Source organism: Sphaerotilus sp., from assembly GCF_031429695.1.
Lineage (GTDB): Bacteria > Pseudomonadota > Gammaproteobacteria > Burkholderiales > Burkholderiaceae_C > Sphaerotilus.
Genome location: NZ_JANPAB010000080.1, coordinates 1 through 55,954 on the forward strand (window position 1 = coordinate 1; position 55,954 = coordinate 55,954).

54 protein-coding genes and 1 tRNA gene (1 of these 55 cut by a window edge) are annotated in these 55,954 nt (G+C 67.9%); 29 read left to right on the top strand and 26 right to left on the bottom strand.

From position 1 onward, the window contains the following. Positions 1–149: 149 nt before the first annotated feature. From RMP06_RS15445 to groES, 3 genes are all read right to left on the bottom strand, one after another. The gene (locus RMP06_RS15445; RefSeq protein WP_310462681.1) at positions 150–626 is read right to left on the bottom strand and encodes a pilin; all 477 of its coding nucleotides are present in this window, start codon (positions 624–626) and stop codon (positions 150–152) included. A gap of 257 nt (positions 627–883) precedes the next feature. Next, positions 884–2,530: a chaperonin GroEL gene (groL, locus tag RMP06_RS15450; protein WP_310462682.1), complete on the bottom strand. Its 1,647-nt coding sequence runs from the start codon at positions 2,528–2,530 to the stop codon at positions 884–886. A 60-nt stretch (positions 2,531–2,590) separates the two neighbouring features. Continuing rightward, positions 2,591–2,881 carry a co-chaperone GroES gene (gene groES / locus RMP06_RS15455; RefSeq protein ID WP_179634064.1) on the bottom strand — a complete coding sequence of 97 codons (291 nt, stop codon included), beginning with the start codon at positions 2,879–2,881 and terminating at the stop codon, positions 2,591–2,593. Positions 2,882–3,018: 137 nt separating this feature from the next. On the opposite strand from groES, the gene RMP06_RS15460 reads away from it, so the two are divergent. Together RMP06_RS15460 and RMP06_RS15465 are read left to right on the top strand one after the other, a co-directional pair. Beyond that, positions 3,019–4,353: a DUF3422 family protein gene (locus RMP06_RS15460; RefSeq protein WP_310462683.1), complete on the top strand. Its 1,335-nt coding sequence runs from the start codon at positions 3,019–3,021 to the stop codon at positions 4,351–4,353. A 33-nt stretch (positions 4,354–4,386) separates the two neighbouring features. Further along, a complete protein-coding gene (locus RMP06_RS15465) occupies positions 4,387–5,661 on the top strand; it encodes an O-acetylhomoserine aminocarboxypropyltransferase/cysteine synthase family protein (RefSeq protein ID WP_310462684.1) in 1,275 nt (424 codons plus the stop codon). A 4-nt stretch (positions 5,662–5,665) separates the two neighbouring features. Here RMP06_RS15465 and RMP06_RS15470 read toward each other — a convergent pair whose 3' ends face one another. Next, positions 5,666–6,136, bottom strand: coding sequence for an outer membrane lipoprotein (locus tag RMP06_RS15470; protein WP_310462685.1), 471 nt, complete (start codon positions 6,134–6,136; stop codon positions 5,666–5,668). 40 nt (positions 6,137–6,176) lie between these two features. Beyond that, positions 6,177–6,734, bottom strand: a complete 558-nt coding sequence (locus RMP06_RS15475; protein WP_310462686.1) for an HNH endonuclease — start codon at positions 6,732–6,734, stop codon at positions 6,177–6,179. A 153-nt stretch (positions 6,735–6,887) separates the two neighbouring features. On the opposite strand from RMP06_RS15475, the gene RMP06_RS15480 reads away from it, so the two are divergent. The 7 genes from RMP06_RS15480 to RMP06_RS15510 all read left to right on the top strand — a co-directional run bounded on the left by RMP06_RS15480 (position 6,888) and on the right by RMP06_RS15510 (position 15,223). Then, positions 6,888–7,538, top strand: coding sequence for a TetR/AcrR family transcriptional regulator (locus RMP06_RS15480; RefSeq protein ID WP_310462687.1), 651 nt, complete (start codon positions 6,888–6,890; stop codon positions 7,536–7,538). A 48-nt stretch (positions 7,539–7,586) separates the two neighbouring features. Next, positions 7,587–9,389, top strand: a complete 1,803-nt coding sequence (locus tag RMP06_RS15485) for an acyl-CoA dehydrogenase C-terminal domain-containing protein (protein ID WP_310462688.1) — start codon at positions 7,587–7,589, stop codon at positions 9,387–9,389. A gap of 22 nt (positions 9,390–9,411) precedes the next feature. Continuing rightward, a complete protein-coding gene (locus tag RMP06_RS15490; RefSeq protein WP_310462689.1) occupies positions 9,412–9,852 on the top strand; it encodes a DUF2147 domain-containing protein in 441 nt (146 codons plus the stop codon). 18 nt (positions 9,853–9,870) lie between these two features. Continuing rightward, on the top strand, positions 9,871–12,264 hold the full coding sequence (locus RMP06_RS15495) for a 3-hydroxyacyl-CoA dehydrogenase/enoyl-CoA hydratase family protein (RefSeq protein ID WP_310462690.1): 2,394 nt from the start codon (positions 9,871–9,873) through the stop codon (positions 12,262–12,264). Positions 12,265–12,296: 32 nt separating this feature from the next. Further along, a complete protein-coding gene (locus RMP06_RS15500) occupies positions 12,297–13,496 on the top strand; it encodes an acetyl-CoA C-acyltransferase (protein WP_310462691.1) in 1,200 nt (399 codons plus the stop codon). A 146-nt stretch (positions 13,497–13,642) separates the two neighbouring features. Further along, positions 13,643–14,413: an enoyl-CoA hydratase gene (locus tag RMP06_RS15505; RefSeq protein WP_310462692.1), complete on the top strand. Its 771-nt coding sequence runs from the start codon at positions 13,643–13,645 to the stop codon at positions 14,411–14,413. Positions 14,414–14,446: 33 nt separating this feature from the next. After that, the gene (locus RMP06_RS15510) at positions 14,447–15,223 is read left to right on the top strand and encodes an SGNH/GDSL hydrolase family protein (protein ID WP_310462693.1); all 777 of its coding nucleotides are present in this window, start codon (positions 14,447–14,449) and stop codon (positions 15,221–15,223) included. Positions 15,224–15,233: 10 nt separating this feature from the next. Here the strand turns inward: RMP06_RS15510 and RMP06_RS15515 are convergent, their stop codons facing one another. From RMP06_RS15515 to RMP06_RS15525, 3 genes are all read right to left on the bottom strand, one after another. Continuing rightward, positions 15,234–15,518 carry a type II toxin-antitoxin system YafQ family toxin gene (locus RMP06_RS15515; protein ID WP_310462694.1) on the bottom strand — a complete coding sequence of 95 codons (285 nt, stop codon included), beginning with the start codon at positions 15,516–15,518 and terminating at the stop codon, positions 15,234–15,236. Beyond that, positions 15,505–15,780 carry a type II toxin-antitoxin system RelB/DinJ family antitoxin gene (locus RMP06_RS15520; RefSeq protein ID WP_310462695.1) on the bottom strand — a complete coding sequence of 92 codons (276 nt, stop codon included), beginning with the start codon at positions 15,778–15,780 and terminating at the stop codon, positions 15,505–15,507. Before RMP06_RS15520 ends, RMP06_RS15515 begins: the two co-directional genes overlap by 14 nt. A 68-nt stretch (positions 15,781–15,848) precedes the next feature. Then, complete coding sequence (locus RMP06_RS15525) at positions 15,849–16,199, bottom strand: acyl-CoA thioesterase (protein WP_310462806.1); 351 nt, start codon at positions 16,197–16,199, stop codon at positions 15,849–15,851. A 158-nt stretch (positions 16,200–16,357) separates the two neighbouring features. Here RMP06_RS15525 and RMP06_RS15530 point away from each other — a divergent pair, with 158 nt between their 5' ends. Continuing rightward, entirely contained in the window at positions 16,358–18,238 is a 1,881-nt protein-coding gene (locus RMP06_RS15530; protein WP_310462696.1) for an ABCB family ABC transporter ATP-binding protein/permease, read from the top strand. Here the strand turns inward: RMP06_RS15530 and RMP06_RS15535 are convergent. Next, on the bottom strand, positions 18,196–18,534 hold the full coding sequence (locus RMP06_RS15535; protein ID WP_310462697.1) for a hypothetical protein: 339 nt from the start codon (positions 18,532–18,534) through the stop codon (positions 18,196–18,198). The two genes, RMP06_RS15530 and RMP06_RS15535, sit on opposite strands and share 43 nt — an antisense overlap. A 182-nt stretch (positions 18,535–18,716) precedes the next feature. Between RMP06_RS15535 and RMP06_RS15540 the strand changes: the two genes are divergently transcribed. Beyond that, complete coding sequence (locus RMP06_RS15540) at positions 18,717–19,664, top strand: LysR substrate-binding domain-containing protein (RefSeq protein ID WP_310462698.1); 948 nt, start codon at positions 18,717–18,719, stop codon at positions 19,662–19,664. Continuing rightward, a complete protein-coding gene (pyrC, locus tag RMP06_RS15545; RefSeq protein ID WP_310462699.1) occupies positions 19,661–20,707 on the top strand; it encodes a dihydroorotase in 1,047 nt (348 codons plus the stop codon). The genes RMP06_RS15540 and pyrC overlap by 4 nt, the downstream gene beginning before the upstream one ends. Here pyrC and RMP06_RS15550 read toward each other — a convergent pair. Beyond that, positions 20,675–21,901, bottom strand: coding sequence for an MFS transporter (locus RMP06_RS15550; protein ID WP_310462700.1), 1,227 nt, complete (start codon positions 21,899–21,901; stop codon positions 20,675–20,677). The two genes, pyrC and RMP06_RS15550, sit on opposite strands and share 33 nt — an antisense overlap. Before the next feature lie 135 nt (positions 21,902–22,036). On the opposite strand from RMP06_RS15550, the gene htpX reads away from it, so the two are divergent. Further along, positions 22,037–22,912, top strand: a complete 876-nt coding sequence (gene htpX / locus RMP06_RS15555) for a protease HtpX (RefSeq protein WP_310462701.1) — start codon at positions 22,037–22,039, stop codon at positions 22,910–22,912. Between the two features lie 97 nt (positions 22,913–23,009). Then, positions 23,010–24,269 (top strand): acyltransferase family protein, encoded by a 1,260-nt coding sequence (locus tag RMP06_RS15560; protein WP_310462702.1) that lies wholly within the window; start codon positions 23,010–23,012, stop codon positions 24,267–24,269. On the opposite strand, the gene clsB is transcribed toward RMP06_RS15560, so the two are convergent. The 8 genes from clsB to RMP06_RS15600 form a co-directional block, all read right to left on the bottom strand. Continuing rightward, a complete protein-coding gene (clsB, locus tag RMP06_RS15565) occupies positions 24,172–25,500 on the bottom strand; it encodes a cardiolipin synthase ClsB (RefSeq protein WP_310462703.1) in 1,329 nt (442 codons plus the stop codon). The genes RMP06_RS15560 and clsB overlap by 98 nt on opposite strands. Further along, a complete protein-coding gene (locus RMP06_RS15570) occupies positions 25,497–26,297 on the bottom strand; it encodes an endonuclease/exonuclease/phosphatase family protein (protein WP_310462704.1) in 801 nt (266 codons plus the stop codon). Before RMP06_RS15570 ends, clsB begins: the two co-directional genes overlap by 4 nt. Beyond that, entirely contained in the window at positions 26,297–26,794 is a 498-nt protein-coding gene (nudB, locus tag RMP06_RS15575; RefSeq protein WP_310462705.1) for a dihydroneopterin triphosphate diphosphatase, read from the bottom strand. Before nudB ends, RMP06_RS15570 begins: the two co-directional genes overlap by 1 nt. Positions 26,795–26,871: 77 nt before the next feature. Further along, complete coding sequence (gene aspS, locus RMP06_RS15580) at positions 26,872–28,668, bottom strand: aspartate--tRNA ligase (RefSeq protein WP_310462706.1); 1,797 nt, start codon at positions 28,666–28,668, stop codon at positions 26,872–26,874. Positions 28,669–28,700: 32 nt separating this feature from the next. Then, a complete protein-coding gene (locus RMP06_RS15585) occupies positions 28,701–29,366 on the bottom strand; it encodes a DUF502 domain-containing protein (RefSeq protein WP_310462707.1) in 666 nt (221 codons plus the stop codon). A 13-nt stretch (positions 29,367–29,379) separates the two neighbouring features. Beyond that, positions 29,380–29,664: an FmdB family zinc ribbon protein gene (locus RMP06_RS15590; RefSeq protein WP_310462708.1), complete on the bottom strand. Its 285-nt coding sequence runs from the start codon at positions 29,662–29,664 to the stop codon at positions 29,380–29,382. A 27-nt stretch (positions 29,665–29,691) separates the two neighbouring features. Beyond that, the gene (ubiB, locus tag RMP06_RS15595; protein ID WP_310462709.1) at positions 29,692–31,266 is read right to left on the bottom strand and encodes a ubiquinone biosynthesis regulatory protein kinase UbiB; all 1,575 of its coding nucleotides are present in this window, start codon (positions 31,264–31,266) and stop codon (positions 29,692–29,694) included. After that, a complete protein-coding gene (locus RMP06_RS15600; RefSeq protein WP_310462710.1) occupies positions 31,263–31,784 on the bottom strand; it encodes a hypothetical protein in 522 nt (173 codons plus the stop codon). Before RMP06_RS15600 ends, ubiB begins: the two co-directional genes overlap by 4 nt. Before the next feature lie 134 nt (positions 31,785–31,918). Here RMP06_RS15600 and galE point away from each other — a divergent pair, with 134 nt between their 5' ends. The 12 genes from galE to RMP06_RS15660 all read left to right on the top strand — a co-directional run bounded on the left by galE (position 31,919) and on the right by RMP06_RS15660 (position 43,568). Further along, entirely contained in the window at positions 31,919–32,935 is a 1,017-nt protein-coding gene (gene galE / locus RMP06_RS15605; protein WP_310462711.1) for a UDP-glucose 4-epimerase GalE, read from the top strand. Between the two features lie 11 nt (positions 32,936–32,946). After that, on the top strand, positions 32,947–34,128 hold the full coding sequence (locus RMP06_RS15610) for an acyltransferase family protein (protein WP_310462712.1): 1,182 nt from the start codon (positions 32,947–32,949) through the stop codon (positions 34,126–34,128). Then, positions 34,125–34,763, top strand: a complete 639-nt coding sequence (locus RMP06_RS15615) for a DsbA family oxidoreductase (RefSeq protein ID WP_310462713.1) — start codon at positions 34,125–34,127, stop codon at positions 34,761–34,763. Before RMP06_RS15610 ends, RMP06_RS15615 begins: the two co-directional genes overlap by 4 nt. 53 nt (positions 34,764–34,816) lie before the next feature. Then, on the top strand, positions 34,817–36,097 hold the full coding sequence (locus RMP06_RS15620; protein ID WP_310462714.1) for a glutamate-5-semialdehyde dehydrogenase: 1,281 nt from the start codon (positions 34,817–34,819) through the stop codon (positions 36,095–36,097). Next, positions 36,094–36,816, top strand: a complete 723-nt coding sequence (queC, locus tag RMP06_RS15625) for a 7-cyano-7-deazaguanine synthase QueC (protein ID WP_310462715.1) — start codon at positions 36,094–36,096, stop codon at positions 36,814–36,816. Before RMP06_RS15620 ends, queC begins: the two co-directional genes overlap by 4 nt. A gap of 39 nt (positions 36,817–36,855) precedes the next feature. Beyond that, on the top strand, positions 36,856–37,452 hold the full coding sequence (locus tag RMP06_RS15630; protein WP_310462716.1) for a LemA family protein: 597 nt from the start codon (positions 36,856–36,858) through the stop codon (positions 37,450–37,452). 91 nt (positions 37,453–37,543) lie between these two features. Then, positions 37,544–38,431: a hypothetical protein gene (locus RMP06_RS15635; RefSeq protein ID WP_310462717.1), complete on the top strand. Its 888-nt coding sequence runs from the start codon at positions 37,544–37,546 to the stop codon at positions 38,429–38,431. A 10-nt stretch (positions 38,432–38,441) separates the two neighbouring features. Beyond that, the gene (gene rsmB / locus RMP06_RS15640; protein ID WP_310462718.1) at positions 38,442–39,767 is read left to right on the top strand and encodes a 16S rRNA (cytosine(967)-C(5))-methyltransferase RsmB; all 1,326 of its coding nucleotides are present in this window, start codon (positions 38,442–38,444) and stop codon (positions 39,765–39,767) included. Positions 39,768–39,782: 15 nt separating this feature from the next. After that, on the top strand, positions 39,783–40,358 hold the full coding sequence (locus RMP06_RS15645) for a DUF4390 domain-containing protein (RefSeq protein ID WP_310462719.1): 576 nt from the start codon (positions 39,783–39,785) through the stop codon (positions 40,356–40,358). 10 nt (positions 40,359–40,368) lie between these two features. Further along, the gene (locus RMP06_RS15650; RefSeq protein ID WP_310462720.1) at positions 40,369–42,657 is read left to right on the top strand and encodes a sensor histidine kinase; all 2,289 of its coding nucleotides are present in this window, start codon (positions 40,369–40,371) and stop codon (positions 42,655–42,657) included. A gap of 6 nt (positions 42,658–42,663) precedes the next feature. Beyond that, on the top strand, positions 42,664–43,419 hold the full coding sequence (locus RMP06_RS15655; protein ID WP_310462721.1) for a response regulator: 756 nt from the start codon (positions 42,664–42,666) through the stop codon (positions 43,417–43,419). A gap of 73 nt (positions 43,420–43,492) precedes the next feature. Then, positions 43,493–43,568 (top strand) — tRNA-Phe (locus tag RMP06_RS15660). Positions 43,569–43,871: 303 nt separating this feature from the next. Here RMP06_RS15660 and pcl read toward each other — a convergent pair. The 3 genes from pcl to RMP06_RS15675 all read right to left on the bottom strand — a co-directional run bounded on the left by pcl (position 43,872) and on the right by RMP06_RS15675 (position 47,753). Then, a complete protein-coding gene (gene pcl, locus RMP06_RS15665) occupies positions 43,872–45,146 on the bottom strand; it encodes a 4-coumarate--CoA ligase (protein WP_310462722.1) in 1,275 nt (424 codons plus the stop codon). Between the two features lie 2 nt (positions 45,147–45,148). After that, positions 45,149–45,550, bottom strand: a complete 402-nt coding sequence (gene pyp / locus RMP06_RS15670; RefSeq protein WP_310462723.1) for a photoactive yellow protein — start codon at positions 45,548–45,550, stop codon at positions 45,149–45,151. Positions 45,551–45,626: 76 nt separating this feature from the next. Beyond that, entirely contained in the window at positions 45,627–47,753 is a 2,127-nt protein-coding gene (locus RMP06_RS15675) for a methyl-accepting chemotaxis protein (RefSeq protein WP_310462724.1), read from the bottom strand. Between the two features lie 168 nt (positions 47,754–47,921). On the opposite strand from RMP06_RS15675, the gene RMP06_RS15680 reads away from it, so the two are divergent. Both RMP06_RS15680 and RMP06_RS15685 read left to right on the top strand, forming a co-directional pair. Continuing rightward, positions 47,922–48,923, top strand: a complete 1,002-nt coding sequence (locus tag RMP06_RS15680; RefSeq protein WP_310462725.1) for an SLAC1 anion channel family protein — start codon at positions 47,922–47,924, stop codon at positions 48,921–48,923. Positions 48,924–48,946: 23 nt separating this feature from the next. Further along, a complete protein-coding gene (locus tag RMP06_RS15685; protein ID WP_310462726.1) occupies positions 48,947–49,519 on the top strand; it encodes a PaaI family thioesterase in 573 nt (190 codons plus the stop codon). A gap of 27 nt (positions 49,520–49,546) precedes the next feature. Here the strand turns inward: RMP06_RS15685 and RMP06_RS15690 are convergent, their stop codons facing one another. The 4 genes from RMP06_RS15690 to RMP06_RS15705 are packed head-to-tail and all read right to left on the bottom strand — an operon-like array spanning position 49,547 to position 54,397. Further along, positions 49,547–51,130 carry a DHA2 family efflux MFS transporter permease subunit gene (locus RMP06_RS15690; protein ID WP_310462727.1) on the bottom strand — a complete coding sequence of 528 codons (1,584 nt, stop codon included), beginning with the start codon at positions 51,128–51,130 and terminating at the stop codon, positions 49,547–49,549. Continuing rightward, positions 51,127–52,377: an HlyD family secretion protein gene (locus tag RMP06_RS15695; protein WP_310462728.1), complete on the bottom strand. Its 1,251-nt coding sequence runs from the start codon at positions 52,375–52,377 to the stop codon at positions 51,127–51,129. Before RMP06_RS15695 ends, RMP06_RS15690 begins: the two co-directional genes overlap by 4 nt. Before the next feature lie 14 nt (positions 52,378–52,391). Then, positions 52,392–53,876: an efflux transporter outer membrane subunit gene (locus RMP06_RS15700; protein WP_310462729.1), complete on the bottom strand. Its 1,485-nt coding sequence runs from the start codon at positions 53,874–53,876 to the stop codon at positions 52,392–52,394. After that, the gene (locus RMP06_RS15705; RefSeq protein WP_310462730.1) at positions 53,873–54,397 is read right to left on the bottom strand and encodes a MarR family winged helix-turn-helix transcriptional regulator; all 525 of its coding nucleotides are present in this window, start codon (positions 54,395–54,397) and stop codon (positions 53,873–53,875) included. Before RMP06_RS15705 ends, RMP06_RS15700 begins: the two co-directional genes overlap by 4 nt. A 232-nt stretch (positions 54,398–54,629) precedes the next feature. Here RMP06_RS15705 and RMP06_RS15710 point away from each other — a divergent pair, with 232 nt between their 5' ends. Next, the gene (locus tag RMP06_RS15710) at positions 54,630–55,895 is read left to right on the top strand and encodes a nitronate monooxygenase (RefSeq protein ID WP_310462731.1); all 1,266 of its coding nucleotides are present in this window, start codon (positions 54,630–54,632) and stop codon (positions 55,893–55,895) included. A 12-nt stretch (positions 55,896–55,907) separates the two neighbouring features. On the opposite strand, the gene RMP06_RS15715 is transcribed toward RMP06_RS15710, so the two are convergent. Then, positions 55,908–55,954: the end of an L-serine ammonia-lyase gene (locus RMP06_RS15715; RefSeq protein WP_310462732.1), read on the bottom strand. 1,351 nt of this gene lie beyond the right edge of the window; the window shows 47 of its 1,398 coding nt (coding positions 1,352–1,398); its start codon lies beyond the right edge, outside the window; the stop codon is at positions 55,908–55,910.

Below are 55,954 nucleotides of genomic sequence, written 5' to 3' on the forward strand. Positions count from 1 at the left end.
CCACCGCGTGCTTGGCTGCGCAGACGCTGACGAGTGTGGGCCCGGCGGCACTATTTCGGCAAATGCCAAAGTCCACCTCAGCCAGCAAAGTGAACAACGCATGTGAAAGGGCGGCCCCGCGGCCGCCCTCTTGACTTCCTAAACAGCGGCTACTTGCAGGAACCTGGCAGGAATTTCTTGTCGACGGAGGTGGTGCTTTGGCCACATTGCCAAGCCCAGATCGCCTTGCCGCCGTCGTTGACTGTCGCTAGCACGCCCGCCGAAATCTCGGGTTGCAACGTCAAAGTCTTGGTGTCGATTGTGGCATCACCGAAGCCCTGCATCGTGACCGTGATAAAGCCGGTATTGGCAGTCGTTTCGATCTTGCTGACGTACTTGGAGGCCGAACCTGCGGTGGCTTCGCATCCCCATGCGTTCGCGGCGACGCTCATGACCGTGCTGGGGGCCGTTTGATAGGCCTCGGTCACCGTGGTTCGGCATGCCGATGCCGCCAGGATCGCCTCGGACATTCGGGCTTTCTTCGTATACGTCTGATACGCCGGCAGCGCCACGGCGGCCAGGATGCCGATGATCGCGACAACGATCATCAGTTCGATCAGCGTGAAACCTTGTTGAACTCGCTTCATGGTGCTTCCTGCAATGGGTGGGTGAAGATGCTTCTACTGTGCAGGGGCCGTGCCAGCCCCGAATCGACCAGAAATCACCCGATTCACCCCCAATTGCAGGGTTGATGCGACCAGAAACGGTGCTTGGCCGGCTCGGTGCTGCCAAAAAATGTCACATTCCTCGCGCCACGGACAGGATGCGTCACCCCACAAAAAAAGGGCCGCATCGCTGCGGCCCTTTCTGCTTGGCACTGAGCGCAAGGCTCAGGCAGCGGACATTACATGCCCATGCCGCCCATGTCGCCCATGCCACCCATGCCGCCGCCGCCCATCGAAGGCGAATCGTCCTTCGGTGCTTCAGCGATCATGCACTCGGTGGTCAGCATCAGCGACGCGACCGACGCGGCGTTCTGCAGCGCGGTGCGGGTCACCTTCGTCGGGTCCAGGATGCCCATGTCGATCATGTCGCCATAGGTGTCGTTGGCGGCGTTGAAGCCGTAGTTGCCCGAACCGGCCAGGATGGCGTTCACGACCACGCTCGGCTCGCCACCGGCGTTGGCCACGATTTCGCGCAGCGGGGCTTCGATGGCCTTCAGGACCAGCTTGATGCCGGCGTCCTGGTCCGCGTTGTCACCGGCGATGACGCCAGCAGCCTGACGCGCACGCAGCAGGGCCACGCCGCCACCAGCCACGATGCCTTCTTCGACGGCGGCACGGGTGGCGTGCAGCGCGTCTTCGACACGGGCCTTCTTTTCCTTCATCTCGACTTCGGTGGCAGCACCGACCTTGATGACGGCAACACCACCGGCCAGCTTGGCCACGCGCTCTTGCAGCTTCTCGCGGTCGTAGTCGCTCGACGCTTCTTCGATCTGGATGCGGATCTGCTTGACACGCGCTTCGATGATGTCGGCGGTACCGGCGCCATCGATGAGGATGGTGTTTTCCTTGCCCACTTCGACGCGCTTGGCCTGGCCCAGATCAGCCAGCGTGACCTTGTCCAGCGACATGCCGACTTCTTCGGCGATGACCTTGCCGCCCGTCAGGATGGCGATGTCTTCCAGCATGGCCTTGCGGCGGTCGCCGAAGCCCGGCGCCTTGACGGCCACGACCTTCAGGATGCCGCGGATGGTGTTCACCACCAGCGTGGCCAGTGCTTCACCGTCCACGTCTTCCGCGACGATCAGCAGCGGGCGGCCAGCCTTGGCGACTTGCTCCAGCGTCGGCAGCAGGTCACGGATGTTGGACACCTTCTTGTCGTACAGCAGCACGAAGGGGTTGTCCAGGATCGCCGACTGCTTTTCCGGGTTGTTGATGAAGTACGGCGACAGGTAGCCGCGGTCGAACTGCATGCCCTCGACGATGTCGAGTTCGTTGTCCAGCGACTTGCCGTCTTCGACGGTGATGACGCCTTCCTTGCCGACCTTGTCCATCGCCTTGGCGATGATCTCGCCGATCGACGTGTCGCTGTTGGCGGAGATCGAGCCGACCTGGCTGATTTCCTTGGTGGTCGTCGTGGCCTTCGAAGCGGCCTTCAGCTGGATCACCAGGGCGGTGACCGCCTTGTCGATGCCGCGCTTCAGGTCCATCGGGTTCATGCCGGCGGCCACGTACTTCATGCCTTCGCGCACGATGGCTTGCGCCAGCACGGTGGCGGTGGTGGTGCCGTCACCGGCGTTGTCAGAGGTCTTGGAAGCGACTTCCTTGACCATCTGCGCGCCCATGTTCTGCAGCTTGTCCTTGAGTTCGATTTCCTTGGCCACGGACACACCGTCCTTGGTCACGGTCGGGGCGCCGAACGAGCGCTCCAGCACGACGTTGCGGCCCTTGGGACCGAGCGTGACCTTGACCGCGTTGGCCAGGATGTTCACGCCTTCAACCATGCGGTGACGGGCGTCTGCACCAAAAATAACGTCTTTAGCTGCCATGTTCTGACTCCGGAATTTTCAAAAAATCTGGGTGGGATGGACGGACGAAGCCTGCGCGGCTTACTTGCCGACGACGGCGAAGAGGTCTTCTTCGCGCATCACGAGCAGTTCGTCGCCATCAACCTTGACCGACTGGCCGCTGTACTTGCCGAACAGGACGCGATCGCCCACGGCGACGTTCAGGGCGATGAAGTCACCCTTGTCGTTGCGCTTGCCCGGGCCGACGGCCAGCACTTCACCCTGGTCGGGCTTCTCTGCGGCGTTGTCGGGGATCACGATGCCCGAGGCGGTCTTGGTTTCTTGCTCAAGACGCTTGACGATGACGCGGTCATGCAGAGGACGAAGTTTCATTGCATCTCCTAGATACGGAATACGGGACCAAAAACGAACTAGCACTCACCCCTGGCGAGTGCTAACAGAACTGATTATAGGAACGGTCCGCCCGCTTTCAAGAGGGCAGGTGCAGAGAAACCGCTAATCTTCTGCCCATGAACGCCCTGCCCGACGCCCGCACCGCCCTGCCCCCAGACGACGTGCTGCGCGCCACGCTGCACGACGAGGTCCACGCCCGGCCAACCGCCCGCATCCGGCTGCCCGCGCTGGTGGTCTATGTCGCGGTGCTCAACGACGGGGTGAGCCGCGAGGACGAGTGGGAGCATCTGAAGCGTCTGCCGGGGCAGGAGGGGCTGCGGCTGGCCGAGCTGAGCACCAGCTTCCTGCGCATCCGGCTCGCCAACTGCACCCTCAAGTGGGAGCGCCACAGCGAGTTCACCCGCTACTCGATCGTGCAGGCGCTACCCGAAGGCGCCGGTCTGGACGCACCCACCCCGCCCGCCCTCGACATGCTGGCGGTGGACACCGACTGGCTGCGCACCCTCCCCGGCCGCACGATCGCCGCCATCAAGCTCGCGCTGCTGATCGGCGACATCTCGAACGCACCGGCCGCCGCACGCCTGGGCCAGCAGTGGCTCGGCGGGCGCGGCGTGGTGGCCTCGATCATGGGCACCTTCGGCCACTCGATCGCGGTGACCACCTTCCGGCTGCGCGACAGCGGCTTCGAGCACATGCTCGTGATCGCCCCGCCCAGCACCACCGAAACGCGCGCCGGCCGCATCTCGCAGCGCCTGCTGGAGCTGGAAACCTACCGCCTGATGGCGCTGCGCGGCCTGCCGGCGGCCAAGTCGCTGGCGCCGATGCTGAGCGAGGCCGAGGCCGCGCTGGCCGACATCACTGCACGCCTGGAAAACAAGCAGGCCAGCGACCAGGAACTGCTCGACACGCTGGTCGCGCTGGCGGCCAAGGTCGAACGCGCCACCGCGCTGCACCAGTACCGTTTCTCCGCCACACAGGCCTACCACGCCATCGTCGGCCAGCGCATCGCCGAGCTGCGCGAAAAGCCCATCTCCGGCACGCAGGGCATCGGCGAGTTCATGCAGCGCCGCCTCACGCCCGCCATCGCGACGGTCGGTGCCACGGCGCAGCGGCTGGCGGCGTTGTCGCAGCGCGTCGAACGCGCCAGCGGCCTGCTGCGTACACGGGTGGACATCGCCGCCGAGGCGCAGAACCAGCAGCTCCTGGCCCAGCTCACGCGCGGGCAGGAGCTGCAGCTCAAGCTGCAATCGACGGTGGAAGGGCTGTCGATCGCGGCGATTTCCTATTACGTGATGAGCTTGCTGTACTACGGGGCCAAGGCGGCGAAGGTCGCGGGTTTGCCGGTGAACCCGGACCTGCTCGCCGGTGCCATGATCCCGCTGGTGCTGTGGGCGGTCTGGACCACCACCCGGCGCATCCACAAGCGCCTGCACGCCGATCAGGCCCACTGAAGAGCACTGCCCCACCCGACAGGAGAGACCCCGATGAAGCTCGAAACCCTCGCCGTCCACGCCGGCTACAGCCCTGACCCGACCACCAAGGCCGCGGCTGTGCCGATCTACCAGACGGTGGCCTACGCCTTCGACAACGCGCAGCACGGCGCGGATCTGTTCGATCTGAAGGTAGCCGGGAACATCTACACCCGGATCATGAATCCAACACAAAACGTGCTGGAACAGCGTGTCGCCGCCCTCGAAGGTGGCCTCGCTGCGCTGGCCGTCGCCTCGGGCATGGCGGCGATCACCTACGCCATCCAGACCATCGCCGAAGCCGGCGACAACATCGTCTCGGCCAGCCAGCTCTACGGCGGCACCTACAACCTCTTCGCGCACACGCTGCCGCAGATGGGCATCACCACCCGCTTCGCCGACGCGACGAAGCCGGAAACCTTCGCCGCGCTGATCGACGAACGCACCAAGGCGGTCTTCTGCGAATCGGTCGGCAACCCGCTCGGTAACGTCACCGACATCGCCGCGCTGGCCGCCGTCGCGCACGCGGCGGGCGTGCCGCTGATCGTGGACAACACGGTGCCATCGCCCGCCCTGTGCCGCCCGATCGAACACGGCGCGGACATCGTGGTGCATTCGCTGACGAAGTACATGGGCGGCCACGGCAACAGCGTCGCAGGCGCCATCGTCGATTCCGGCACCTTCCCGTGGGCGCAGCACAAGGAACGCTTCAAGCGCCTGAACGAGCCGGACGTGAGCTACCACGGCGTGGTCTACACCGAAGCCCTTGGCCCGGCGGCGTACATCGGCCGCGCCCGCGTCGTGCCACTGCGCAACATGGGCGCGGCGATCGCGCCGATGAACGCCTTCCTGATCCTGCAGGGCATCGAGACCCTGGCGCTGCGCATGGACCGCATCTGCGACAACACGCTGGCGCTGGCCACGTTCCTGAAGCACCACCCGAAGGTGGCGTGGGTGAACTACGCGGGCCTGGCCGACCACCCGGACCATGCGCTGGTGCAGCGGCAGATGGGTGGCCGCGCCTCGGGCATCCTGAGCTTCGGCTTGAAGGAAGGTGGGCGCGAGGCAGGGGCGCGGGTACTGGACGCGTTCAAGCTGTTCACGCGGCTGGTCAACATCGGCGATGCGAAGTCATTGGCCACGCACCCGGCCTCGACCACGCACCGCCAGCTCAACCCCGACGAACTCGCCAAGGCGGGCGTGAGCGAGGACATGCTGCGGCTGTCGGTCGGCATCGAGCACATCGACGACCTGATGGCCGACCTCGACCAAGCGCTCGCGGCGGTCTGACCCCTCAGCGCGCCACGGCCACCGCCTTCATCACCCGCGTCTTGCCCCCGGTCGAGACGAGGATCACCGCCTCGCCGGGCGCAAAGTTCTCGTTGCCCTTGGCCTGCACCAGCGCCCGGCGCTCGCCGCTGGGCAACTGCAGCAGGATCTCGACCGACTCTTCCCGTGTGCCGAAGCGCTCGATCGAATTGCCGATGACCGCGCCGGCCACGGCGCCGAGCACCCCGATCACCATGCCCTCGCGCCGACCGCCGACCGAGCTGCCGGCGATGCCGCCGACCACGGCACCCGAGGTGCCGCCGATGCCTTGCTGCTGGCCCTCGACCACCACGGGCCGCACGTTGAGCACGACCGCGTCCTGCACAGTGGACAGGCGCTGCGCGTCGCCGGGGCGGATCACGTCCGGGCTGGTGGTGGAGCAGGCGCCGAGCAGGAGCGCGGCGGCAGTCACGGTGGTGACGAAGAGTGCTTTCATGGGGAAACCTGTGAATGTTCTGAACTTCGGAGTCGCTGGATCAGCCGTACAGGCGGCTGTGCCGGGGCACGCTGGCCAGCAGGAACTCCATCTGGTCCGCCACGATACGCCGACCCTTGAGGATCATGTCCTCGTGCAGACTGGGGATGTACGGAAGGTAAAGCAATTCCATGCGGCATTCCTGAACCAGCCGATTGCCCTTGCGGCCGTTGCAACCGCGGCAGGCGGTGATGCAGTTCATCCACGTGTCCTCGCCGCCGCGTGAGGTCGGCACGATGTGCTCGCGGGTCAGGTGGTCGTCGTGGGTGTGCTGACCGCAGTAGGCGCAGACGCGGCGATCGCGGGCGAACAGCTTCGGGTTGGACAGCGCTGGCACCTGGCGCCAGGCCCGCGTCGGCACCGTGCCGCGCACGGCGATGATCGGATGCAGCTCCAGCCGCGACTGCACGCCACTGACCCGCTGGATACCGCCACGCAGCACCAGGCACGGCTCGCCCACTGTCCACGCGACCGCATCGCAGACATAGAGGTTGGCCGCCTCATGGGGTGAAATCCACGCCTGAGGGCGACCCGAGACATCGAGTTGCAGCACGTCCATGGCAAGATCCTTGCGTGAGCATAAGACAGACCGTGCGGGGATGCCCACCGCGACCAGACTAGAGTTTTGACTCTAGGTATTTGAGGGAGATCCGCAGTGGCCGCGTGGAGTTCTTCGATCAGAATAGAACGATCGTTCGTTTTATTCCACGCCGTGACCTCCACTCCACTCGAAGCCTCCCGGCCCGCCCGATCCGGCGCCCGCGCTGCCCACAAGGGCCAGCAGACACGCGCCTCGATCCTGGACGCCGCGCTGAGCCTGGCCTCGCAGAAGGGGCTGGAAGGCCTGTCCATCGGCACGCTGGCCGACATCACCGGCATGAGCAAGTCGGGTGTCTTCGCGCACTTCGGCTCCCGCGAGGAGTTGCAGATGTCGGTCGTCCGCGAGTACCACGCGCGCTTCGAGGAGGAGGTGTTCTACCCCTCGCTGCACGAGCCGCGCGGCCTGCCCCGGCTGGAGGTGATGTTCCGCCGCTGGCTGGCACGGGTCAGCGTGGAAATCGACTCGGGCTGCATCTACATCAGCGGCGCGGTCGAGTTCGACGACCGGCCCGGCCCGGTGCGCGACGCGCTGGTGGACATGGTGCGCACCTGGCACACCGGGCTGGCCCGCGCCATCACCCTGGCCCGTGAAGCCGGCCACCTGCGCGCCGACACCGATGCCTGTCAGATGCTGTTCGAGCTGCACGGCCTCGTGCTGGCGCTGCACCACGACGCGCGCTTCCTGCGCAGTCCCGGCGCCTTCGCACGCGCCGAACAAGCTTTCCTGAATGTGCTGGCCCGCTACCGAGCGGCCATCAACTGATCCGACCGATCTTCCTGACCTTTCTGACCTTTTCCCGAGGAACGTCCCATGCCCCAGTACAACCCGCCGCTGCGCGACATGCAGTTCGTCCTGCACGAACTCGTGCAAGTCACCGACACCTTCAAGACCCTGCCCGCCCACGCGGATCTGGATGTCGAGACCATCAACGCCATCCTCGAAGAAGGTGGCAAGTTCGCCTCGCAGGTGCTCTTCCCGCTCAACCGCAGCGGTGACGAAGAGGGCTGCACGCTCGACAAGGTGACCCACGAAGTGCGCACGCCCAAGGGCTACAAGGAGGCGTATGCGCAGTACGTTGCAGGCGGATGGGCGGCGCTGAGCTGCGACCCAGTGTATGGCGGCCAGGGCCTGCCGCTCGTCGTCAACCAGTGCATCTACGAGATGCTCAACAGCGCCAACCAGGCGTGGACGATGTACCCCGGCCTGTCGCACGGCGCCTATGAAAGCCTGCATGCCCACGGCACGCCCGAGCAGAAGGCCACCTACCTGCCCAAGCTGAGCAGCGGCGAGTGGACCGGCACGATGTGCCTGACCGAACCGCATTGCGGCACCGACCTCGGCCTGCTGCGCACCAAGGCCGAGCCGCTGGGCGACGGCACCTACAAGATCAACGGCGCCAAGATCTTCATCTCCGCCGGCGAGCACGACATGGTGGACAACATCATCCACCTCGTGCTGGCCCGCCTGCCGGATGCCCCGAGCGGCTCGAAAGGCATCTCGCTGTTCCTCGTGCCGAAGTTCCACGTCAACGCCGACGGCTCGCTCGGCGGGCGCAACGGCATCTTCTGCGCCGGCCTCGAACACAAGATGGGCATCACCAGCAACGCGACCGCGCAACTGGTGCTCGAAGACGCGGTGGGCACGCTGGTCGGTCAGCCAAACAAGGGCCTGGCCGCGATGTTCGTGATGATGAACGCGGCCCGCCTGGGCGTGGGGATGCAGTCGCTCGGGCTGACCGAAGTGGCGTATCAGAACGCCGTCGCGTATGCGAAGGACCGCTTGCAGATGCGTGCGCTGTCCGGCCCGAAGGCGCCGGAGAAGGCGGCCGATCCGATCATCGTGCATCCCGATGTGCGCAAGATGCTGCTGACCGCCCGAGCCTATGCGGAAGCCGGCCGGGCGCTGTGCGTGCATACCGCGCTGATGCTCGACCAGGAACTCAGCCACCCGGACGAGGACGTGCGCAAGGCGTCGGCGGATGAGGTCGCGCTGCTGACGCCGATCATCAAGGCCTTCCTGACCGACAACGGCTGGATCGCCACCTCGCACTGCATGCAGGTCTTCGGCGGCCACGGCTACATCAAGGAATGGGGCATGGAGCAGTACGTGCGCGATGCCCGCATCAACATGATCTACGAGGGCACGAACACGATCCAGTCGCTGGATCTGCTCGGCCGCAAGGTGCTCGCCGACAACGGCAAGAAGCTCAAGGCGTTCGGCCAGAAGATCGCCGAGTTCGCCGAAGACGCCGGGCTGCGCGACGACATGCAGGAGTTCATCAACCCGCTGGCCGACCTCGGCGACAAGGTGACCAAGCTGACGACCGAGCTGGGCATGAAGGCGTTCGGCAATGCGGACGAAGTGGGCGCGGCGGCGGTGGACTACCTGCGCGTGGTCGGGCACCTGGTGTTCGCCTACCTCTGGGCGCGCATGGCCATGATTGCGCTGGACCGGCTGAAGGAGCAAGGTGCCAACCCGGACCCGTTCTACGTCGCCAAGCTGCACACTGCCCGCTTCTACTTCGCCAAGCTGCTGCCCGAAACGGCGTCGCTGATCCGCACCGCCCGCGCCGGCCTCGCGCCGCTGATGGCGATGGACGAGTCGATGTTCTGACCCTGCAGGAAAGGAACCCGCCATGAAATCCACCCTGATCGCCCTCGCCCTGGCTGGCGCGTCGCTCGCCGCTGCCGCCCAGTCCACGCCCGCCGGCCTGTGGAAAACCATCGACGACGACGGCAAGACCGAGAAGTCGCTGGTGCGCATCACCGACAACGCCGGCACCTTCTCCGCCAAGGTCGAGAAGGTCTTCGATGCAGCCAAGCAGGACGCCCGCTGCGAGAAGTGCAGCGACGAGCGCAAGGACCAGCCCATTCTCGGCATGACCATCATCAAGGGCGTGCGGGCCAGCCTCGATGACAAGACGCTGTGGGACGGCGGCGAAATCCTCGACCCCAACAACGGCAAGACCTACAAGGTCCGCATGAAGCCGGTCGATGGCGGCAAGCAGATGGAGCTGCGCGGCTACATCGGCGTGCCGATGCTGGGCCGCACGCAGACGTGGATTCGCGTCGAATAACCCCCGAAGGAAGCCCTCATGAGCCGTTTCAATGTCCGCCAGGTCGCCGTGCTCGGCGCCGGCGTGATGGGCGCGCAGATCGCCGCGCATCTGGTCAACGTCAAGGTGCCGGTCATCCTGTTCGACCTGCCCGCCAAGGAAGGCCCGAAGAGCGCCATCGCGCAGAAGGCCATCGACAACCTCAAGAAGCTCAAGCCCGCGCCGCTCGGCGTGAGCGAGGACGCCGCCCGCATCCGGGCCGCGAACTACGAGGAGCACCTGGACCTACTGAAGGACTGCGACCTCGTGATCGAAGCGATCGCCGAGCGCATGGACTGGAAGCACGACCTCTACGCCAAGATCGCACCCTTCATCGCGCCGCACGCGATCCTGGCCTCGAACACCTCCGGCCTGTCGATCACGACGCTGTCGGACGGCCTGCCCGAGGCGTTGAAACCGCGTTTCTGCGGCATTCATTTCTTTAATCCACCGCGGTACATGTATCTGGTGGAGCTGATCGCCACGCCGACCACCGAGGCGCGTTACCTCGACCAGCTCGAAACCTTCGTCACCTCGACCGTCGGCAAGGGCGTCGTGCGCGCCAAGGACACGCCGAACTTCATCGCCAACCGCGTCGGCATCGCCGGCATGCTGGCGACGATGCACGAGGCGAACCAGTTCGGCCTGAGCGTCGATCTGGTCGATGACCTGACGGGCAAGAAGTTCGGCCGCGCCAGCTCCGGCACCTTCCGCACCGCGGACGTGGTCGGGCTGGACACGATGGCGCACGTCATCCGCACGCTGCAGGACAACCTCGGCCCGGACAAGGCCGACGATCCCTTCTTCCCGTCCTACGCGACGCCGCCGGTGCTGTCGGCGCTGATCGCCAAGGGCGCGCTGGGGCAGAAGGTCGGCGCTGGCTTCTACAAGAAGGTCGGCCGCGACATCCTGCGGCTGGACGCGGCCAAGGGCGAGTACGTGCCGTCGGGGGGCAAGGCCGACCCGATCATCGACCGCATCCTGAAGAAACCCGCCGCAGAGCGCCTGAAGCTGCTGCGCGAATCGAGCAACCCGCAGGCGCAGTTCCTGTGGGCGATCCTGCGCGACGGGTTCCACTACGCGGCCGTGCATCTGCAGACGATCGCCGACTCGGCGCGTGAAGTGGACTTCGCGATGCGCTGGGGCTTCGGCGCCAAGCAGGGGCCGTTCGAGCTGTGGCAGGAAGCCGGCTGGCAGCAGGTCGCCAAGTGGGTGCAGGAAGACATCGACGCCGGCAAGGCGCTGTGCAACGCGCCGCTGCCCGCCTGGGTGTTCGACGGCCGCACGGGTGTCCACACGCCGGAAGGCTCGTGGTCCGCTGCGGCCGGCGCCTACGTGCCGCGCTCGGCGCTGCCGGTCTACCAGCGCCAGCATTTCCCCGAGAGCCTCGTCGGTGGCGGCGCGGTCGATGCGCTGAAGAGCGGCACCGAGGTGTTCCGCAACGAGGAAGTGCGCGTCTGGACGCTGGACGGCGAGGTGCTGATCGCCAGCATCACCGCCAAGCTGCACCTGATCAGCCCGACCGTGACCGAGGGGCTGCTGAAGGCGGTCGAACTCGCGGAAGCGGGCTATCAGGGCCTGGTGATCTGGTCGCCGGACGACGTGTTCTCGGCGGGCGCGAACCTCGAATCGCTGATGCCGGTGTTCATGAAGCTCGGCGCCAAGGGCATCGCGCCCGAGGAAAAGAAGCTGCAGGACATGATGCTGCGCGTGCGCTACGCCAGCGTGCCGGTGATCGCTGCCGTGCGCGGGCTGGCGCTGGGCGGGGGCTGCGAGCTGGCGGTCCACTCGGCGCAGCGGGTCGCGGCGATGGAGAGCTATGTCGGGCTGGTCGAGGTCGGCGTCGGGCTGATCCCGGGCGGCGGCGGACTGGCCTACATCGCACGCCGGGCGGCTGAACGAGCGGCGAGCGTGCCGGGCAGCGACCTGCTGGCCTTCGTCAAGGACGGCTTCCAGGCGGCGGCGATGGCCACCGTCGGCACCAGCGCGATCGAGTCGCGCAAGCTCGGCTACCTGCTGGACAGCGACATCATCGTGCCGAACAAGGACGAGTTGCTGCACGTCGCGATCAGCCAGGCCAGGGCGATGGCCAACGCCGGCTACCGCGCCCCGGCCAAGGCGCTGTTCCCGGTCGCCGGCCGCAGCGCGATCGCCACGATCAAGGCGAGCCTCGTGGCGATGCGCGACGGCGGCTTCATCAGCGCCCACGATTTCCACATCGCCAGCCGGATCGCCGACGTGGTCTGCGGCGGCGAGGTGGACGCGGGCACCCTCGTCACCGAGGAATACCTGATGGCGCTGGAACGCAAGCACTTCTGCGCGCTGCTCGAACACCCCAAGTCCCAGGAACGCATCATGGGCATGCTGCAGACCGGCAAGCCGGTGCGCAACTGAACCCGGCCGACGACGCCAACGGAGCACATTCCATGAGCAAACAACTGCAAGACGCCTACATCGTCGCCGCCAGCCGCACCCCGATCGGCCGTTCGCACCGGGGTTTCTTCCGCAACACTCGGCCGGATGACCTGCTGGTCGCCGCGCTGCGGGGCGCGCTGGCCCAGGTGCCGTCGCTGGACCCCAAGGCCATCGAGGACGCCATCATCGGCTGCGCGATGCCGGAAGGCCCGCAAGGCTTGAACATGGCCCGCGTCGGTGCGCTGCTGGCGGGGCTGCCGAACTCGGTGGGCGGCATCACCGTCAACCGCTTCTGCGCCTCCGGCCTGAGCGCGATCCAGATGGCCGCCGACCGCATCCGCGTGGGCGAGGCCGACGTGATGATCGCGGGCGGCGCCGAGAGCATGAGCATGGTGCCGATGAGCGGCAACTCGCCGAGCTTCAACCCGAGCATCTTCGACAAGGACGAAAACGTCGGCATCGCCTACGGCATGGGCCTGACAGCCGAGAAGGTGGCGAACCAGTGGAAGGTCAGCCGCGAAGCACAGGACGCCTTCGCGCTCGCCTCGCACCAGAAGGCACTCGCGGCACAGGCGGCCGGCGAGTTCACCGACGAGATCACGCCGTTCGACATCACCGAACGCACGCCCGACCTCGTCACCGGCGAGATCAGCACCCGCACCCGCACCGTGCGCCTCGACGAAGGCCCGCGCGCCGACACCTCGCTCGAAGGGCTGGCCAAGCTCAAGACGGTCTTCGCCGCCAAGGGCAGTGTCACGGCGGGTAACAGCTCGCAGACCAGCGACGGCGCGGGCGCGCTGATCCTGGCGAGCGAAAAGGCGGTGCGCCAGTTCGACCTGAAGCCGCTGGCGCGCTTCGTCAGCTACGCCAGCCGGGGCGTGCCACCGGAGATCATGGGCATCGGCCCGATCGAGGCGATCCCGGCCGCGCTGCGCAACGCGGGGCTGACGCTGGACCAGATGGACTGGATCGAGCTGAACGAAGCCTTCGCCGCGCAGGCGCTGGCCGTGATCAACACCGTCGGACTCGATCCTAGCAAGGTCAACCGCATGGGCGGCGCCATCGCGCTCGGCCATCCGCTGGGCGCGACCGGTGCGATCCGGGCGGCGACCATCGTGCATGCGCTGCGGCGGCACGAGATGAAATACGGCATGCTGACGATGTGCGTCGGCACCGGACAAGGCGCGGCCGGGATCTTCGAGCGCGTCTGATCGACGCAGGCATCGACCGACCGAGTCCAGCCGCTTCACCGTCCGGTGCGGCGGCTTTTTTGTTTCACACGCAACAAGCCATCAACAAGCCGTCGTGATTGACCACGGCGGCGCATTTACCATCCCCAGTTGCCCGAGGAGACCCCATGAGCACCAGCATCAAGACCGCCACCTTCAATGGCGTGGCCACCATCGAGATCGCCCGCCCCGAGAAGAAGAACGCACTGACCATGGCCATGTACACCGCCATGGCCGACGCGCTGCGTGCCGCACAGGCGGATGGCGCGGTGCGCGCGATCCTGATCACCGGGCAGCCGGGCGTGTTCACCTCGGGCAACGACCTGGAGGACTTCATGCAGCGCCCGCCGCAGGGCATGGACTCGCCGGTCTTCCAGTTCATGGTGGCGCTGCTGGAGTGCGAGAAGCCGGTGATCGCGGCGGTCACGGGCGCGGCGATCGGCATCGGCACGACGATGCTGCTGCACTGCGATTTCGCCTACGTGAGCGACGAGGCGCGGCTGGCGATGCCATTCGTGGGCCTGGGCCTGGTGCCCGAGTACGGCTCCAGCCTGCTCGTGTCGCAGTTGATGGGCCACGCCAAGGCGGCCGAGAAGCTGCTGCTGGGCGATCCGTTCACGGGGGCCGATGCGGTCGAGTGCGGCATTGCCAACGCCGTGCTGCCGACTGGCGAGGTGGTCAACCACGCCCGCCGCGTGGCCGAGCGCTTCAACACGCTGCCACCGGGTGCCGTGCGCGACACCAAGCGGCTGATGCGGGCGCCGCAGCGCGAGCAGGTGCGCGCCGTCATCGCCAACGAAGCCGCGATCTTCTCCGAGCGCCTGCGCAGCCCTGAAGCGCAGGAAGCGTTCCAGGCGTTCTTCCAGAAACGCAAGCCCGATTTTTCGTCGTTCACCTGAACGCGCGCCCCGAGCGCGCCCGCCTGCCTGCCGATGCCCACCTTCACCGCCGCCAAAGTCGCCCTGTCTCCCCTGTTGCTCTGGCAAGGCCGACAAGTTCGCCGTGAAGCGCCGCGCCTGCCCGAAGCCAGCGGGCCGCGGCTCGGCCTGACGGGCCAAGACCCCCAAGGGGGTGCGATGCCGCGGCTGCGGCTGCTGATCGTGGGAGATTCGTCGGGCGCAGGCGTGGGCGCAGTGACACAGGACGAGGCGCTCGCTGGTCGCCTGAGCCAGGCGCTGGCGCGGCGGCTGAAGGCGCCGATCGCCTGGCAACTCGTGGCCCGCACTGGCTGGACCACCGCGGACGCCACCGCCGCGCTGCGCGAACTCTCGGCCCAGGGGCGGCTGCCGCCGGCCGACATCATGGTGATGGCGCTGGGCGTGAACGACGCGGTTCAACAGACCGGCCCGCGCCGCTGGACCGCGCAGCTTGACGCGCTGGAAGCCTGCGCGTGCGAGCTGGCCGGGGTCCACCAGACCGTGGCCACGGCGGTGCCGCCGATGCACCTGTTCCCGCTGCTGCCGCAGCCGCTGCGCTGGGTGCTGGGCCGCTCGGCGCGGGCACTGGACGCGGCACTGGTGCAGTGGACCGCCGACTCGGGCACACGCGCCTACTTCGAGATGCCCTTCGACGCCCGCAGGGACGACGTGCGCGAACTCATGGCCAGTGACGGCTTCCACCCCGGCCCCGCGCTCTACCAACGCTGGGGCGAGGCGCTGGCGCTGCAGATCGCCGCTGACTACCGGCCGCTGATGCGACCTGCGACTTGAGCACCCAGCATCAGCCAAACAGCGCGCTGTGCGACCCCAGGCGGGCAAGCCTGAGCGTGTCGATCTCTGGCTTCCGGTAGATCAGCAGCAGGTCGGGCTTGAGGTGGCACTCGCGGTAGCCCGACCAATTTCCTGTCAGGTCATGGTCGCGCTGGTGGACAGGCAGCACCTGGTCGTCCGCCAGAAGGATCAGAACAGCGGTCAGCAGCAGTTCCACGTCCTGCCGATGGCGCGGTGTAGCCTTGATCCGCTTGAAATCCTTCTTGAAGGCATTTGCGTACTCAATCGTCCGCATTCAGATCTGCCATCAGTGCTGCCACGCTGGCGGCGCGCTTGCCTTTGCCGGACTCCAGTTCTGCGATCGCCCTGCGGGTGGTGGGATTCGGTGCCTTGACCTCGAAGGGCAGTCGGCGCTCGTCGGCCACCCGCAGCATCAGCAGGCGAATCGCGTCGGAGATCGACAACCCCATGGCTTCGAGGGCTTCGGCCGCGCGTTCCTTGGTGGCGGCGTCGATCCGCGCACGAACATAGGTATCAGCAGTGGCAGTGGTGGTCATGGTGATGCCTCGGTGATGAATATCACCACTGTAGTCCTCTTGTGACTACAAGGCGAGCCTTCATCCCTTCAAGCAGGCTTCGGAATCGACCGTGGCCGCCCCTCCCGGTCAATCGCCACATACGTCAGATTCGCCTCCGTCACCTTGACCGTCTTCGGATCCGCCGGATTGCGCTCCGCGTAGACCTCGACATGCACCGTCACCGACGTGTTGCCGATGCGCTCCACCGTGGCATAGAAGCTCAGCAGGTCGCTCACCGACACCGCCTGCTTGAAAATGAACTGGTTCACCGCCACCGTGGCGATGCGGCCCTTGGCGATGCGCGCCGGCAGCACGGCGCCGGCGATGTCCACCTGCGCCATGATCCAGCCGCCGAAGATGTCGCCGTTGCCATTGGCGTCAGACGGCATGGGCATCATGCGCAGCACCAGTTCGCGCTGGTGCGAGCCGGGTTCACCGCCGTGGACCGGCGGCGGGCTGGAAAAACGCGGGACGTTTGCTTCGTTCACACTCATGGGTTGGCACCTCGGTTGCAGGTGCCATTCTTTCACCAAGTTCCACCCCCGACACGCCCACGATGCGCCGCCATTCCTCGATCGAACCCGCCACCGCCCACCCTGCCGGCACGCCCCGCAGTGACTGGACCACGCTGAAGCGCCTCGGCCCCTACCTGTGGGAATACCGCGTCCGCATGGTGCTGGCGCTGGTGTTCGTCGTCGCGGCCAAGGCGGCAAACGTCGGCGTGCCGCTGCTGCTGAAGGAACTGGTGGACAACCTGGCGATCCCGATCGGCGATCCGCGGGCGCTCGTCGTGGTGCCGCTCGGGCTGCTGCTGGCTTACGCCGGACTGCGGCTCTCGACGACGGTGTTCACCGAGCTGCGCGAACTCGTCTTCGCCAAGGCCACCCACGGCGCGGCGCGGCGCATCGCGCTCGAAACCTTCCGCCACCTGCACGCCTTGAGCCTGCGCTTCCACCTCGACCGCCAGACCGGCGGCCTGACCCGCGACATCGAGCGCGGCACCCGGGCGCTGCAGTCGCTGGTGAGCTACTCGCTCTACACCATCGTGCCGACCCTGGTGGAGCTGACGCTGGTGCTGACGCTGCTCGGCAGCCGCTTCGACATGGGCTTCGTGTGGATCACGCTGGCGGCGCTGGTCGCCTACGGCACGCTGACCATCAGCCTCACCGAATGGCGCACCCAGTTCCGCCGCGAGATGAACGAGCTGGACTCGAAGGCGCACAGCCGCGCCATCGACGCGCTGCTGAACTACGAGACTGTCAAATACTTCAACAACGAGGATTTCGAGTCGCGCCGCTACGACGAGGGTCTGGACGCCTTTCGGCGTGCGCAAATCAAGTCACAGAGCACGCTGTCGCTGCTCAACGCCGGGCAGCAGCTCATCATCGCGACCAGCCTCGTGGCGATGCTCTGGCGCGCCACGGCTGGCGTGGTGGACCACCGGCTGACGCTGGGCGATCTGGTGATGGTGAACGCGCTGCTGATCCAGCTCTACATCCCGCTGAATTTCCTGGGCGTGCTCTACCGCGAGATCAAGCAGAGCCTGACCGACCTGGACAAGATGTTCCGCCTGATGGAGCGCGAACGCGAGATTGCCGACCGCCCCGGCGCGCCGACACTGGCGATCGGATCGGCCACTGTGCGCTTCGAGTCGGTGAACTTCGCCTACCACGCCGATCGACCGATCCTGCACGACGTGAGCTTCGAGATTCCGGGCGGGCAGACGGTCGCGGTGGTCGGGCCGTCCGGCTCGGGCAAGAGCACGCTGGCGCGGCTGCTCTACCGCTTCTACGACGTGGACGCGACGACCCCAGGCCACGGCGGCGGACGCATCACCATCGATGGACAGGATCTGCGCGACGTGACGCAGGACAGCGTGCGCCGCGCCATCGGCATCGTGCCGCAGGACACGGTGCTGTTCAACGACACCATCGGCTACAACATCGGCTACGGCCGGCCGGGGGCGACCCAGGCGCAGATCGAGGCCGCCGCCCGCGCTGCACACATCCACGATTTCATTGCCGCGCAGCCCAAGGGCTACGACACGATGGTCGGCGAACGGGGATTGAAGCTGTCAGGCGGCGAGAAACAGCGCGTGGCGATCGCCCGCACGCTGCTGAAGAACCCGCCGATCCTGATTTTCGACGAAGCGACTTCGGCGCTGGATTCGGCCAACGAGCGGGCGATTCAAACGGAACTCGCGAACGCGGCGAAGGGCAAGACCGCGCTGGTCATCGCCCACCGGCTGAGCACGGTGGTCGATGCCTACCGCATCGTCGTGCTGCAGCACGGCCGGATCGCCGAGCAGGGCAGCCATGCCGAGCTGCTGGCCCTCGATGGGGTCTACGCCCGCATGTGGCGACTGCAGCAGAGCGGGCGTGGAGCAGCAGCCGATCAGGCGGATCCCTCCGCAGACTTGCTGCTGCGACCGGTGTAGCGCGGCAGTTGCATGCCGAGCTGCCACTCGATGCGGCTGACATGGCCAGGCTCCGTGCTGACAGCCCGGAAGCCGCGGCGCAGCAGCCGCTTCAGATAGGCCCGGTTGGCCCATGGTGCCAGCAGGATCTGCCCCAGGATCGGCAGCAAGACGCTGACGGCGGCCAGGGGCCAGTCGCGGCGCCGGACCAGCTCGATCGGCCCGAGCAGCAGCACCGACCACGCGTAGCCCATCGACACGAGCAAGTTTTCTCCCGTCACGGGATGGCGCATCTGCAAGGTGGTGTTGGGCTGCACGGCAGGAGCGTCAGAAACACGAACAGGAGCAGGCTTCATGGAATGGAGGTGGTGCGGGTCAAGCCGAAACACGCAAAGGTGGATGCTAACCATGAAATAAGGGATTACCACTAATTTCCAAATGAAAAGAACGCATGGTGTCCCTGATGTCGTGACAAGGCCGGCATCGCTACACTGACCCCGTGGAAACCAAATGGCTTGAAGACTTCGCCAGCCTGGCCGAGACGCGCAGCTTCTCGCGCTCGGCCCAGCTGCGGCATGTGACGCAGCCGGCGTTCTCGCGCCGCATCCAGGCGCTCGAAGCCTGGGCGGGGATCGACCTCGTCGACCGCTCGTCCTATCCGACGCGGCTCACCTCCGCCGGACAGACGCTGCTGCCGCAGGCGCTGGAGATCCTGGGCTGCCTGCAGGCTGCGCGCAACCTGATGCGGGGCCACCAGACGTCGAGCCAGGACATGATCGAGTTCGCCGTGCCGCACTCGCTCGCGTTCACCTTCTTCCCGCACTGGGTGATGGAGCTGCGCCAGCGCTTCGGCGCGTTCAAGAGCCGCCTCGTCGGCATGAACGTGCACGACGCGGTGATGCAGCTCACCGAAGGCTCGTGCGACCTGCTGCTGGCCTACCACCACGCCTCGCAGCCACTGCAGCTCAACCCCGAACGCTACGAGATGCTCAGCCTCGGCACCGAAACCCTGGCGCCCTATGCGCGGGCCAATGCCGACGGCGACCCGCTGTTCCGCCTGCCGGGCCGGCCGCATGACAAGGTGCCCTATCTGGGCTACGCGACCGGGGCCTACCTCGGCCGCATGGTCGACCTGCTGCTCAAGCAGTCGAGCGAGGCGATCTACCTCGACCCGATCTACGAGACCGACATGGCCGAAGGGCTCAAGGCGATGGCGCTCGAAGGCCATGGACTGGCCTTCCTGCCCGCCAGCTCGGTACGCAAGGAAGTGAGCGCGCGCCGGCTGGTACCCGCCGGTCCTCGGCAGTCGGGTTCGGCCTTCGAGGTGACGATCGAGGTGCGCCTGTACCGCGAACGGCCCGAGGTGTCTCGCCACAACAAGCCCGCGGCGCAGGCATTGTGGGAATTCCTGCGTGTCTCCAAGCTGGGCGAGAATCGCGGGCTATGACGCTCGCCACCGCCCCCACCCTCCGGATTACCCGCCCCGACGACTGGCATCTGCACGTGCGCGACGGCGCCGCGATGGCGGCGGTCGTGCCGCACACCGCGCGCCAGTTCGGCCGGGCGATCATCATGCCCAACCTGCGTCCGCCAGTGACCACAGCCGCGCAGGCGGTGGCTTACCGCGAGCGCATCCAGGCCTGCGTGCCGGCCGGCGTCGACTTCACGCCGCTGATGACGCTGTACCTCACCGACATCACCCCGCCCGACGAGATTCGCCGCGCCAAGGATGCCGGTGTGGTCGCACTCAAGCTCTACCCGGCCGGTGCCACGACCAACAGCGACGCCGGTGTCACCGACATCCGCAAGACCCACGCGACGCTGGAGATGATGCAGCGCGAAGGCCTGCTGCTGCTGGTGCACGGCGAGGTCACGGATCCGGCGGTGGACGTGTTCGACCGCGAGGCCCGCTTCATCGAGCAGGTGATGGAGCCGCTGCGCGACGCCTTCCCTGAGCTGAAGATCTGCTTCGAGCACATCACGACCCGCGATGCCGCCCAGTACGTCGCCGAAGCCGGCCCGCACACCGCCGCGACCATCACCGCGCACCACCTGCTCTACAACCGCAACGCCCTCTTCACCGGCGGGCTGCGGCCGCACTACTACTGCCTGCCCGTGCTCAAGCGCGAGGAACACCGCCGCGCGCTGGTGGCCTCGGCCACCTCGGGCAGCCCGAAGTTCTTTCTCGGCACCGACAGTGCGCCCCACGCCGCCCACCTGAAGGAGCACGCCGCCGCCTGCGCCGGCTGCTACACCGCGCTGTCGGCGATCGAGCTGTATGCCGAAGCCTTCGAGCGCGCCGGCCACCTCGACCGCCTCGAAGGCTTCGCCAGCCACCACGGCCCGGACTTCTACGGCCTGCCGCGCAACGCCGGCACCGTCACCCTGCGCCGCGCGCCGTGGACGCTGCCGGAATCGCTGCCCTATGGCGATGCGGAACTCAAGCCGCTGTGCGGCTCAGAGACGCTGAGCTGGCGCCTCGTCGACTGACACCGCGGGTGCCGCCGCGACAGCGGGCGCCAGATGCTCTGCCAGCGCGGCGATCACACCGGCCAGGAGCACCAGAACCCCCAGCGCCACCTGCAGCGAGGTCGCCTGCGCCAGCCAGCCGATCACGGGTGGGCCGATCAGGAAACCGCTGTAGCCCAGCGTCGCCATCGCGGCGATGCCCTGTCCGGCGCCACGCCGCGAGCGCTGCGCCGCCGCGCTGAACACCAGCGGCGCCACGGTGCCGATGGCCAGCCCGGTCAGCGCGAACGCCGGTAGCGTCACCGCCAGACTGCCGCTGACCAGTGCCGCCGCCAATCCGACACCCGCCAGCGCGTTCAGCGTGCGCAGCATCGGCACCGCGCCCCAGTGCAGCACCAGCCGGTCACCCGCGAAGCGCATCGCCATCATGGCCAGCGCGAACACGCTGTAGCCCAGCGTGGCTTCGGCCTGCGTGGTGCCGAGCGCCCCATTCAGGTAGACCGCGCTCCAGTCGGCCATCGCACCCTCGATCAGGAAGGCTGCAAAGATGATCGCCCCCAGTCCCGCCAGCGCAGCCTCGGGCCGGGCCCAGCGCGGGGCCTCTTCCTCGGCGGCGTGGACCTCGCCGATGTGTCCGCCCAGCCAGTGACGCGCCCACAGCACGGCGCCGATCGCCGCCACCCCGACACCCGCCAGATGCCAGCCCGGCCAGACGCTCTGGTGCGCCAGCCAGCCGCCGAGCAAGGCACCGGCCAGCCCGCCCGCGCTCCACAAGCCATGCAGCGAGGACATGATCGGCCGCCCCACCCGCTGCTCCACCTCGACGGCCAGCGCGTTCATCGCCACATCCATCGCGCCGTTGGCGGCACCGAACAGCGCCAGCGCCAGACCCAGCGTCCAGCCATTCGGGGCCAGGGTCGGCAAGACCAGCAAGGCACCGTAGGCCAGCGAGACCCACAGCGTCACCCGCCGCGCGCCCCAGCGCTGCACGCCGTGGCCGGTCGGGCCGAAGGCGATCAGGCCGCCGATCGCCATGCACAGCAACGCCGAGCCGAGTTCGCCCTCGCTCAGGCCCAGCGGCGCGCGCACCGCCGGGATGCGCGACACCCAGCTCGCGAAGCCCATGCCGTTGGCGATGAACAGCAGCGCCACCGCCACCCGGGCCCGGACGACCTCAGGTGGGGTGACAGTAGATGGAATTGCGGTGGATTGCATGAATGGAACCGGTTTCATCGCCATAAAAGGTCCATTGTCCAGACGAACACCCCCTTGTTGCACTGGTGTAGAACCCTCAGATACGCTGTCAATCCGTCACCACCCCCACCCCGACGGTTACCAAGGATCCGCGCCATGAAACGCATCTTCCTGTTCCTGCTCACCAACCTGGCCGTGATGCTGGTGCTGGGCATCGCCTCCAGCGTGCTCGGCATCAACCGCTACCTCGATGCGCAGGGCCTCAATCTCGGCACGCTGCTGCTGTTCTCGTTGTTCATGGGCTTCACCGGCGCGGTCATCTCGCTGCTGATCAGCAAGCCCATGGCGAAGTGGAGCACCGGCGCGCAGGTCATCAACGGCTCGGGCGACCCGATGCACCGCTGGCTGGTCACCACCGTCGCGCGCTTCGCCGAGAAAGCTGGCATCGACATGCCTGAGGTGGCCGTCTACGACGGCGAACCCAATGCGTTCGCGACGGGCGCATTCCGCAACTCGGCGCTGGTGGCGGTGTCCACAGGCCTGCTCAACAGCATGAGCCGTGAGGAAGTCGAGGCTGTCGTCGGCCATGAAATCGCCCACGTCGCCAACGGCGACATGGTGACGATGACGCTCATCCAGGGCGTGCTGAACACCTTCGTCGTCTTCATTTCGCGCGTGGTTGGCTACGTCATCGACCGGATGATCCTGAAGAACAGCCGGGACGCCCCCGGCATCGGCTACCTGGCCACCACGGTGGTGATGGACCTGCTGCTGGGCGTGGTCGCGTCGATGATCGTCGCGTGGTTCTCGCGCCAGCGCGAGTTCCGCGCCGACGCCGGCGCCGCGCAGTTGATGGGCGACCGCCGCCCGATGGTGCACGCGCTGGCCCGTCTGGGTGGGCTGGAGCCGGGTGAACTGCCCAAGACCATGGCGGCGATGGGCATCTCGGGTCGCCCGAGCGGACTGATGGCGCTGTTCTCCAGCCACCCGCCGATCGAGGACCGGATCCGCGCCCTCCAGAACACGCCCTGAGCTGCGGCGCCCCAAGCGGGGCTTCAGGAATGCGCCTTGTTGGTCAGCGAAAATCAATGTAACTAAAAGTTACACGACTGCTGCCACAGGGAGGGCCATGAATTCCGTCATCGACCACCCGCTCCGCGGCCCATGGATCCGCGAAGCGTCACCGATGCGCCCGCGGTCGCCCGTGCTGCTCACCGCCTTGCAACAGCCGCGCATGGCCGGGCTGGACGCACTGCGCGCGCTCGCGGTCCTTCTGGTCATCGTCAACCACCTGGGCATGGACTGGATCGGACCCGTGATGGTCTTCGACGGTTCGGTGGGGGTCGAGCTGTTCTTCGTGATCAGCGGTTTCCTGATCACCTGGCTGCTGCTCGGCGAGCATGAGCATCATGGGCGCATTGCGCTGGGGGCCTTCTACCAGCGCCGCATCGCCCGGCTGCTGCCCGCCAGCCTGGCCTATCTGCTGGTCGGCATGGGGCTGCTGGCGCTGCGCAACCAGCCGATCCCTTGGAGCGCGGTGGTGTCGACGGTGTTCTACAGCACCAACTACTACCAGGCATTCACCGGCGCCGCGGCGCATTACCTGTCGCATTGCTGGTCGCTGGCGGTGGAGGAGCAGTTCTACTTCATCTGGCCCTTCCTGCTGGCCGCGCTGCTCCGCCGTGGCCACTCGCCACGCGTGGCGCTGGCGGTGTCGATTCCACTGGTCTGGAGCTACAAGGCGGTGCTGATCTTCGGTTTCGGTGTCGGCGAGGTCTACCTCTACCGTGCGCTGGAGACCCGCATGGACCAGCTCGCCGCGGGCTGCCTGCTCGCCGTGCTGCTGAAGACACCGCGCTGGCGGCGTTATTTCGAACAGCTTGCCCGCCAGCGCTGGCCGCTGCCGGTGCTGGTGGCGGGGCTGCTGCTGTCGACATCGCTGTTGCGGGACACAGGTGTCGTGGCGGACCAGCAGCTTTACGGCTTTGCGCTGGAGACAGTCCTGGTCTGCGCGCTGCTGCCACTGGTGCTGATCAAGGCCACGGGGCGCGGCACCACGGCCACCCTGCTCAACGCCCCGGCGCTGGTGCTGATCGGCCAGATCTCCTACGGCATGTACCTCTACCACCCCTTTGTCGTGCACCCGGTCCGCAACGCCATCGTGCGGCTGGGCGGCCCGCCGTCGCTGGGGATCCTGGCGGCCATCGCCGCACTCGTGGTGGTGGCGTGGGCCTCGTTCCAGTGGTTCGAGCAGCCGCTGCGGGAACGCCTGCGCCCTCGTCAGCGCAGGGTCAATAGCGACCGGCCACACCCGCCACGCGCAGGTACACATAGGCCGCCCACTCGATCAGTACCCGCGGCGCGAGCCCGGCCCAGCCCTGCGACTTGACGCGCTGGACAGTGATTTCCTCGGACTGGGCCAGCGCCCGGCCGATCTCCACCGCCAGATCCTGCGCGAAGGTCACGTCACGCACGATCATGTTCGCCTCCAGGTTGAGCAGCAGCGAAATGGGATCAATGTTCGAGCTGCCCACCGTCGCCCAGTGGTCGTCGACCAGCATCACCTTGGCGTGCAGGAAGGCCGGAACGTACTCGTAGATCTCGATGCCGTGGCGCATCAGCTCGTCGTACAGCACGCGGGCGGCCATCGCGGCGATGCGGAAATCCGGCTTGCCCTGCATCAGCAGGCGCACCTGCACGCCCCGCTGCGCCGCCTTGCACAGCGCGCGCCGGAACTCCTGGCCGGGGTAGAAATACGGGCAGATCAGCCAGATGCGGTGCCGTGCCGAGCGGATCGCGTCGACATAGGCCCGCTCGATGGTGCGGCGCTGGCGCAGGTTGTCGCGCACCACGAACGCGGCCTGCACCGGCGGCATCGCCTCGTCCAGCAGCGCCACCCGGTGGCCGCGGCGCGTCAACCGCATCTGGCGCATCAGGCCGCGCAGGCGCTGCACGGGGCGCTCGGTGTTCAGCAACGTGCGCATCTCCTGCTGCCAGTCGTGGCCGAACCAGGAGCGCGACCACATCGCCCGCACCGCCTGCTCCATCGGCGCCACCACCGGCCCGGTGGCGCGCACGGCAAAGTCCAGCCGCGGCAGCTCGGTGTGGCCATGGTTCAGGTCGACGTGGTCGTCGATGACGTTGATGCCGCCGACAAAACCCACCGCACCATCGACCACGCACAACTTCATGTGCAGCCGCCGCAACTGGCCCGGCTGCAGCCAGTGCGTCCAGCGTTCCAGCGGCCGGAACACCGTCACCGCGATGCCAGCGGCCTGCAGGCGCGGCACGATCGCGGCCAGATCGTCGTGTGCCCCGAACCCGTCGATCACGACCCGGACCCGCACGCCGCGCCGCGCCGCGCGCTCCAGCGCCACCGCGACCGCCATGGCCGCTGCGTCATCGTGGAAGATGTAGGTGGCGAGCCAGATCTCGTACCGCGCATTGCGGATCGCGCTGATCATGGCCGGGAACAGCGCCTCGCCGCCACGCAGCAGTTCCACCTCGTTGCCGCCCCGGAACACCGGCCGCGGCACGAGGTACCAGGACATCGGCTCGCCGTCCAGGTCCGCCCCCGGCGCGCTCACCGGATCGATGGGAACGGGGTCGCCGGGCTTCACGTCAGCTCCAGCTCCACCAGCAGCGGCAGGTGGTCGGACATGCGCGCCCAGGCGGGGCCACGCGGCACGCTCATGCTGTGGCAACGCATCCCGCGCGTATAGACCCTGTCCAGCGACAGCAGCGGCATGCGCGAGGGAAAGGTGCGCGGCGCGCGGCTGTGCGGCCCTGGCGGGTGGGCGCGCACGAGGCCGGCGAGGTGGAACACGGGGTCCAGCCGCTCGCCCCAGTCGTTGAAGTCACCGGCCACGACCAGCGGCGCGTGCGGCGCGATCTCGGCGCGGATGTAGGCGCCCAGCCGCTGCGCCTGCCGGACACGGCTGGCGTGGATCAGGCCGAAGTGCGCCACGATCGCGTGGATGTCCACCCCCCGCCAGCTCACCTTGACGTGCAGCAGCCCGCGCTGCTCGAAGCGGTGGTCAGAGACATCGTGGTGTTCCACATCGCCCAGCGGCCAGCGCGACAGCAGCGCGTTGCCGTGCTCGCCATCGCGGGTCACGGCGCTGGTCCGGTAAGCCGCGGCGTAGCCCTCGGGTGCCAGAAAATCGGCCTGCCCCTGCTCCGGCCAGCCAAACCAGGTGCGGTCGAAGTGCAGCGCGTCGCGGTGGTTGAACAGGCGCACCTCCTGCAGAAACACCAGATCGGCGTCCAGCGCCTCGACACCGAGGCCGAGGTTGTGGATCTCCAGCCGCTTGCGCGGACCCACGCCGCGCACGCCCTTGTGGATGTTGTAGGTCGCCACCCGCAGCCGCGGGCCGTCCAGCCCGCCCGGCAGGGTCATCGGGATCGTTGGGGTCATCAGGCGGTCAGTCCGGGCTGGCGGAGGGGCTGCGGCAAGTGTTGCGGCAGATGCAGGATCGCCTCGGCGTTGCTCGGCGAGAAACAGCGGTCGGCCGCCTCGCGCCACGGCAGCCAGACGTACCGCAGATGCTCGCGCGGCGCCAGCGTCACGGGCGTGCCGACAGGCACGGTCAGGCCGAACACATGTTCGGTGTTGTGCGTGACGCCGTCGGCGTAGCGGTGGCGCCAGACGGGGTAGATCTCGTAGACGTTGCGCAGCGACCAGTCGCGCAGCGCCTCATCGGGCACCTGCGCCGTTCCCACGCGGATCCCGGTTTCCTCGGCGACTTCGCGCCAGGCGGTCTCGCGCAGGGATTCTTCCGGCAGATCCTTCGAGCCGGTGACGCTCTGCCAGTAGCCGGGCTGGTCGGCGCGCTCGATCAGCAGCACCTGCAGGTCGGGCGTGTGGATGACCACGAGGACGGATTCGGGGATTTTCGGCGGGGGGCTGGTCATCATCCGCAAAGCATAGCGGCAATGTGGACGAAAAAAGGCGCGGAACTGGCCGCGCCTTTTGCTCAGGCCCGCGGTGTTCAGCCCTGCGTGCCCACCTGCGCACTCCGCAGCCGGATGTGCAACTCGCGCAACTGCTTGTCCTCGACCACCGACGGCGCGCCGGTCAGCAGGCACTGCGCCCGCTGCGTCTTCGGGAAGGCGATCACGTCGCGGATCGACTCGGCCTTGGTCATCAGCGTGACCAGGCGGTCCAGACCGAAGGCCAGACCACCGTGCGGGGGCGCACCGTACTGCAACGCATCCAGCAGGAAGCCGAACTTGAGCTGCGCGTCCTCCTTGCCGATGTTGAGCGCGCTGAACACCTTGCTCTGCACCTCGGCGCGGTGGATCCGGATCGAGCCGCCGCCGAGTTCCCAGCCGTTGAGCACCATGTCGTAGGCCTTGGCAATGCACTTGCCCGGGTCCGTGTCCATGTAGTCCTCGTGGCCGTCCTTCGGCGCCGTGAACGGGTGGTGCACCGCATTCCAGCGGTTCTCGTCCTCGTCGTGCTCGAACATCGGGAAGTCCACGACCCACAGCGGCGCCCAGCGGTCCTCGAACAGGCCCGTCTTCTTGCCGAACTCGCTGTGACCGACCTTCAGGCGCAGTGCGCCGATCGCATCGTTGACCACCTTGGCCTTGTCGGCACCAAAGAACAGCAAGTCACCATCCTGCGCACCGGTGCGGGCCAGGATGTCGGCGATCGCCTGGTCGTGCAGGTTCTTGACGATCGGCGACTGCAGGCCCTCGCGGCCCTTGGACACGTCGTTGACCTTGATCCAGGCCAAGCCCTTGGCACCGTAGATCTTGACGAAGTCGGTGTAGCCATCGATCTCGCCGCGGCTGATCGACGCACCACCGGGCACGCGCAGGGCAACGACACGGCCGCCCTTGGTGGTCGCCGGCGTCGAGAAGACCTTGAAGTCCACTGTCCCCATCACGTCGGTCAGCTCGGTGAATTCGAGCTTCACGCGCAGGTCAGGCTTGTCGGAGCCGAAGCGGTGCATCGTCTCGGCGTAGGCCATCACCGGGTAGTCGCCCAGCTCGACGCTCAGCGCCTTGCGGAAGACGTGGCGGATCATGCCTTCGAACATCGAACGGATCTCTTCTTCGTTCAGGAAGGAGGTTTCGATGTCGATCTGCGTGAATTCGGGCTGGCGGTCGGCGCGCAGATCCTCGTCACGGAAGCACTTGGTGATCTGGTAGTAGCGGTCGAAGCCGGCCACCATCAGCAACTGCTTGAACAGCTGCGGCGACTGCGGCAGGGCGAAGAAATGGCCGTCGTTGACGCGACTCGGCACGAGGTAGTCGCGCGCGCCTTCCGGGGTGGACTTGGTGAGCATCGGCGTCTCGATGTCCACGAAGCCCAGCTCGTCGAGGTACTTGCGCACTTCCATCGCCACTCGGTAGCGCAGCATCATGTTCTTCTGCATCGCCGGGCGGCGCAGGTCGAGCACGCGGTGCGTCAGGCGGGTCGTCTCGGACAGGTTGTCGTCGTCGATCTGGAACGGCGGCGTGACGCTCGGGTTCAGCACTTCCAGGTCGTGGCACAGGAGTTCGACCTTGCCGCTGACGAGGTTGGCGTTCTCGGTGCCGGCCGGGCGCGCGCGCACCAGACCGACCACCTTCAGGCAGAACTCGTTGCGCACGCCCTCAGCCACCTTGAACATCGCGGCGCGGTCCGGATCGCAGACGATCTGGACCAGTCCTTCGCGGTCACGCAGGTCGATGAAGATCACACCACCATGATCGCGGCGGCGGTGGGCCCAGCCCATGAGGGTGACGGTCTGGCCGGTCAGTGCTTCGCTGACCTGGCCTGCATAGCAGGTACGCATGGCGGTGGTGTCTTTCTTTGGATGCTCTGGATTCAATGGGGAGCCGCGGCAACGGCGACGGCCGGTGCGGCATGCACCGGCGGCGCGACCACGCCCATGGAAATGATGTACTTGAGCGCCTCGTCCACGCTCATCTCCAGCGCCCGCACATCCGAACGCGGGGCCATCAGGAAGAAGCCGGACGTGGGATTCGGCGTCGTCGGCACGTACAGGCTGACGAACTCGGTGTCGGCGGGCGTGCCCATGCGCTCGGCCACCTCGCCCGCGGGCTTGCCGGTGACAAAAGCGATCGTCCAGCAGTCGCGGCGCGGGTACTCGACCAGCACCGCCTCGCGGAATGCCTGCCCGCTGCTGGAGAACAGCGTGTCGGAGACCTGCTTGACCGAGGTGTAGATCGACTTGACGATCGGGATGTTCGACATCAACCGGTGCCACTGCCGCAGCCACCATTGGCCGACGAAGTTGGCGACGAACATGCCGGTCAGCAGCATCATCGTCAGCAGCGTCAGCACACCCAGCCCAGGGATCGACGCCAGCATCTCCAGCACGGTGTGGGCACTGGCCGGCAGCACGGCGGTAGCCGCGTCGAGCAGGGTCTGGAACACGCTGTTGAGCAGGCCCAGCACCCACGTCAGCACCCAGATGGTGATGGCCAGCGGGAGCCAGACAAGCAGGCCAGCGATGATGTATTTTCTCACGGGGGTGTCCGGTTCAGCTGGCAGCCGGGGTGGCTGGGGTCGCGGCAGCCGCGGGCGCAGCGGGTGCAGGCGCGGCGGGTGCATCCGCACCAGCAGGAGCGGCCGGCGCGGTCGGCCCGCCACGGAAATCGGTCTGATACCAGCCCGAGCCCTTGAGCTGGAACCCCGCAGCCGTCACCTGCTTGGTGAAGCTTTCGGCGCCACAGGCGGGACAGGTGGTGAGCACGGCGTCGGACATCTTCTGCAACACGTCCTTCGCGTGCCCGCAGGAGGAACAACGATAGGCGTAGATCGGCATCGCTAAACCCTTGATTCGAAACGAGAATTATAGAGGAGCCAGGCGGTGCGCCACCTGGACGGCCAGGGCGCCGAGCAGGAAGCCGACCGCCGCCCAACCAAAGGCCTGCAGCAGCCGGTTGGTGCGGCGCTGCTCGACCAGCAGGGCCTCCACCAGCTCGCGCGACGCACCGGGCGCGCTGGACACCGCCGTGGTGCGCGCCAGCAGCGCCTCGTGCAGCAACCGCGGCAGCTCGGGCAGGAAGTGGGCGTAACGCGGCGCCTCGTTCTTGAGCTGGCTGACCAGCGCGCGCCAGCCGATCTGCTCGTTCATCCAGCGTTCGAGGAAGGGCTTGGCCGTGCTCCACAGGTCCAGCTCCGGGTCGAGCTGGCGGCCGAGTCCCTCGACGTTCAGCAGCGTCTTCTGCAGCAGCACGAGCTGTGGCTGGATCTCGACATTGAAGCGCCGTGAGGTCTGGAACAGCCGCATCAGCACCTGGCCGAGCGAGATGTCCTTCAGTGGTCGGTCGAAATGCGGTTCGCAGACGGCGCGCACGGCGCCTTCGAGTTCGTCGGCGCGTGTACCCGCCGGCACCCAGCCGGACTCGATGTGCAGCTCGGCCACGCGCCGGTAGTCGCGGCGGAAGAAGGCGATGAAGTTCTGCGCCAGGTATTCCTTGTCGCGGGCGTCCAGCGTGCCGACGATGCCGAAATCCAGCGCGATGTAGCGCCCGAAGGTGGCCGGTGCGGTGGACACCATGATGTTGCCGGGGTGCATGTCGGCGTGGAAGAAACCGTCGCGGAACACCTGGGTGAAGAAGATCGTCACGCCGTCGCGGGCAAGCTTGGGGATGTCGACACCCGCAGCACGGAGCTGCTCGACCTGGCTGATCGGTGTGCCGACCATGCGCTCCATCACCAGCACGTCGCGGCTGATGTGGTCCCACACCATCTCGGGCACCAGCAACAGGTCCAGCCCGCCCATGTTGCGCCGCAGTTGCGCGGCGTTGGCGGCTTCGCGGCCGAGGTCCAGCTCGTCGTGCAGGTACTTGTCGAACTCGGCCACCACCTCGCGCGGACGCAGCCGGCGGCCATCCGCCGACAGCCGCTCCAGCCACGCCGCGCCCTTGCGCAGCAGGCCGAGATCGGCGTCGATCACCTCCAGCACGTTCGGCCGCAGCACCTTCACCGCCACCGCCCGCCCGTCGTGCAGCACCCCGAAATGCACCTGCGCGATCGACGCGCTGGCGACCGGATCGGCGTCAAATTGCGAAAACACCGCTTCGATGGGCTTGCCGAGCGATTGTTCGATGATCTGGCGGGCCTGCGCGCTCGGGAATGGCGGCACGCGGTCCTGCAGCTTGGCGAGTTCGTCGGCGATGTCGGGCGGCAGCAGGTCGCGCCGGGTGGACAGCACCTGCCCGAATTTGATGAAGATCGGTCCGAGTCGCTCGAAGGCCAGCCGCAGCCGCTCGCCACGCGGTGCGTCGAAGCGCCGACCGACCGACAGCACCCGCGCCAGCAGCCGCAAGCCCGGTTGCGGCGCCCGTGCGAGCGCCAGTTGGTCCAGCCCATGGCGCAGCAGCACCCACGCGATCAGGGCCAGCCGGGGCCAGTGCTTCATGCCGCGCCGCGCACGCGCTGCACGAACGCGCCAACGGCCTGCGCCAGCCCGCCGCCGAGCTGGCCGAGCACCCGGGCCGGGCCGTCACCGACCACGCGGGCGAGGTCGTCCTCGATGTCCCAGCGCAGGTTCTCGGCCAGCCAGCTCACCTCGGCGGCCAGCCCTGCATCGCCACGGATGTCCATCGGCGGACGCCCGGCCATGCCGCCGAACACCCAGCCCAGCAGCGCGGTGCCGTCGAGCGTGACCATCAGCGTCTGGTCATCGCCCACACCGACCGGCACGAGCAGCATGTCTTCGTCCAGATCAAGCAGGCCGGCCGGCGAGATGGACCACACCGCGCGCGGCGGCGGCGGCAGCATCGCCGGCCACTGGTGCCATTGCACGCCGATGGTGCGGCTGACCTGGCCGGACAGGCGCCGGGTAGCTTCGGGTTCGGCGCTCAGGACGTGGTTGAGCAGCAATGTGACGCGGCCGAGGGCCTCGCGGCCTAGGGGTTCGAGGAGGGCTTCAAACATCCGGCGATTGTAGGTGGCCGGTGAAATTGCTCGCTCCGGGCGGGCGCAGCAGCGCTGTTCATCGGGGGGTCAGCGGATTGGGGAGCGGGTTTGCCACAATTCGCCGCATCGCAGTTCCCAGAGACTCCACCGACATGCCCACCATCCTTCTGACCGGCGCCACCGGCTACATCGGCTCGCACACCTGGATCGCGCTCAAGGAAGCCGGCTTCAAGGTGCTGGGCGTGGACAACTTCGCCAACAGCTCGCCGGTCGTGCTGGCGCGCCTGGCCACGCTGCTCGGCGAGCAGCCGGTGTTCGAGGAAGCGGACGTGAACGACACCGCCCGCATCGAGGACATCATCGCCCGCCACGGCGTGTCGGCCGTCATCCATTTCGCCGCGCACAAAGCGGTCGGCGAATCGACCCAGAAGCCGCTCGAATACTTCCGCAACAACCTCGGCGGGCTCGTCAGCGTCGCCACTGCGATGAGCAACCGGGGGGTGAAGGCGCTGGTGTTCAGCTCATCGGCCACCGTCTACGGCCAGCCCGAGCGCCTGCCGATCACCGAGGACAGCGCCCTCTCGACCACCAACCCCTACGGCATGACCAAGCTGCTGGGCGAGCAGATGCTGCGCGAACTCGAAGCCTGCGATCCGGCGTGGGCGATCGCTTACCTGCGCTACTTCAACCCGGTCGGCGCCCACGCCAGCGGCCTGATCGGCGAAGACCCGCGTGGCATCCCGAACAACCTGATGCCCTACGTCACGCAGGTCGCCGTCGGCAAGCGGGCGCACCTGCAGGTCTTCGGCGGCGACTACGACACGCCGGACGGCACCGGCGTGCGCGACTACATCCACGTCGTCGATCTGGCCCAGGGGCACGTCGCCGCGCTGCGCCACCTGCTCGAAGCGAAGTCGTCGGTCACGGTCAACCTCGGCACCGGCCAGGGCTACAGCGTGCTGGACGTGGTGAAGGCGTTCGAGCGGGCCAGCGACCGCCCGGTGCCGTACCAGATCGTCGATCGCCGCCCCGGCGACATCGCGGCCTGCTACGCCGACCCAGGTGCCGCGCAGCAACTGCTGGGCTGGAAGGCCGAGCGCGGGATCGACCAGATGTGCGAGGACAGCTGGCGCTGGCAGTCGATGAACCCGCAGGGGTTTGTCGGCTGAGCCAGCATCCAATGAACCGGAACCTCTCGACCTTTCTCAACCTGTCGCGCTGGCTCGCCGCCTGGCTGGTGCTGGTCGGCCATGTGCGCCACATCGTGCTGGTTGATCTGGCGAGCGTCCACCAGGCCACCCTCGCCGACAAGGGCCTGTATTTCTTCACCGGCCTCGGCCATGAGGCCGTGGTGGTCTTCTTCGTCATCAGCGGTTTCCTCGTCGGCGGCACGACGCTGGAGCGCTGGCAGCAGCAAGGTCCGGATCTGAAGCGTTATGCCATCGCCCGTTTCAGCCGGATCTACACCGTGCTGGTCCCGGCGCTGCTTGTCGGGCTGCTGATGGATGTCGCCGGCCTGCGCTGGTTCAATGCCAGCGAGCTCTACACCAATGCGGTGCAATACCACACCATCTCGCTCAACAGTGACATCAGCGCCGGCCTGGACGCACGCACGCTGCTGGGCAACCTGTGCATGCTGCAGGGCATCTCGACCGGCATCTTCGGCAGCAACAACCCGCTGTGGAGCCTCGCCTATGAGTGGTGGTACTACGGCATCTTCGCGCTGCTGGCCGCCGCCTGGACCGGCACGGGCCTGGGCCGCTGGCGGCTGGTCAGCGCAATGGCCGGTTTGCTGCTCGCCGCGTGGCTGCCCGGGCACGTCACGCTCTGGGGCGGTATCTGGCTGCTCGGGCTACTCACGCACCGCTGGATCGCGTCGGGTGCCTGGCGACCACATCCGGTCGTCGGCCTCGCGGTGCTGGCCCTGGCCATCGTCTGGTTTCGGTTGAACCACAACGTGGAGAACGGCGACCATCCCGAGTCGCTGTTCACCGGGTTCGCACGCGATCTGGTGCTGGGCCTGGCGTTCTCGACCTCCCTCGCCAGCATCACCCGCCTGCAGGGCACGCTGGGCTTCAGCCACTTCCATGCACGGATGGCCGATTTTTCGTACACCACCTACCTGTGCCACTTCCCCGCCATGCTGCTGTTGATCGCGATCGCCTACCAATGGGCGGGTCTGCCATTCCAGTTGCAGCCGGACTTGCGCGGCATGGCCTATCTGGGTGGGCTGTCGGCGCTGCTGCTGGCGTACTGCCAGGCATTCGCATGGTTGACCGAGCGCCACACCGCAGCAGTGCAACGGTGGTTGCAGTCGACACTGGCGGGACCGCCGTTCACCCCGGAAAGTCAGACCCCATGAAAATCGATTTCGTCTCCGACGTCTCCTGCCCCTGGTGCGCGATCGGGCTGAACGCGCTGGAACAGGCCCTTGAGCGGGTCGCACCCCAGATCCAGGCCACGCTGCACTTCCAGCCCTTCGAACTCAACACATCAATGCCTGCCGAAGGCCAGGCCATCGTCGAGCACCTGACCGAGAAGTACGGCATCTCCGCCGAGCAGGTCGCCGCCAACACCGAGGCGATCCGCCAGCGCGGTGCTGGCGTCGGTTTCGAATTCGGCCTGGGCAAGCGCAGCCGGATCTACAACACGTTTGATGCGCACCGGCTGCTGCACTGGGCGGGGCTGCAATCCGACGAGGCCCAGCGCCGACTCAAGCACGCGCTGTTCAAGGCGTATTTCACCGATGGCCTGAGTCCGGGCGACCACGCAGTGCTCCTTGAGGCAGCGACTGCGGCCGGTCTGGACACCGAAGCTGCGCGCGCCGTGCTGGACAGCGATGCGCACGCCAACGACGTGCGCGAGAGGGAACTCTTCTACCAGCAGGCCGGCATCCGCTCGGTGCCCGCAGTGATCATCAATGACCGGCACCTGATCTCTGGCGGGCAGCCGGTCGAGGTATTCGAGCAAGCGTTGCGGCAGATCGCGGCAAGCTGAAGGGAATCCACGAGGGGTGCGGTGGCGTGGCACCCTCTGCCACAATTCGCCGCATGAACACCCAGGACATCTCCGCCTACATGGCCCGCGTCGGCGAGGCCGCCCGCGCCGCTGCCACGCTGATGGCCGCTGCCTCGACCAGCGCCAAGAACCGCACACTGCTGGCCCTCGCCCGCCTGCTGCGCGACAACGTGGTCGTGCTTGACGCCGCCAACGCGCTCGACCTGACCGCCGCCGCCGCGAACGGCCTGTCCGGCCCGATGCTCGACCGCCTGAAACTCGACGCCAAGGTCATCGCCACCGTTGCCGAAGGCTGCGAGCAACTGGCCGCGATGCCCGACCCGGTAGGCGAGATCACCGGGGTCAAGCGCCGCCCGACCGGCATCAGCGTCGGGCAGATGCGCGTGCCGCTGGGCGTGTTCGGGATGATCTACGAGAGCCGCCCGAACGTGACGATCGAGGCGGCGTCGCTGGCGATCAAGAGCGGCAACGCCTGCATCCTGCGCGGCGGCTCGGAGGCGATCCATTCGAATCTGGCGCTGTGGAAGCTGGTGCAGGCCGCGCTTGTCGAAGCCGGTTTGCCTGCCACCGCGGTGCAGCTCGTCGAGACCACCGACCGCGCCGCCGTCGGCCAGTTGATCGCGATGCCCGCGTTCGTGGACGTGATCATCCCGCGCGGGGGCAAGGGCCTGATCGAGCGCATCTCGGCCGAGGCCAAGGTGCCGGTGATCAAGCACCTCGACGGCAACTGCCACACCTACATCGACGCCGAGGTGGACATCCCGCAGGCGCTGGTCGTCACCGACAACGCCAAGACGCAGAAGTACAGCCCCTGCAACGCCACCGAGTCGCTGCTGGTGCATGTGGCGCAGGCGACGGCGTTCCTGCCGCAGATCGGCGCCATCTTCGCCGCGAAAGGCGTCGAGATGCGTTGCTGCCCACGGGCCAAGGCGATCCTGTCAGACGTGGCCGGCGCAGCCGTGGTGGAGGCGACCGAAGCCGACTGGTCCGAGGAATACCTGGCGCCCGTCATCAGCGTGAAGGTGGTCGATTCGCTCGACGAGGCCATCGCCCACATCAACCGCTACAGCTCGCACCACACCGAAGCCATCCTGACCACGAACCACCCGAACGCAATGCGCTTCCTGCGCGAGGTGGACTCGGCCAGCGTGATGGTCAACGCCAGCACGCGCTTTGCCGACGGCTTCGAATACGGCCTCGGCGCCGAGATCGGCATTTCCACCGACAAGTTCCACGCCCGCGGTCCGGTCGGGCTGGAGGGGCTGACGTCGATGAAGTGGGTCGTGCTCGGCCAGGGAGAGATCCGCCAATGACCGCCACCACCGCCCGCGATCCACGCACCGCCCTCGTGCTGTTCTCGGGCGGACAGGACTCGACCACCTGTCTGGCCTGGGCACTGGACCGGTTCAACCGCGTCGAGACGCTCGGCTTCGACTACGGCCAGCGCCACCGCATCGAGCTGGACTGCCGGCTGACCGTGCTCGCCGAGCTGCGCCAGCAGTTCCCGCAGTGGGCTGACCGGCTTGGCGACGACCACGTGCTCGACCTCGGCCTGATCGGGCAGCTCTCCGACACCGCACTCACCGCCGAGCGCGAGATCGAGTTCCAGGCCAACGGGCTGCCCAACACCTTCGTGCCCGGCCGCAACCTGCTGTTCCTCGGCTTCGCGGCGACGCTGGCGTATCGGCGGGGCGCGTCGGTGCTGGTCGGGGGCATGTGCGAGACCGATTATTCGGGCTACCCGGACTGCCGCGACAACACGCTCAAGGTGCTGCAGGTGGCGCTCTCGCTCGGGCTGGCGACACCGATGACGGTGGACACCCCGCTGATGTTCCTGACCAAGGCGCAGACCTGGGAACTCGCCGAGCAACTGGGCGGCCCGGCGCTGACCGCGCTGGTCATCGAGCACACCCACACCTGCTACCTCGGCGAGCGCGGCACGCGCCACCCGTGGGGCCACGGCTGCGGCCACTGTCCGGCATGCGAGCTGCGCCACGCCGGACACGCAGCCTGGCTGGCCGACGCAGGCTGACCCCGGCGGCCGCTGTGCCGCCCACCCCGGAGACACGAGATGGACATTGCCACCCTGGTGATCCTGGCTGTGCTGGCCTTCTGGATGCTCGGCGCCTACAAGCGCCTCAAACGGCTGCGCGCCAAAACCCACCACAGCTATGGCCCGCTGGCCAGCCACCTGCGCCAGCGCCATGCCGTGGCGCTGGCGCTGGCGCAGGCCGCCCGCCCGCTGCTGTCCGGTGACCAGCAGCCCGTCGCCGCCCAGCTGATCGATGCTGCGCGGCAGGCCGGCCGCGCCACCGACGAGGCACAGGCCCGCAGCATGCGTGGCAATGCACTGAAGGTGGTCGGCGCCGCCGAGGAGTCGCTCGGTACCCTGCTCGACCTGCTGGTCGGCGAGCTGCAGGACCTGACCTCCGGTCTCGGCCCCGAGCCGGCCATCACCGAGTTGCTGCGCCAGCGCGACGCCCTGCAGGAACAGATCCACATCTGTCGGCTGGTCTACAACCGCGAAGCCGAGCGCTACAACCACGCGCTGCATGTCTTCCCGACCACGCTGGTCGGACTGGCCTGGGGCTTCAAGACGGCCCCGTTGCTGTCCGGTCAGGCGGCGCTGCGGCTGAAGGGCCAGCCCAGCAGCCCGATGCCGCTCTGAACCCAGGCTTGCAGAAACACTTTTCGGCTGGACAAGGCGCAGTCCCGGGGGGCAGGATGCCAATGTTTGCCGAATCTGCAATTTTTGTTTCATGTCTGCCATCCCCCTGCTCCGCGTTCCGCCGAGGCTGGACCCCGAGTCGCAGGACGCCTGGTCCCGGCTGGAACGCCTGTCCGGGGAAGGCGAGCGGCGGGCCGCCGTGCTCGCGCTGCTGCTGACACCGGACAGCAACCGCGAACGGCGCGCCTGGCAGGAAGCCACCCATGGCGTCGAGACCAAGGCCCAGGTGCGCCGATGGACACAAGCCTTGCCGGCCAGCGCCCGCCTCCCCGCGCTGGACACACTGCTGCACCAATGCGCCGACGACCCGCTGGAAATGCGGCAGGCGCTGCTGCAGAGCGTGCGCCGCGTGATGTGTGCCGACGGGCGGATTGGTGCGCTCGACCGGCTGGTGTGGCTCACTGTGCGCCACTGGCTGGCAGGGCCGACACGCCCTCACCGCGGCGGTGTGCGCGAACGCAACGAACTCGACCACCTGCCGCTCGCCCTGCGCCAGGCAATCGCGCTATTCACCGCCTATCTCGCCCGCATGGTGCCTGGCGGCGTGCCGGAGGTGGAGGGCGTGCTCGTCGCCAGCGCTGGCACGGCCTGGCACGACACGGTGATGCAGGGCATCTGGGGCACCGACACCCCGCCACCGACCTGCCACGTACCGGACGTGGATGGCCTCGGCCGGGCGCTGCGGGGCCTGCAGGCCCTGGGCTGGATGCACCGGCCGGTGCTGGCGCGGCACTGGGTCGATGCGGCAAGCACCCGCCCCGGCCTGCTGGTCCACGCCGACGACGGCCTGCCGATGGCGGCCGAGGCGCTCTGGCTGGCCTGCGCGCTGCTGGACACGCCGCTGCCTCCAGCGCTGGCCTGTCACTTCATTCCGGTGAATCCGGCCTTCGGTCAGGTACGGGAGGCCGGCGGCACGTAGACTGCCGCCCGTGAACTCCTCCGATGCCCCCACCGCCCATCCCCACAGCCTGCCGCTGTCCCGCCTGCTCGCCCACACCGCCGACGCGGTCGCCGCCGTGCGCGCTGGTCGCTCGCTGACCGAGGCGCTGGCCGCCTGTCCCGCGCCCGCTCGCCCAGGCACACAGTCCCTGAGCTTCCACGTCATGCGCTGGATGGGCGGCGCCGAGGCCGCCCGCGAGCGCCTGGCGCCGCGCATGCCGCCACCACGTGTGGACGCCCTGCTGATCACCGCACTCGCGCTGCTCTGGCCCGATGCCGCAGCCCCGTACCCGGACCACACGCTGGTCGATCAGGCAGTCGCCTGTGCGCACCAGATTGCCCCCAAGAACGCGAGCTTCGTCAACGCGATCCTGCGCCGCTTCCTGCGCGAGCGCACTGCGCTGGTCGCCGATCTGAAGGCCACGCTGCCGGTCGCCCGCCACCAGCACCCGCGCTGGTGGATCGACCAGCTGCAGCGCGATTGGCCGAGCCAGTGGACGGAACTGCTGGCCGAAGCCAACCAGGCGGCACCGATGGTGCTGCGGGTCCACGCCGGCCACGGTGACGCGGCCAGCTACGTGGCCGAGCTGGCGGCATCCGGCCTGGGCGCCACGGCGGTGGGCACGCACGCCGTGGTGCTGGACCAGCCGGTGCCGGTGCAGCAGCTGCCAGGTTTCGACATGGGCCATGTCTCGGTGCAGGATCTCTCGGCGCAACGCGCCGGCCCGCTGCTGCTGGGCGCCGGACCGGACGCCCTGCCGGCTGGCGCCCGCGTGCTGGACGCCTGCGCCGCGCCGGGTGGCAAGACCGCCCACCTGCTGGAGCTGCGACCGGATCTGGAGCTGCTCGCGCTCGACAGCGATGCGGTCCGGCTGAAGCGGGTCGAGGAAACATTGGCGCGCCTGCACCTGCAAGGCGCCCGCACCGCAGCCGCTGATGCCCGGGACACCACAGCGTGGTGGGACGGCCGCCCCTTCGACGCCATCCTGCTCGACGCGCCCTGCAGCGCCTCGGGCATCGTGCGCCGCCATCCGGACGTGCGCTGGCTGCGCCGTGCCAGCGACATCGGCGACCTTGCCCGCACCCAGCGGGCGCTGCTGGACACGCTGTGGCCGCTGGTGCGCCCGGGTGGGCGGCTCGTGTACGCCACCTGCTCGGTCTTCCGGGCCGAGGGTTCGGGGCAGATTTCGGCGTTTTTGCAACGCCACGCCGACGCCCGCGCCGGGCAGGCTCCTGGCCACCTGCTGCCGCTGACCGACAATTCGACGCCCGCGGGCGATGGATTCTTCTACGCCCGGCTGGACAAACTGTCCTGACCACCGCCTACCCGCATGCCAACGCCTGCCCATTGCCCCGACAGCCTGACGCGTCTGCGTGCAGCCGTGGCCGCATGCGTGGTGCTCGTCCTGCTGCTGACCATGGCACCGGCCCAGGCACTGGACCTGCTGCGCCTGGACGCCCAGCGCAGCGAGCAGGGAATATTGCTGAACTTCGAGACCCGCTTCGACCTTCCCCCGAGCGTCGAGGATGCGCTGCAGCGCGGCGTGGCGCTGCATTTCCTGGCCGAAGCGGTGCTGATGCGCTCGCGCTGGTACTGGCGTGACAGGGAACTCGCCCACGCGACGCGCACCTGGCGCATTGCCTACCAGCCACTGACCTTCAGCTACAAGGTCAGCCAGGGCGGCCTGTCGCAGACCTACCGCTCGCTCGGCGAGGCGCTGCGGGCGCTGCAGCGCTTCAGCCAGTGGCGCATTGCCGATCCGGTGCCGGCGGAAGACGACCGCCATTACATCGAATTCGCCTACCGGCTCGACACCGAGCAGTTGCCACGGCCCCTGCAGATCGGCATCGGCAGCCAGCCGGAATGGACGCTCCGCGTGGCACGTACCTTCGCCCTGCCGGACTGATCGGCCCACCATGAGCCGCCGCTCCCTGCGCTGGACCCTGCTGATCGCCCTGCTGGCGGTGGGCGGCACCGTGCTGGTGCTGGCCTTCCTGCTGTCGATCGCCACCAACAACCGCGTGCTCTACGAACGCCATTACGCGTGGCTGCTGTGGGTCAACATCGGCGTGGCCGCTGCGCTGGGTCTGGTGATCCTGGTGGCACTGACCCATCTGGCACGGCGCATGCGCCACGGCAAGTTCGGCAGCAAGCTGCTGTTCAAGCTGGCGGCCATCTTCGCCTTCGTCGGCGTGATGCCCGGTGCGCTGATCTACGGTGTGTCCTACCAGTTCGTCTCGCGCAGCATCGAAAGCTGGTTCGACATCGAGGTCGAGGGCGCACTTGAATCCGGGCTCAATCTCGGCCGCACCACGCTACAGCTGCTCGTCAATGACGTCGCCACCAAAACCCGCCTCGCCGCCGAAAACGCCACCGAGAACTCCGACCGGCTCAAGCTGCTGACGCTGGAGCGCCTGCGCGAGCAGCTCTCGGCGCAGAGCGTGGCGCTGCTGTCGCCGACCGGGCAGGTGACGCTGTCGGCCGGTGGCGCGGTCGGCGCGGCCATGCTGCCGGACCGGCCGACCAGCACGATGATGCGCCAGGCCCGCAACCTGCGCGTCTACGCCCAGCTCGAAGGCCTGGACGCCGACACCCCGCCCGATCCCAAGGACAAGGCCGCCAGCCAGGCCCGGGTGCGCGCCATCGCCTGGATGCCCTCGACCAGCTTCAGCCTCGGCAGCGAGGACCGCTATCTGCAGGTCACCCAGCTCGTTCCACCGGAGCTGGCCGCCAACGCGCTGCGCGTGCAGGCCGCCTACAGCGAGTACCAGCAGCGTGCGCTCGGCCGCGGTGGGCTGCGCAAGATGTACATCGGCACGCTGACGCTCACGCTTATCCTGGGCGTCTTCAGCGCGCTGCTGATGGCCGCAGGTCTGGGCCACCAGCTCGGCCGGCCGCTGGTGATGCTGGCCGAGGGTGTGCGCCAGGTGGCCAGCGGCGACCTGAGCCCGACGGAGGTCTTCGCCTCGCGCGACGAGCTGGGCGGGCTGACGCGCTCGTTCGCTGTGATGACCCAGCAGCTGGCTGACGCGCGGGGTCTGGTGCAGCGCAGCCTGGCCGAGGTCGAGAGCGCCAAGACCCACCTGCAGACCATCCTCGACAACCTCACCTCCGGCGTCATCGTCTTCGACGCTGACGGCACCATCAACACCGTCAACCCCGGTGCGGCCCGCATCCTGTGCGTCGCACCGAGCGCCTGGGCGGGCCAGACACTCGACCAGTTGCCCGGCCTCGACGCCTTCGCCCGCACCGTCGCCCAGCACTTCGCCACCCACGCCGCCGATCTGGATCCCGGCGAACACGGCGATGGCGGCCGTGGCCACTGGCAAGAAGCGCTGGCACTGGGACACGCCGAGTCGGGCCAGACCCTGCTCGTGCGCGGCGCACTGCTGCCGGAAGGCGCGCGCCTGATCGTGTTCGATGACATCACCGACGTCGTGTCCGCCCAGCGCAGCGTGGCCTGGGCCGAGGTCGCGCGCCGGCTGGCCCACGAGATCAAGAACCCGCTCACCCCGATCCAGCTCTCGGCCGAGCGCCTGCAGCACAAGCTCGAAGCGAAACTGACAGGCCTGGACCAGCAGATGCTGGTGCGTTCGGTCGGCACCATCGTGGCGCAGGTCCAGTCCATGAAAACGCTGGTCAACGAGTTCCGCGACTACGCCCGTCTGCCCGCCGCCCAGCTGCTGCCGCTGGACCTGAACGCCCTCGTCACCGAGGTGCTCGGGCTCTATGCCGTGCAGCAGGAAAGCGGTCGGCTCCATCCACAACTGGCGCCTGATCTCCCCGCGTTGGCGGGTGATGCGAGCCAGTTGCGGCAAGTCATCCACAATCTGGTCCAGAATGCCCTTGATGCGGTCAACGACATGACAGACGGACAAGTCACCATCTCGACCGAGGCCACACGGGCCGAAGACGGCGTCGCCCGTGCCATCCGGCTCAAGGTGGTGGACAATGGCCCCGGTTTCTCCGAAAAAATCCTGAAACGTGCGTTCGAACCTTACGTCACCACCAAAGCCCGCGGCACGGGTCTCGGGCTGGCGGTGGTCAAGAAAATCGTCGAGGAACACGGCGCCAAGATCCGGTTGAACAACTTGTCCGACGAAACACAAGAAACTGCCCACGGCCCGACGCGAACCGGGGCACAAGTGTCCATCTCCTTTTTGCGGTGGGCCCGCTCACCCTCTGCCGACGTCCGCGCGTCCTGATCACCCATGGCCAATATTCTTGTCGTCGATGATGAAATGGGCATCCGTGCCCTGCTGCAAGAAATCCTGACCGACGAAGGGCACAGCGTCGAGCTGGCCGAAAACGCCGCTCAGGCCCGCACCCTGCGCGAACGCCAGCGTCCCGATCTGGTGCTGCTGGACATCTGGATGCCCGACGTGGACGGCATCACCCTGCTCAAGGAATGGGGCACGGGCGCGCAGCTCAACATGCCGGTGATCATGATGTCCGGTCACGGCACCATCGACACCGCCGTCGAAGCCACCAAATACGGCGCAATGGCCTTCCTGGAAAAACCGATCACGCTGCAGAAACTGCTGCGTGCGGTCGAGCAGGGTCTGTCCAAACCGGCACCGCGCAGCGTGGCACCGGCCAACCCGACGGGCACCAACGAGATGGCCAATGCGGGACTGGCGCGCATTGAGCGCATGGACTATCTGCCCGCGGTGGAGGCTACACACTACGCCACGCCGATGCACAGCAACTATGGCAACGGCTTGGCCGTAGCGCCGAGCATCACAATGGCCAGCGGCCCCCAGGCCGAGCAGATCTTCCTGCTCGACCGCCCCTTGCGCGAAGCACGGGATGCCTTCGAGAAGGCGTATTTCGAGTTCCACCTCGCCCGCGAAAACGGCAGCATGACCCGTGTCGCCGAACGTACCGGACTGGAGCGCACCCACCTCTACCGCAAGCTCAAGCAGCTTGGTGTGGACCTGACCCGAAACAAGCGTGGGGCCAGTTGATTGCTTGAAAAAATATCTGGGCGAATCTCTTGCGCCAGTCAGATTTCAAGTGCCATAATAGCGTTCTCTTGACGGCCAAGTAGCTCAGTTGGTAGAGCAGCGGATTGAAAATCCGCGTGTCGGTGGTTCGATTCCGCCCTTGGCCACCAGAATTCTGCAAGAAATCAACGGGTTAGGTGCTCAGGCTCCTAGCCCGTTTTTCTTTGTTTTTGTCACAGCCCTGCGGCCAATAGGAACACCCCATTCAACGTCTTCTCCACGGAACGCCCTTCCATCTCAACGAATCCGCAAACCTCGCCCAGATCGGCCTGGCCCACTCCAAAGTGGTGGCCTACCTGAGTGAATCGGTGTGCCGGGCCCGCTTCAAGCCGGCCCACCAGAACGCCAGCTTTTCCGAACTGCTCGTGTCCAATGCCGAGCACATCGCCGCCGCAGTGTCGCGCCGATTCGCCTCAGGAGCCCAGAGCACCTTCGTCCTGCGGTCCATGGATTTCTGACGGCCCACACGGCCAGTCGATCCCCTTGCCCAGCGCGTTGACCGGCAAGTGGTCGCCCACCGCGAAGGCCCTGGGTCGCTCTGGCGCTGTCAGATGCTGCGCGACCCATCGGTCCAGCGCTTCCGGCAATGCCTGTCGGTCGACCGCGCCCCGTGGCACGACGAACGCCTTGAGGCGTTCGCCTTCGTCCGGGGTCATCCGCCGCACGGTGGCTTCCTGCACCAGCGGGTGGGCCAGCAGCACCTGCCGCACCCGCTCTGGAAACACATTGACGCCGCCGACCTGCACGGCCTGATCCCGCCGCTCGGCGACATGGAACTGCACATCACCGCACCAATCGATCCGGTCCTGCAGCACCTGCTCGCAATGGCTGCCATTGGGCTGGAGCCGCTGCAGGGCGCTGCCTTCGCTGGCTGGTCGCGACCAGTGCGGCATCAGGCGATACGGGCTGGCAGGGCTGTCACGCCAGCCGATGCCGGCCGTCTCCGAGCTGCCGTAGACCTGCACCAGGCGCTGCAGACCCCGTTCGGACAATTCTGACGCCACGGTGGCTGGACAAGGCGCCGTGGAGCTGACACCCACGACATCCGGTGGCAACCGCCCCGCGTGTCGCGCCATGAGTGCCCAGTGCGCCGGATGGCTGACCAGCAGATCGCCTGGCGCAAGCCTCGCGGCCAGCGTCTGCGGAGTCATCCGGCGCACATCGTGCACGACCACGTCCGGCCAGCGCGTCGGCAGGAGCACGATGAACAGGAAGCCGTAGATGTGGTGGGCCGGAACGGCACTGAATAGCCGCTGCCGTCCCGCGAACAATGCGGCCAGGAAATCCACCTCCTGCTGGAGCGAGACCAATTCATGGGTGCAGGGTTTGGGCGCACCGCGGCTGCCCGAGGTGCGGAAGGTCAGCCCCAGGCTGGTGTGGTCCAGGCCGAGGCCGGCCAAGTGGACCCACTCACCGAAGCGTCGGCGCACCAGCAGCAGATCCTCGACGCCACTCTCGTGCAGGTGCAGCATCTCGTTCAGCGCCGAGGCCACTGACAGCCGCTCCAGCGAATCCAGCCCCAGGCCCTGTTCATCCAGCAGCAGATCAGCGGGCCAGGGGGGCGGGGGTGTGGCGCCTCCGCCGGGACGCAGGTGCGCCAGTTCATCCGCGACCAGATCGCCCACGACCCGCTCCAGTGCACCCGGCTGGCGCCACCATGGGGGAAGTACACGCGGGTCGGCCGCCATGTTCAGACCCGCTTGACGAAGATCCAGAAGGTCTCGCCGGAAAGCGCGCGCTTCATGTGCACCTTCACCTTGGTGGCCGTCATCTGGTTGTCGAAGACGTACTCGAAGATGGTGTTCAGGGCACCCGCTTTCACGCCGGCATCGAAGACGCCCTTGAATGCCGGACGGTTGGTGCAGGGCGCCACGTCCCGGAAAAAGTTGCGGCCCAGGACCGCTTTGGGATCCCGGCCTGTGATGGCACCTTCGGTCGCGTTGTACTTGAGGATCTTGCCGGAAGCGTCCACCTCGACAGCACCGAACGCGAGCTGGTTGAGCTGCGATGGGTTGAGCCGTGAGAGAACGTTCTCGATGTCGGTCTTGCCGAAACTGACCAGTTCGAGTGAGGGCGTCGCCGCGGTCGTCATGTGATTACCTTAGTTTGGGAGAAGCCTCCCTGTTCATCGGACGATCTGCGACCAACTTGAGGCCCAGTTCAGCGCTTCAGAAACGCTCCCAGTCGTCGGTGCCCGTCCGTTCGGGAGCAGACTCCTGCGGCGCGGCCCGTTCAGCCGGATACGGCGCTTTCTGGGTGAAATCAGGGCGGGTCACATTGCGCGCGCGGTCCTCGCCGCGGCGTTCAGCGCCGCTCCAGGCGTCGTTGGTGACCGACACATCCGCCGCGCTACCCGTGGCACCCGCGTGTCCGAGCTTGAACAGCGCCACCGCCTGGACCAGTTCGTGCGCCTGCTGCTTGAGGCCTTCGGCGGCGGCGGCCGACTCCTCGACCAGTGCCGCATTCTGCTGCGTGACCTGGTCCATCTGACTCACCGCCTGTCCGACTTGCTGCACACCCAGGCTCTGCTCGGCGCTGGCCGCGCTGATCTGGGCAACGATCTCGCTGACACGCTTGATGGACGCGACCACCTCGTCCACCGTGCGCCCGGTCTGGTTGACCAGAGCGGAGCCTTGTTCGACCCGCTCGACACTGGTGTTGATCAGACCCTTGATCTCGCGGGCAGCCGCTGCCGAGCGTTGCGCCAGCGAGCGCACTTCGCCCGCCACGACCGCAAATCCGCGCCCTTGCTCACCGGCCCTCGCCGCCTCCACTGCAGCGTTGAGCGCCAGGATGTTGGTCTGGAAAGCGATGCCGTCGATCACCCCGATGATCTCGGCGATCTTGCGCGACGCAGCGCTGATGCCGTTCATCGTGTCCACCACCTGGGCCACCATCTCGCCGCCGCGCACGGCCACGCTGGTGGCGCCCTGGGCCAGCGCGTTGGCCTGCTGGGCGCTCGCCGCGTTGGTGCGGACAGTCGAGTTCAGTTCGTCCATCGTGGCCGCAGTTTCCTCCAGCGCACTGGCCTGCTGCTCAGTGCGGGCGCTCAGATCCAGGTTGCCCTGCGCGATCTGGACACTGGCGGTGGCCACGCTGTCGGCGTTCTGGCGCACGGTGCCGACCACGCGGGTCAGCGAAGCCTGCATGGCCGCCATCGCGGTCATCAGCTCGCCCAGCTCGTCGCGCGAAGTCGCCGGGGGGGCATGGGTCAGATCACCATTGGCGATGCGCACGGCCGAGGCCCGCGCGGATTCCACCGCATCCGTGATCGAGCGGGTCACCCCGCGGCCCAGCGCGAAGCCCAGCGCGCTCAACAGCAGGCACGCGCCAACCAGCAACCACTCGAACTGGCGGCTATTGTTCAGGCGCGCCTTGAGTTCTGCCTCCAGAACAGCGCCTGCGTTGTGCTGCAAACCGTACACCTGATCGATCGACTCGGTCATGACCCGGAAGTAGTCCGCCGAGGCATGGCTCAGTGCGGCTGCACCCAGGACCTGATCCTGCGTGATCCGCTGCGCCGAGGTGAGGGCGGCCTGCACCCGGGCCACGTCGTCAGCCAGCGCGGTCTTGGCCCTGGGATCGAGATAGAACACCTTGTCCAGATTCAGTGTCACATCACGGGCCTGGCGTTGCGCCCGGTCCACCAGGGACAGGAGGACCGTCTTCTGCTCCGGCGCCAGCTCCTGTCGGGCCAGCGCCAGCGCACCGATGGCACGCATCTGGCCCAGCGACTCCGAAAGTTCCGGCGCCAGCTGCAGCGTGGCCACCGTCAGGAAATAGGACCCCGGTTGTGACTCCAGGGTCAGCCCGACCGCGTCCATCACCCGGCTGTGCAATTCGAGCTGGCGCGCGATCAGCGCCGTGTGGCGCTCGAAACTCTGCGGACCGGAAACACTGCGGGATGCCACGTCCTTGGCCAGCGTGCGCCATTCGACCGCCACACGCTCCCAGTCGCCCCGCAGCCGGACATCGTTCCCAAGGTCATGGGACAGTGCGGTGAACGCCTCGACCGCCTGCTCGGTCTCGGCCTGTCGCCCGCTGCGCTGCGGCTCGACATCGGACTTGCCCCCCAGCACGGCGGCGGACAACCCGCGGTGCTGCTGCGTCAGCTGCAGCACGCGCAGCAGACTTCGAGACGGCTGGATCCCCGCCAGTTCGTTCCGGGTGCGGCCCAGGTCCTGTTCGACGCTGCGCACGTAGTACGACAGCGGCACCATCACCATCACCGCAGCGACCGCGCCCAACAGGGCAAACTTGCGTGAAAGACGGAGATTACTGATGAATTGAGGCATGTTGGGCTCGTGACTGCAGGACGGCAACGTGTTCCGCACATGGAGGAACACGCTCAATGCAGTATCGACACCCGCTCCATGAGCTGTCGCCTGAAGTGCCCGCAGAACCCCTTGCATTTCTGCGGGAATGGTCCAATCGCCGTGATCACTGACCCCACGCCCCCACCCATGGCCTCCACGCAGTCTCCGCTCAAGTTCCTCTCGCCCGCCTGGTTTTCCATCGTGATGGGGCTGTGTGGCCTGTCGCTGGCGTGGCTGCGCGCCGCGCCGCTGATGGGCGATGTCACGGGCCATCTCGCCATCGCCTTCGGTGGACTCGCGATGCTGGTCTTCCTGGCGCTGGCGGCCATGAGCGCCGTACGGTTGCAGCGCCACCCCGAAGCGTGGGCGAGCGACTGTGCCCACCCGGTGCGCCACACCTTCCTGGCGACGGTACCGGTGTCGCTGATCCTGCTGGCCACGGTCGCGGTCGGGCTGTTCGGCATGCACACGGCCGCCAACGCGGTGTGGTGGGTCGGCAGCCTGAGCCAGCTCGGCGTGACGCTGTGGGTCGTCAGCCGCTGGTGGCGTGGCAACAAGACGAGCGGACTGCAGTGGCAGGTGGTGACGCCCGCACTGATCATCCCGGTGGTCGGCAATGTGCTGGTGCCGCTGGCGGGCGTCGCGCTCGGCCACACCGAGTGGTCGGCCGCGCAGTTCGGCATCGGCGTGCTGTTCTGGCCGCTGGTGCTGGCGCTGCTGCTGGTGCGCATCGCCGTGCAGGGAATGTGGCCGGAGCGGTTGATGCCATCGGTCTTCATCCTGGTCGCGCCACCGGCCGTGGTCGGGCTGTCGGCGCTGCAGCTCGGCGCGCCGCCCGTGCTCGGCTGGATGCTGTGGGGCATGGCGCTGTTCAGTTTCCTGTGGGCGGCCATGCTGGCGAAACGCATCGTCGCGCAGGCGTTCACGATCGCGCACTGGGGCCTGTCGTTCCCGATGGCCGCACTGGCCGGGCTCACGGCGCAGCTCGCCACGCCGAGCGGGCTGCTGGCGGTACTCGCGCCGATGCTGCTGGCGCTGACCTCGCTGGTGGTGTTCGGGCTCGGCATGGGCACCGTGCGCGGGTTGCGCCAAGGGACACTGCTGGCGCCGGAGCCGGTGGCGATGATCCAGCCAGTGGGCACGGAATGATTTTCAACACAACCAGATTGACCATGCAACACAGCAGCACCGCACAAGCGCCCCACGACACCGCCGCCACCCTCGCCCTCTGGGAATCCGACGAAGCCCGCGTGCGCGCCACCCTCGCCCCACCCGGCCTCGCCCGCCCCGAGCAGATCGCCCACCTCAGCGGCCTGGAATGGTTCGCCGCCATCGGCCGTGGCGAGCTGCCCTCGGTGCCGATCGGTGCGGCGATGGACTTCGTGCCGATCGAGTACGCGCACGGCCACTTCGTCTTCCAGGGCCGCCCGCACGCCCGTTTCGCCAATCCGATGGGCACCATCCACGGCGGCTGGATCGCCACGCTGCTGGATTCGTGCGTGGGCTGCGCCGTGCACACCACGCTCCCCGCCGGCAAGGGCTACACGACGGCCGAGCTGAAGATCAGCTACATCCGCGCACTGACCCCGCAAGTCGGTCTGGTGCGGGCCGAGGGACGGATCATCAACGCGGGCCGGCAGGTCGGGTTTGCCGAGGGGCGGCTGGTCGGCGCAGACGGCAAGCTGTACGCGCATGCCACGACAACCTGCGTGGTGCTGACCGCCAGCAAAGCCGTGGGCAGTTGAGCGCCGGCCCCTTCACTCTCCGTGTCTTCAGTGCGCCCCACCCGCATCGGCGGGCGCCGCATGACCCAGTCGCGCCGGCCGCCGCGTCCGCCACACCAGCGGGATCAGCAGCAGGAAGATCCCCGCCGACACCAGGAACACGTCGTCCGCCGCGCGGGTGTAGGCCTGCTGGTTGATCAGCCGCTCGACCTGCGCCAGCGCCTGCTCCATCCCGAACCCGCCGGACTGGATCGAGCGCAGCGCCTCGTCGGTCACCGGATCGCCCGCCGTCAGCCGCTCGGCGAGGTGCGCGTGGTGCATCACCGCGCGGTCCTGCCAGACCGTCGTGGCCACCGACGTGCCCATCGCGCCGGCCGTGATGCGCACGAAGTTCGACAGCCCGGCCGCCGCCGGCACCCGAGACGGGTCCAGCCCGGACAGCGTCAGCGTCGTCAGCGGGATGAAGAAAAACGACAGCGCGGCGCCCTGGATCACCGTCGGGATCAGGATCGAGACAAAGTCGGTCTGCAGCGTGAAGCGGCTGCGCAGCCACAGCACCAGCGAGAAGCACACGAACGCCCCGGTCGCCATCCAGCGCGGATCCCAGACCGACACCTTCTTGCCCACCAGCGGCGTCAGCAGGATCGCCAGCACGCCGACCGGCGCCATCGCCATGCCCGCCCAGGTGGCGGTGTAGCCCACCCACTGCTGCAGCCACATCGGCAGCAGCACGATGTTGCCGAAGAACAGCCCGTAGGCCACCGACAGCGTCAGCGCGCCATAGAGGAAGTTCGGCCGCGCGAACAGCCGCAGATCGACCACCGGGTGCGCGTCCGTCAGCTCCCAGGCGACGAAGACCGCGAAGCCGAACACCGCCACCACCGCCAGCGCGATGACCGTCGGCGAGTGGAACCAGTCCAGCTCGTGGCCCTTGTCAAGCATCAGTTGCAGCGCGCCGACCCACAGCACCAGCAGCGCCAGCCCCACCGTGTCGATCGGCAACTGCCGCGTCGGCGTCTCGCGGCGGCGGTAGATGCGCCAGGTGATGCCCGCGGCGAGCAGCCCGACCGGCACGTTGATGTAGAAGATCCACGCCCAATGCACGTGGTCGGTGATCCAGCCGCCCAGCAGCGGCCCGACCACCGGTGCCACCAGCGTCGTCATGCCCCACAGCGCCAGCGCCGTGCCCGCCTTCGTGCGCGGGTAGCTCGACAGCAGCAGCGTCTGCGACAACGGGATCATCGGCCCGGCCACCAGCCCCTGCATCACGCGAAAGACGATCAGCGCCTCCAGCGACGGCGCGAACCCGCACAGCCACGACGCCACCACGAACAGCAGCACGCTCCAGGTGAACAGCTTGACCGCGCCGAAGCGCTGCGTCAGCCAGCCCGTCAGCGGCACCGAGATCGCGTTGGCCACGCCGAAGCTGGTGATGACCCAGGTGCCCTGCGACGGGCTCACGCCCAGGTCGCCCGCGATCGCCGGCAGCGAGACGTTGGCGATCGACGAGTCCAGCACGTTCATGAACGTCGCCAGCGACAGCGCCAGCGTGCCGAGCGCGAGCTGGCCGCCTTCGAGCGGCGGTGGCGGCGTGTACGGCGCCGCGCCGGCGGCCGCGGCGGGCGCGCTCATGCCGGCTTGCGGGCGGTCGAGGCCGCCACGCCGACCCGGCCGAGGTTGGCAGCGATGATGCGCTGCACGTCGGCCTCCGCCTCGCGCTCCAGGCCGTCGTAGACCTCGGTGCGGTCCGGGTGCGCGGCCGGGGCAATGGCGGGCAGCACCGCGCCGTCCTGCTTGGCCACGTCCACCGTGACGTTCATCGACAGCCCGACGCGCAGCGGATGCGCTGCCACCTCGGCCCGGTCCAGCGTGATGCGCACCGGCACGCGCTGCACCACCTTGATCCAGTTGCCGGTGGCGTTCTGCGCCGGCAGCAGCGCAAACGCCGCGCCCGTGCCCGCGCCCAGCCCGGCGATGCGGCCGTGGTAGACCACCTTGTCGCCATAGACATCGGCCACCAGCTCCGCCGGCTGGCCCAGGCGCAGCGAACGCAACTGGCCTTCCTTGAAGTTGGCGTCAACCCAGGCGCCCTGCAGATCGACCACCGCCATCACCGGCGTGCCCGGCTGCACGCGCTGGCCGAGCTGCACGCTGCGGCGCGCGATGTGGCCCTCGACGGGTGCGAGCAGCTCGGTGCGCTTGAGCGCAATCCACGCCTCGCGCACCTTGCCCGCGGCACGTTGCACCGCCGGCTGCGACTCGACGCTGCCGCCGTCGGTGAGGATGCCGTTGCTGGTCCGCTGTTCCTGGGTGGCGTCGAGCGCGGATTTCGCCGCAGCGACCACACTGCGCGCCGAGGCGAGCTGCGCGGTGACGTGGTTGAACTCCTCGCGGCCGACCGCGCCGCTCTCGACCAGGGGCGCGCGGCGGTTCACGTCGTCCTGCGCGCGGGCGAGGTCGGCCTGGGCGCGCTTGAGGTCGGCTTCGCGCTGGGCGACCTGCGCGCCGAGCGTGTCGTTGCCGGTGTAGAGCTGGCGCACTTCGCGCACGGTCTGCGCGAGCTGGGCTTCGGCCTGCTCCAGCGCGAGCTTCGCGTCGGTGGCGTCCAGCCGCAGCAGCACCTGGCCAGCGCGGACGTGGTCGGTGTCGTCGGCCTCGACCGCCTTGACGGTGCCGCCGGCCAGCGCCGTGACCTGCACCACGCGGGCCTGGACATAGGCGTTGTCGGTGCTCTCGCTGTGGCGCGCATAGAGCGCCCACCACGCGCCGTAGCCACCACCGGCCAGCACGGCCACGGCGGCGATGCTGGTCAGCGCACGGCGGCGAGGGTTCGCGGGCGCGGTCGGCTTCGGGGAAACGTCAGTCGCAGGGTTGCTCATCGGGTGACTCGTCTTCATCGGTTGTTCTGGGCCGTCGCGCGCGGTGCATGCGGCGCATCCGGCAGGTTCGGTGGGGTGTTGACCGCGGTATAGCCGCCGCCGAGGGCCTGCATCAGTTGCACCCGCATGTCGAAAGCGCGGGCGCGCAGATCGACCGCAGCGCGGCGCTGCGCCAGCAATTGCTGCTCGGCGGTCAGCACGACCAGATAGTTGCCGAGCCCGGCGCCGAAGCGGCGCTGCGCGGCGTCGTGGGCTTGCTCGGCGGCCTGCAGCGCGCGGGCCTGCTCGGTGCGCTGGGCCTGCACGGCCTCGGTGCTGGTCAGCGCGTCGGCGGCTTCGCGCACCGCGTCGAGCAGCGCGCCGTTGTAGGCCGCGATCGACGCATCCAGATCGGCCGAGCGCGACTGCAGTTGCGCCCGCAGCCGGCCGCCGTCGAACAGCGGCAGCCGCAGCGCCGGGCCGACCCCCGCCTGCCGGCTGTCGAATTGGACCAGCCGGTCCAGCCCCAGCGCATTCAGCCCGACGAAGGCGTTGAGCTGCACATCGGGATAGAACTGCGCCCGTGCCTCGCGCACCCCCTGCGTGGCGGCTTCGACGCGCCAGCGTGCGGCCACGATGTCGGCACGGCGGCCCAGCAGGTCGGTGCCGATCTGGCCCGTGTCGGGCGCCGGCACCTGCAGCGCGTCCAGCCACGGGGCCAGCGCATCGAGCGCAGTCGGCGCCTGCGAGGTCAGCGCGGCCAGGGCGTGGCGCACCAGGGTGATCTGCTCGTCCAGCGCGAGGCGCTGGGTGCGGGCGTCGGGCACGGCGGCTTCGGCCTGGCGCAGCTCGACCTGGGTATCCAGCCCGCCCTGCACGCGGCGCTGCACCAGGTCCAGCGTCCGGGTCCGCAGCACGAGGGTGCGATCGGCCACCTCGCGCTGCGCCAGCAGGCGGGCCAGCGCGAGGTACTGGCGCGTCACGGCGCCTGCCAGCGCCTGTCGGGCCGCGAATAGCTCGGCCTGCAGCGCCTGCTCCTGGCCGACGGCGGCGGCAAGCGCAGCACGGTGGCGGCCGAAGAAGTCCAGCGACCACGCGCCGCCGATCTGCAGATTGCCGGTGTCGCGCACGCTGCCGGCGATCGGCGGCGGCACCAGCCCGTTGGCGGTGTAGCGCTGGCGGGTCGCGTCGGCGGACAGGCCGATCTGCGGCGCCTCGCTCGCCTGCGCGCCGCCGCGGGCGGCCTGGGCGCGGGCGAGCCGGGCCATGGCCGCCTGCACGCTCGGGTGGTCCGCCGTGGCGCGTTCGACCAGCGTGTCGAGCGCCGGATCGCCGAGCGCCTTCCACCAGCCGTCGCCTGCGGCGAATGCACCGGTGTCGGCCTGCAGCCCGAGTTGCGCCGGCAGCAGCGCCGCCTGCACGGGAATGGGCGCACCGGGACTGGCGCACCCGGTCATCACCAGGGCCGCCGCCAGCGCCAGCGCGCCAACGAGGGGCGTCATCGTGTCCAGGCGGTTCATGCTGCGCCCTTCTCGCGCGCGGCCACCACGGGCACACGCATTGCTTCACCATTGACCAGAAGACGGCGCAGCAGCCCCATGAGCTGCTCGAACTCCTCGATCGAGAAGCCCTCCAGATGCTGGTTGAGCACAAACGTCAGCACTGGCGGCACCTGCTCGGCCACCACCCGGCCGGTCTCGGTCAGCGCCAGATTCACCACGCGCCGGTCGGTGCAGGACCGCTCGCGCCGCACGAGCTGCTTGGCTTCGAGCCGGTCCAGCACGCGGGTCACGCCCGCCGGATCGACCTGCAGATCACGCGCCAGCGTCACCGCCGTCGTGTCCTCGGGCCGGCACAGCAGGTGAAACAGGGGCAGCCACTGCGCGTGGGTCAGGTCGAGTTCGTCCAGGCGGCGGTCAGCCTCCTGCAGGATCGACGTCAGCACCTGGCGCATCAGCAGGCCCAGGCTGCGCTCGGGCCGGTAGGTCTCGGCGGTATAGATCGGCGGGAGTGGCCCCGCCGCAGGATTGGTCGTGTGCATGGCGCCAATCTTATTGTCTAGTCAATCATTGCTTAGGCAATTTAATTAGTCCCTATTTTCTCTGTGGACTTAATCAGGCCGCGGACACGCACCGCATCAGACTGATCCGCCAAGTCCCTGACAATACGCACCATGCACACGGCGTGGCACAGTCACACTGCACTGGCAAGCTCCGCCGAACGAAGAGGCGCTGGATCTAGAACTACAGGGGCACGCCCCGAGGACATACGCGATGAAACGATTGGACGACTTCCGCATGCAGATGGGCCGCCACGAGCTGGTCCCCATCATGGTCGGCGGCATGGGGGTGGACATTTCCTCTTCCGACCTGGCGCTGGAGGCGGCGCGCCTGGGCGGCGTCGGCCACATCTCGGACGCGATGATCAAGACGGTCACCGACCGCCGCTACAAGACCAAGTACGTCAAGGCCAAGCAGGCGATGTACAAGCTCAACGTCGAGTCCGAGGACAAGTCGGCCGTCAAGTTCGACCTTGGTCACCTCGCCGAAGCCACGCGCCTGCACGTCGAAAGCACCATGACCCGCAAGCAGGGCAGCGGTCTGGTGTTCATCAACTGCATGGAAAAGCTGACGATGAACGGGCCGAAGGAGACGCTGAAGGTGCGGATGGCCTCGGCGCTGGACGCCGGCATCGACGGCATCACGCTCGCCGCCGGCCTGCACCTCGGCTCCTTCGCGCTGATCGAGGACCACCCGCGTTTCCGCGACGCCAAGCTCGGCATCATCGTGTCGTCGCTGCGCGCGCTGCAGCTCTTCCTGAAGAAGAACGCCCGCCTGAACCGCCTGCCCGACTACATCGTCGTCGAAGGCCCGCTCGCGGGCGGTCACCTCGGTTTCGGCATGGACTGGGCCGAGTACGACCTGGCCACCATCGTCGCCGAGATCCTGACGTGGATGAAGGCGGAGAAGCTCGACATCCCGGTCCTGCCGGCGGGCGGCATCTTTACCGGCAGCGACGCGGTGCGTTTCCTGGAGATGGGCGCGTCCGGCGTGCAGGTGGCGACGCGCTTCACCGTGACCAAGGAATGCGGCCTGCCCGATGACATCAAGCAGGAATACTTCAAGGCCGACGAGGACGACATCGAGGTCAACCAGATCTCGCCCACCGGCTACCCGATGCGCATGATCAAGTCGAGCCCCGGCATCGGCGACGGCATCCGCCCGAACTGCGAGGCCTACGGCTACCTGCTCGACGCCAACGGCAAGTGCGCCTACATCACCGCCTACAACCGCGAAGTGGCGGCGCATCCGGGTGTCAAGCGCATCTCGGTGATGGACAAGACCTGCCTGTGCACGCAGATGCGCAACTTCGACATCTGGACCTGCGGCCAGCTGACGTGGCGCCTGAAGGACACGACGCACCGCCACGCCGATGGCCGCTACCAGTTGCTCACCGCCGAGCACGTGTTCCAGGACTATCGGTTCAGCACGGACGACAAGGTCAGCCTGCCAGAAGCGGGCGTGGTGCTGGCCGACTGAACTCGACGCAGTTCAGCAAGCCACGATATTCACCGCCAGCCCCCCGCGGGCGGTCTCCT

Excerpts from the sequence above, each read along its gene's own strand:
- RMP06_RS15445 (WP_310462681.1), bottom strand. The coding sequence starts at position 626 with ATGAAGCGAGTTCAACAAGGTTTCACGCTGATCGAACTGATGATCGTT.
- groL (WP_310462682.1), bottom strand. The coding sequence starts at position 2,530 with ATGGCAGCTAAAGACGTTATTTTTGGTGCAGACGCCCGTCACCGCATG.
- groES (WP_179634064.1), bottom strand. The coding sequence starts at position 2,881 with ATGAAACTTCGTCCTCTGCATGACCGCGTCATCGTCAAGCGTCTTGAG.
- RMP06_RS15460 (WP_310462683.1), top strand. The coding sequence starts at position 3,019 with ATGAACGCCCTGCCCGACGCCCGCACCGCCCTGCCCCCAGACGACGTG.
- RMP06_RS15465 (WP_310462684.1), top strand. The coding sequence starts at position 4,387 with ATGAAGCTCGAAACCCTCGCCGTCCACGCCGGCTACAGCCCTGACCCG.
- RMP06_RS15470 (WP_310462685.1), bottom strand. The coding sequence starts at position 6,136 with ATGAAAGCACTCTTCGTCACCACCGTGACTGCCGCCGCGCTCCTGCTC.
- RMP06_RS15475 (WP_310462686.1), bottom strand. The coding sequence starts at position 6,734 with ATGGACGTGCTGCAACTCGATGTCTCGGGTCGCCCTCAGGCGTGGATT.
- RMP06_RS15485 (WP_310462688.1), top strand. The coding sequence starts at position 7,587 with ATGCCCCAGTACAACCCGCCGCTGCGCGACATGCAGTTCGTCCTGCAC.
- RMP06_RS15490 (WP_310462689.1), top strand. The coding sequence starts at position 9,412 with ATGAAATCCACCCTGATCGCCCTCGCCCTGGCTGGCGCGTCGCTCGCC.
- RMP06_RS15495 (WP_310462690.1), top strand. The coding sequence starts at position 9,871 with ATGAGCCGTTTCAATGTCCGCCAGGTCGCCGTGCTCGGCGCCGGCGTG.
- RMP06_RS15500 (WP_310462691.1), top strand. The coding sequence starts at position 12,297 with ATGAGCAAACAACTGCAAGACGCCTACATCGTCGCCGCCAGCCGCACC.
- RMP06_RS15505 (WP_310462692.1), top strand. The coding sequence starts at position 13,643 with ATGAGCACCAGCATCAAGACCGCCACCTTCAATGGCGTGGCCACCATC.
- RMP06_RS15510 (WP_310462693.1), top strand. The coding sequence starts at position 14,447 with ATGCCCACCTTCACCGCCGCCAAAGTCGCCCTGTCTCCCCTGTTGCTC.
- RMP06_RS15515 (WP_310462694.1), bottom strand. The coding sequence starts at position 15,518 with ATGCGGACGATTGAGTACGCAAATGCCTTCAAGAAGGATTTCAAGCGG.
- RMP06_RS15520 (WP_310462695.1), bottom strand. The coding sequence starts at position 15,780 with ATGACCACCACTGCCACTGCTGATACCTATGTTCGTGCGCGGATCGAC.
- RMP06_RS15525 (WP_310462806.1), bottom strand. The coding sequence starts at position 16,199 with ATGATGCCCATGCCGTCTGACGCCAATGGCAACGGCGACATCTTCGGC.
- RMP06_RS15530 (WP_310462696.1), top strand. The coding sequence starts at position 16,358 with ATGCGCCGCCATTCCTCGATCGAACCCGCCACCGCCCACCCTGCCGGC.
- pyrC (WP_310462699.1), top strand. The coding sequence starts at position 19,661 with ATGACGCTCGCCACCGCCCCCACCCTCCGGATTACCCGCCCCGACGAC.
- RMP06_RS15550 (WP_310462700.1), bottom strand. The coding sequence starts at position 21,901 with ATGCAATCCACCGCAATTCCATCTACTGTCACCCCACCTGAGGTCGTC.
- htpX (WP_310462701.1), top strand. The coding sequence starts at position 22,037 with ATGAAACGCATCTTCCTGTTCCTGCTCACCAACCTGGCCGTGATGCTG.
- RMP06_RS15560 (WP_310462702.1), top strand. The coding sequence starts at position 23,010 with ATGAATTCCGTCATCGACCACCCGCTCCGCGGCCCATGGATCCGCGAA.
- RMP06_RS15570 (WP_310462704.1), bottom strand. The coding sequence starts at position 26,297 with ATGACCCCAACGATCCCGATGACCCTGCCGGGCGGGCTGGACGGCCCG.
- nudB (WP_310462705.1), bottom strand. The coding sequence starts at position 26,794 with ATGACCAGCCCCCCGCCGAAAATCCCCGAATCCGTCCTCGTGGTCATC.
- aspS (WP_310462706.1), bottom strand. The coding sequence starts at position 28,668 with ATGCGTACCTGCTATGCAGGCCAGGTCAGCGAAGCACTGACCGGCCAG.
- RMP06_RS15590 (WP_310462708.1), bottom strand. The coding sequence starts at position 29,664 with ATGCCGATCTACGCCTATCGTTGTTCCTCCTGCGGGCACGCGAAGGAC.
- ubiB (WP_310462709.1), bottom strand. The coding sequence starts at position 31,266 with ATGAAGCACTGGCCCCGGCTGGCCCTGATCGCGTGGGTGCTGCTGCGC.
- RMP06_RS15600 (WP_310462710.1), bottom strand. The coding sequence starts at position 31,784 with ATGTTTGAAGCCCTCCTCGAACCCCTAGGCCGCGAGGCCCTCGGCCGC.
- galE (WP_310462711.1), top strand. The coding sequence starts at position 31,919 with ATGCCCACCATCCTTCTGACCGGCGCCACCGGCTACATCGGCTCGCAC.
- RMP06_RS15610 (WP_310462712.1), top strand. The coding sequence starts at position 32,947 with ATGAACCGGAACCTCTCGACCTTTCTCAACCTGTCGCGCTGGCTCGCC.
- RMP06_RS15615 (WP_310462713.1), top strand. The coding sequence starts at position 34,125 with ATGAAAATCGATTTCGTCTCCGACGTCTCCTGCCCCTGGTGCGCGATC.
- RMP06_RS15620 (WP_310462714.1), top strand. The coding sequence starts at position 34,817 with ATGAACACCCAGGACATCTCCGCCTACATGGCCCGCGTCGGCGAGGCC.
- queC (WP_310462715.1), top strand. The coding sequence starts at position 36,094 with ATGACCGCCACCACCGCCCGCGATCCACGCACCGCCCTCGTGCTGTTC.
- RMP06_RS15630 (WP_310462716.1), top strand. The coding sequence starts at position 36,856 with ATGGACATTGCCACCCTGGTGATCCTGGCTGTGCTGGCCTTCTGGATG.
- RMP06_RS15635 (WP_310462717.1), top strand. The coding sequence starts at position 37,544 with ATGTCTGCCATCCCCCTGCTCCGCGTTCCGCCGAGGCTGGACCCCGAG.
- RMP06_RS15645 (WP_310462719.1), top strand. The coding sequence starts at position 39,783 with ATGCCAACGCCTGCCCATTGCCCCGACAGCCTGACGCGTCTGCGTGCA.
- RMP06_RS15650 (WP_310462720.1), top strand. The coding sequence starts at position 40,369 with ATGAGCCGCCGCTCCCTGCGCTGGACCCTGCTGATCGCCCTGCTGGCG.
- RMP06_RS15655 (WP_310462721.1), top strand. The coding sequence starts at position 42,664 with ATGGCCAATATTCTTGTCGTCGATGATGAAATGGGCATCCGTGCCCTG.
- pcl (WP_310462722.1), bottom strand. The coding sequence starts at position 45,146 with ATGGCGGCCGACCCGCGTGTACTTCCCCCATGGTGGCGCCAGCCGGGT.
- pyp (WP_310462723.1), bottom strand. The coding sequence starts at position 45,550 with ATGACGACCGCGGCGACGCCCTCACTCGAACTGGTCAGTTTCGGCAAG.
- RMP06_RS15675 (WP_310462724.1), bottom strand. The coding sequence starts at position 47,753 with ATGCCTCAATTCATCAGTAATCTCCGTCTTTCACGCAAGTTTGCCCTG.
- RMP06_RS15680 (WP_310462725.1), top strand. The coding sequence starts at position 47,922 with ATGGCCTCCACGCAGTCTCCGCTCAAGTTCCTCTCGCCCGCCTGGTTT.
- RMP06_RS15685 (WP_310462726.1), top strand. The coding sequence starts at position 48,947 with ATGCAACACAGCAGCACCGCACAAGCGCCCCACGACACCGCCGCCACC.
- RMP06_RS15690 (WP_310462727.1), bottom strand. The coding sequence starts at position 51,130 with ATGAGCGCGCCCGCCGCGGCCGCCGGCGCGGCGCCGTACACGCCGCCA.
- RMP06_RS15695 (WP_310462728.1), bottom strand. The coding sequence starts at position 52,377 with ATGAGCAACCCTGCGACTGACGTTTCCCCGAAGCCGACCGCGCCCGCG.
- RMP06_RS15700 (WP_310462729.1), bottom strand. The coding sequence starts at position 53,876 with ATGAACCGCCTGGACACGATGACGCCCCTCGTTGGCGCGCTGGCGCTG.
- RMP06_RS15705 (WP_310462730.1), bottom strand. The coding sequence starts at position 54,397 with ATGCACACGACCAATCCTGCGGCGGGGCCACTCCCGCCGATCTATACC.
- RMP06_RS15710 (WP_310462731.1), top strand. The coding sequence starts at position 54,630 with ATGAAACGATTGGACGACTTCCGCATGCAGATGGGCCGCCACGAGCTG.